The 53206-nt window shown below is 64.3% G+C and carries 65 protein-coding genes and 1 pseudogene (1 of these 66 cut by a window edge); 37 read left to right on the top strand and 29 right to left on the bottom strand.

Features of this window, described 5'->3' with window-relative positions; all coding sequences use genetic code 11:
* Positions 1-51, top strand: the 3' portion of a protein-coding gene (locus CK224_RS29805) for an exodeoxyribonuclease III (protein ID WP_095784263.1). Its footprint begins 726 nt before the window's first position; only the last 51 of its 777 coding nucleotides appear in the window; the start codon falls outside the window, past its left edge; its stop codon occupies positions 49-51.
* A gap of 184 nt (positions 52-235) precedes the next feature.
* Positions 236-1426, top strand: a complete 1191-nt coding sequence (locus tag CK224_RS29800; RefSeq protein ID WP_095784262.1) for a hypothetical protein — start codon at positions 236-238, stop codon at positions 1424-1426.
* Positions 1427-1732: 306 nt separating this feature from the next.
* Here CK224_RS29800 and CK224_RS31085 read toward each other — a convergent pair whose 3' ends face one another.
* Positions 1733-1840 carry a putative RiPP precursor gene (locus CK224_RS31085; RefSeq protein ID WP_141245906.1) on the bottom strand — a complete coding sequence of 36 codons (108 nt, stop codon included), beginning with the start codon at positions 1838-1840 and terminating at the stop codon, positions 1733-1735.
* A gap of 553 nt (positions 1841-2393) precedes the next feature.
* Here CK224_RS31085 and CK224_RS29790 point away from each other — a divergent pair.
* The 7 genes from CK224_RS29790 (at position 2394) to CK224_RS29760 (ending at position 11736) form a co-directional block, all read left to right on the top strand.
* Positions 2394-3884: a WD40 repeat domain-containing protein gene (locus CK224_RS29790; protein ID WP_095784275.1), complete on the top strand. Its 1491-nt coding sequence runs from the start codon at positions 2394-2396 to the stop codon at positions 3882-3884.
* Positions 3885-3967: 83 nt separating this feature from the next.
* Positions 3968-6214, top strand: a complete 2247-nt coding sequence (locus tag CK224_RS29785; protein ID WP_095784261.1) for an SEL1-like repeat protein — start codon at positions 3968-3970, stop codon at positions 6212-6214.
* Positions 6215-6382: 168 nt separating this feature from the next.
* Positions 6383-8401, top strand: a complete 2019-nt coding sequence (locus tag CK224_RS29780) for an amidase (protein ID WP_245426323.1) — start codon at positions 6383-6385, stop codon at positions 8399-8401.
* Positions 8402-8491: 90 nt separating this feature from the next.
* Positions 8492-9043: an isochorismatase family protein gene (locus CK224_RS29775; protein ID WP_095784259.1), complete on the top strand. Its 552-nt coding sequence runs from the start codon at positions 8492-8494 to the stop codon at positions 9041-9043.
* An 83-nt stretch (positions 9044-9126) separates the two neighbouring features.
* Complete coding sequence (locus CK224_RS29770; RefSeq protein ID WP_095784258.1) at positions 9127-9582, top strand: GFA family protein; 456 nt, start codon at positions 9127-9129, stop codon at positions 9580-9582.
* A 366-nt stretch (positions 9583-9948) separates the two neighbouring features.
* Positions 9949-11184 carry an amidohydrolase family protein gene (locus CK224_RS29765; protein ID WP_245426321.1) on the top strand — a complete coding sequence of 412 codons (1236 nt, stop codon included), beginning with the start codon at positions 9949-9951 and terminating at the stop codon, positions 11182-11184.
* Between the two features lie 396 nt (positions 11185-11580).
* On the top strand, positions 11581-11736 hold the full coding sequence (locus CK224_RS29760) for a DUF1127 domain-containing protein (RefSeq protein ID WP_095784256.1): 156 nt from the start codon (positions 11581-11583) through the stop codon (positions 11734-11736).
* A 128-nt stretch (positions 11737-11864) separates the two neighbouring features.
* Here CK224_RS29760 and CK224_RS29755 read toward each other — a convergent pair whose 3' ends face one another.
* A complete protein-coding gene (locus CK224_RS29755; RefSeq protein WP_066998476.1) occupies positions 11865-12179 on the bottom strand; it encodes a GYD domain-containing protein in 315 nt (104 codons plus the stop codon).
* 402 nt (positions 12180-12581) lie between these two features.
* Between CK224_RS29755 and CK224_RS29750 the strand changes: the two genes are divergently transcribed.
* Positions 12582-13748, top strand: coding sequence for a PLP-dependent aminotransferase family protein (locus CK224_RS29750; protein WP_176478058.1), 1167 nt, complete (start codon positions 12582-12584; stop codon positions 13746-13748).
* Between the two features lie 228 nt (positions 13749-13976).
* Here the strand turns inward: CK224_RS29750 and CK224_RS29745 are convergent, their stop codons facing one another.
* Positions 13977-14330 (bottom strand): hypothetical protein, encoded by a 354-nt coding sequence (locus tag CK224_RS29745; RefSeq protein ID WP_095784274.1) that lies wholly within the window; start codon positions 14328-14330, stop codon positions 13977-13979.
* A 356-nt stretch (positions 14331-14686) separates the two neighbouring features.
* Between CK224_RS29745 and CK224_RS29740 the strand changes: the two genes are divergently transcribed.
* Positions 14687-15232 (top strand): YbhB/YbcL family Raf kinase inhibitor-like protein, encoded by a 546-nt coding sequence (locus CK224_RS29740; RefSeq protein WP_095784254.1) that lies wholly within the window; start codon positions 14687-14689, stop codon positions 15230-15232.
* Between the two features lie 175 nt (positions 15233-15407).
* Here CK224_RS29740 and yghU read toward each other — a convergent pair whose 3' ends face one another.
* The gene (gene yghU, locus CK224_RS29735) at positions 15408-16277 is read right to left on the bottom strand and encodes a glutathione-dependent disulfide-bond oxidoreductase (RefSeq protein WP_095778254.1); all 870 of its coding nucleotides are present in this window, start codon (positions 16275-16277) and stop codon (positions 15408-15410) included.
* A 208-nt stretch (positions 16278-16485) separates the two neighbouring features.
* On the opposite strand from yghU, the gene CK224_RS29730 reads away from it, so the two are divergent.
* Both CK224_RS29730 and CK224_RS29725 read left to right on the top strand, forming a co-directional pair.
* A complete protein-coding gene (locus CK224_RS29730) occupies positions 16486-17388 on the top strand; it encodes a S1C family serine protease (protein ID WP_095778255.1) in 903 nt (300 codons plus the stop codon).
* Between the two features lies 1 nt (position 17389).
* Positions 17390-18331, top strand: a complete 942-nt coding sequence (locus CK224_RS29725) for a LysR family transcriptional regulator (protein ID WP_095784253.1) — start codon at positions 17390-17392, stop codon at positions 18329-18331.
* Here the strand turns inward: CK224_RS29725 and CK224_RS29720 are convergent.
* A complete protein-coding gene (locus tag CK224_RS29720) occupies positions 18282-19010 on the bottom strand; it encodes an SDR family oxidoreductase (RefSeq protein ID WP_095784252.1) in 729 nt (242 codons plus the stop codon). The genes CK224_RS29725 and CK224_RS29720 overlap by 50 nt on opposite strands.
* A 286-nt stretch (positions 19011-19296) precedes the next feature.
* Between CK224_RS29720 and CK224_RS29715 the strand changes: the two genes are divergently transcribed.
* On the top strand, positions 19297-19893 hold the full coding sequence (locus CK224_RS29715; protein WP_095784251.1) for a YdeI/OmpD-associated family protein: 597 nt from the start codon (positions 19297-19299) through the stop codon (positions 19891-19893).
* 172 nt (positions 19894-20065) lie between these two features.
* On the opposite strand, the gene CK224_RS29710 is transcribed toward CK224_RS29715, so the two are convergent.
* Positions 20066-20386: a hypothetical protein gene (locus CK224_RS29710; protein ID WP_095778258.1), complete on the bottom strand. Its 321-nt coding sequence runs from the start codon at positions 20384-20386 to the stop codon at positions 20066-20068.
* Positions 20387-20940: 554 nt separating this feature from the next.
* Between CK224_RS29710 and CK224_RS29700 the strand changes: the two genes are divergently transcribed.
* Genes CK224_RS29700 through CK224_RS29680 form a run of 5 tightly spaced genes read left to right on the top strand, consistent with a single transcriptional unit; the run spans position 20941 to position 25517 of the window.
* Positions 20941-22149: an ABC transporter substrate-binding protein gene (locus tag CK224_RS29700; protein WP_066998453.1), complete on the top strand. Its 1209-nt coding sequence runs from the start codon at positions 20941-20943 to the stop codon at positions 22147-22149.
* Positions 22146-22946 carry an ABC transporter ATP-binding protein gene (locus CK224_RS29695; RefSeq protein WP_245426319.1) on the top strand — a complete coding sequence of 267 codons (801 nt, stop codon included), beginning with the start codon at positions 22146-22148 and terminating at the stop codon, positions 22944-22946. The genes CK224_RS29700 and CK224_RS29695 overlap by 4 nt, the downstream gene beginning before the upstream one ends.
* Positions 22939-23643: an ABC transporter ATP-binding protein gene (locus CK224_RS29690; RefSeq protein ID WP_095784250.1), complete on the top strand. Its 705-nt coding sequence runs from the start codon at positions 22939-22941 to the stop codon at positions 23641-23643. Before CK224_RS29695 ends, CK224_RS29690 begins: the two co-directional genes overlap by 8 nt.
* Positions 23644-23650: 7 nt before the next feature.
* Positions 23651-24538 (top strand): branched-chain amino acid ABC transporter permease, encoded by an 888-nt coding sequence (locus CK224_RS29685; protein WP_066998448.1) that lies wholly within the window; start codon positions 23651-23653, stop codon positions 24536-24538.
* 1 nt (position 24539) lies between these two features.
* Positions 24540-25517, top strand: coding sequence for a branched-chain amino acid ABC transporter permease (locus CK224_RS29680; protein ID WP_095784249.1), 978 nt, complete (start codon positions 24540-24542; stop codon positions 25515-25517).
* Here CK224_RS29680 and CK224_RS29675 read toward each other — a convergent pair.
* The 3 genes from CK224_RS29675 to CK224_RS29665 all read right to left on the bottom strand — a co-directional run bounded on the left by CK224_RS29675 (position 25514) and on the right by CK224_RS29665 (position 26709).
* Positions 25514-25813, bottom strand: coding sequence for a HigA family addiction module antitoxin (locus CK224_RS29675; protein WP_067322571.1), 300 nt, complete (start codon positions 25811-25813; stop codon positions 25514-25516). The two genes, CK224_RS29680 and CK224_RS29675, sit on opposite strands and share 4 nt — an antisense overlap.
* Positions 25814-25850: 37 nt before the next feature.
* Positions 25851-26132 (bottom strand): type II toxin-antitoxin system RelE/ParE family toxin, encoded by a 282-nt coding sequence (locus CK224_RS29670; protein ID WP_095778392.1) that lies wholly within the window; start codon positions 26130-26132, stop codon positions 25851-25853.
* An 88-nt stretch (positions 26133-26220) separates the two neighbouring features.
* Positions 26221-26709: an Lrp/AsnC family transcriptional regulator gene (locus CK224_RS29665; protein ID WP_095784248.1), complete on the bottom strand. Its 489-nt coding sequence runs from the start codon at positions 26707-26709 to the stop codon at positions 26221-26223.
* A gap of 107 nt (positions 26710-26816) precedes the next feature.
* Between CK224_RS29665 and CK224_RS29660 the strand changes: the two genes are divergently transcribed.
* The 5 genes and pseudogenes from CK224_RS29660 (at position 26817) to CK224_RS29640 (ending at position 34270) form a co-directional block, all read left to right on the top strand.
* The gene (locus CK224_RS29660; RefSeq protein ID WP_095784247.1) at positions 26817-28019 is read left to right on the top strand and encodes a diaminopropionate ammonia-lyase; all 1203 of its coding nucleotides are present in this window, start codon (positions 26817-26819) and stop codon (positions 28017-28019) included.
* On the top strand, positions 28016-29251 hold the full coding sequence (locus tag CK224_RS29655; RefSeq protein WP_095784246.1) for a Zn-dependent hydrolase: 1236 nt from the start codon (positions 28016-28018) through the stop codon (positions 29249-29251). Before CK224_RS29660 ends, CK224_RS29655 begins: the two co-directional genes overlap by 4 nt.
* A 202-nt stretch (positions 29252-29453) precedes the next feature.
* Positions 29454-30650: a diaminopropionate ammonia-lyase gene (locus CK224_RS29650; RefSeq protein ID WP_095778263.1), complete on the top strand. Its 1197-nt coding sequence runs from the start codon at positions 29454-29456 to the stop codon at positions 30648-30650.
* A gap of 94 nt (positions 30651-30744) precedes the next feature.
* Positions 30745-31906 (top strand): annotated as a pseudogene (locus tag CK224_RS29645) (M20 aminoacylase family protein).
* Between the two features lie 261 nt (positions 31907-32167).
* Entirely contained in the window at positions 32168-34270 is a 2103-nt protein-coding gene (locus CK224_RS29640) for an EAL domain-containing protein (protein ID WP_095784245.1), read from the top strand.
* Between the two features lie 282 nt (positions 34271-34552).
* On the opposite strand, the gene CK224_RS29635 is transcribed toward CK224_RS29640, so the two are convergent.
* Positions 34553-34852, bottom strand: coding sequence for an AzlD family protein (locus tag CK224_RS29635; protein WP_095784244.1), 300 nt, complete (start codon positions 34850-34852; stop codon positions 34553-34555).
* Entirely contained in the window at positions 34849-35589 is a 741-nt protein-coding gene (locus tag CK224_RS29630; protein ID WP_095784243.1) for an AzlC family ABC transporter permease, read from the bottom strand. The genes CK224_RS29635 and CK224_RS29630 overlap by 4 nt, the downstream gene beginning before the upstream one ends.
* Positions 35590-35760: 171 nt before the next feature.
* Between CK224_RS29630 and CK224_RS29625 the strand changes: the two genes are divergently transcribed.
* Entirely contained in the window at positions 35761-36219 is a 459-nt protein-coding gene (locus CK224_RS29625) for an Lrp/AsnC family transcriptional regulator (RefSeq protein WP_066998416.1), read from the top strand.
* Between the two features lie 172 nt (positions 36220-36391).
* Here the strand turns inward: CK224_RS29625 and CK224_RS29620 are convergent, their stop codons facing one another.
* The 5 genes from CK224_RS29620 to CK224_RS32545 all read right to left on the bottom strand — a co-directional run bounded on the left by CK224_RS29620 (position 36392) and on the right by CK224_RS32545 (position 38141).
* A complete protein-coding gene (locus CK224_RS29620; RefSeq protein ID WP_066998413.1) occupies positions 36392-36712 on the bottom strand; it encodes a plasmid stabilization protein in 321 nt (106 codons plus the stop codon).
* 31 nt (positions 36713-36743) lie between these two features.
* Positions 36744-36947, bottom strand: a complete 204-nt coding sequence (locus tag CK224_RS29615; protein WP_066998411.1) for a hypothetical protein — start codon at positions 36945-36947, stop codon at positions 36744-36746.
* Positions 36948-36969: 22 nt separating this feature from the next.
* Positions 36970-37182 carry a hypothetical protein gene (locus tag CK224_RS29610; protein ID WP_066998409.1) on the bottom strand — a complete coding sequence of 71 codons (213 nt, stop codon included), beginning with the start codon at positions 37180-37182 and terminating at the stop codon, positions 36970-36972.
* Positions 37183-37298: 116 nt separating this feature from the next.
* Complete coding sequence (locus CK224_RS29605; RefSeq protein WP_095778269.1) at positions 37299-37796, bottom strand: hypothetical protein; 498 nt, start codon at positions 37794-37796, stop codon at positions 37299-37301.
* Positions 37797-37931: 135 nt separating this feature from the next.
* Positions 37932-38141 carry a KGG domain-containing protein gene (locus CK224_RS32545; protein ID WP_066998404.1) on the bottom strand — a complete coding sequence of 70 codons (210 nt, stop codon included), beginning with the start codon at positions 38139-38141 and terminating at the stop codon, positions 37932-37934.
* A 274-nt stretch (positions 38142-38415) separates the two neighbouring features.
* On the opposite strand from CK224_RS32545, the gene CK224_RS31080 reads away from it, so the two are divergent.
* The gene (locus CK224_RS31080) at positions 38416-38793 is read left to right on the top strand and encodes a hypothetical protein (RefSeq protein ID WP_141245905.1); all 378 of its coding nucleotides are present in this window, start codon (positions 38416-38418) and stop codon (positions 38791-38793) included.
* On the opposite strand, the gene CK224_RS29585 is transcribed toward CK224_RS31080, so the two are convergent.
* Positions 38771-39691, bottom strand: a complete 921-nt coding sequence (locus tag CK224_RS29585) for an alpha/beta hydrolase (RefSeq protein WP_095778270.1) — start codon at positions 39689-39691, stop codon at positions 38771-38773. The genes CK224_RS31080 and CK224_RS29585 overlap by 23 nt on opposite strands.
* An 81-nt stretch (positions 39692-39772) precedes the next feature.
* Positions 39773-40006, bottom strand: a complete 234-nt coding sequence (locus CK224_RS29580; RefSeq protein WP_095784272.1) for a hypothetical protein — start codon at positions 40004-40006, stop codon at positions 39773-39775.
* Positions 40007-40180: 174 nt separating this feature from the next.
* On the opposite strand from CK224_RS29580, the gene CK224_RS29575 reads away from it, so the two are divergent.
* Entirely contained in the window at positions 40181-40900 is a 720-nt protein-coding gene (locus CK224_RS29575) for a Crp/Fnr family transcriptional regulator (RefSeq protein WP_066998395.1), read from the top strand.
* 7 nt (positions 40901-40907) lie between these two features.
* On the opposite strand, the gene CK224_RS29570 is transcribed toward CK224_RS29575, so the two are convergent.
* Both CK224_RS29570 and CK224_RS29565 read right to left on the bottom strand, forming a co-directional pair.
* A complete protein-coding gene (locus CK224_RS29570) occupies positions 40908-41210 on the bottom strand; it encodes a DUF982 domain-containing protein (RefSeq protein ID WP_066998392.1) in 303 nt (100 codons plus the stop codon).
* A gap of 6 nt (positions 41211-41216) precedes the next feature.
* Entirely contained in the window at positions 41217-41408 is a 192-nt protein-coding gene (locus CK224_RS29565; RefSeq protein ID WP_095784242.1) for a hypothetical protein, read from the bottom strand.
* A 468-nt stretch (positions 41409-41876) separates the two neighbouring features.
* On the opposite strand from CK224_RS29565, the gene CK224_RS29560 reads away from it, so the two are divergent.
* The 3 genes from CK224_RS29560 to CK224_RS29550 all read left to right on the top strand — a co-directional run bounded on the left by CK224_RS29560 (position 41877) and on the right by CK224_RS29550 (position 44699).
* A complete protein-coding gene (locus CK224_RS29560) occupies positions 41877-42221 on the top strand; it encodes a hypothetical protein (protein WP_066998389.1) in 345 nt (114 codons plus the stop codon).
* A gap of 343 nt (positions 42222-42564) precedes the next feature.
* Positions 42565-43665 carry a flavodoxin family protein gene (locus tag CK224_RS29555; protein ID WP_066999431.1) on the top strand — a complete coding sequence of 367 codons (1101 nt, stop codon included), beginning with the start codon at positions 42565-42567 and terminating at the stop codon, positions 43663-43665.
* Between the two features lie 32 nt (positions 43666-43697).
* Positions 43698-44699 (top strand): YihY/virulence factor BrkB family protein, encoded by a 1002-nt coding sequence (locus CK224_RS29550; RefSeq protein WP_095784241.1) that lies wholly within the window; start codon positions 43698-43700, stop codon positions 44697-44699.
* Here CK224_RS29550 and CK224_RS31075 read toward each other — a convergent pair.
* The 5 genes from CK224_RS31075 to CK224_RS29530 all read right to left on the bottom strand — a co-directional run bounded on the left by CK224_RS31075 (position 44595) and on the right by CK224_RS29530 (position 46569).
* On the bottom strand, positions 44595-44984 hold the full coding sequence (locus CK224_RS31075; protein ID WP_141245584.1) for a hypothetical protein: 390 nt from the start codon (positions 44982-44984) through the stop codon (positions 44595-44597). The genes CK224_RS29550 and CK224_RS31075 overlap by 105 nt on opposite strands.
* 328 nt (positions 44985-45312) lie before the next feature.
* Positions 45313-45492, bottom strand: coding sequence for a hypothetical protein (locus CK224_RS29545; RefSeq protein ID WP_082953924.1), 180 nt, complete (start codon positions 45490-45492; stop codon positions 45313-45315).
* A gap of 102 nt (positions 45493-45594) precedes the next feature.
* Complete coding sequence (locus CK224_RS29540) at positions 45595-45792, bottom strand: hypothetical protein (RefSeq protein WP_067325226.1); 198 nt, start codon at positions 45790-45792, stop codon at positions 45595-45597.
* A 262-nt stretch (positions 45793-46054) separates the two neighbouring features.
* Positions 46055-46240, bottom strand: a complete 186-nt coding sequence (locus CK224_RS29535; RefSeq protein ID WP_067325223.1) for a hypothetical protein — start codon at positions 46238-46240, stop codon at positions 46055-46057.
* Between the two features lie 125 nt (positions 46241-46365).
* Positions 46366-46569, bottom strand: coding sequence for a CsbD family protein (locus CK224_RS29530; protein ID WP_066999415.1), 204 nt, complete (start codon positions 46567-46569; stop codon positions 46366-46368).
* Between the two features lie 219 nt (positions 46570-46788).
* Here CK224_RS29530 and CK224_RS29525 point away from each other — a divergent pair, with 219 nt between their 5' ends.
* Positions 46789-47199: an HD domain-containing protein gene (locus CK224_RS29525; protein WP_067325217.1), complete on the top strand. Its 411-nt coding sequence runs from the start codon at positions 46789-46791 to the stop codon at positions 47197-47199.
* An 11-nt stretch (positions 47200-47210) separates the two neighbouring features.
* Here CK224_RS29525 and CK224_RS29520 read toward each other — a convergent pair whose 3' ends face one another.
* A complete protein-coding gene (locus tag CK224_RS29520; protein WP_141245904.1) occupies positions 47211-47690 on the bottom strand; it encodes a hypothetical protein in 480 nt (159 codons plus the stop codon).
* A 128-nt stretch (positions 47691-47818) separates the two neighbouring features.
* Between CK224_RS29520 and CK224_RS29515 the strand changes: the two genes are divergently transcribed.
* The 4 genes from CK224_RS29515 (at position 47819) to CK224_RS31590 (ending at position 50050) form a co-directional block, all read left to right on the top strand.
* A complete protein-coding gene (locus CK224_RS29515) occupies positions 47819-48064 on the top strand; it encodes a hypothetical protein (protein ID WP_067325210.1) in 246 nt (81 codons plus the stop codon).
* 32 nt (positions 48065-48096) lie between these two features.
* On the top strand, positions 48097-49155 hold the full coding sequence (locus tag CK224_RS29510; RefSeq protein ID WP_245418869.1) for a PAS domain S-box protein: 1059 nt from the start codon (positions 48097-48099) through the stop codon (positions 49153-49155).
* A 174-nt stretch (positions 49156-49329) separates the two neighbouring features.
* On the top strand, positions 49330-49689 hold the full coding sequence (locus CK224_RS29505) for an SPW repeat protein (RefSeq protein WP_066999436.1): 360 nt from the start codon (positions 49330-49332) through the stop codon (positions 49687-49689).
* A gap of 190 nt (positions 49690-49879) precedes the next feature.
* A complete protein-coding gene (locus CK224_RS31590; protein ID WP_176478057.1) occupies positions 49880-50050 on the top strand; it encodes a hypothetical protein in 171 nt (56 codons plus the stop codon).
* Positions 50051-50245: 195 nt separating this feature from the next.
* Here CK224_RS31590 and CK224_RS29495 read toward each other — a convergent pair whose 3' ends face one another.
* Complete coding sequence (locus CK224_RS29495; protein ID WP_066999403.1) at positions 50246-50713, bottom strand: Lrp/AsnC family transcriptional regulator; 468 nt, start codon at positions 50711-50713, stop codon at positions 50246-50248.
* A gap of 141 nt (positions 50714-50854) precedes the next feature.
* Here CK224_RS29495 and CK224_RS29490 point away from each other — a divergent pair, with 141 nt between their 5' ends.
* Together CK224_RS29490 and CK224_RS29485 are read left to right on the top strand one after the other, a co-directional pair.
* Positions 50855-51610 carry a tryptophan 2,3-dioxygenase family protein gene (locus CK224_RS29490; RefSeq protein ID WP_095784240.1) on the top strand — a complete coding sequence of 252 codons (756 nt, stop codon included), beginning with the start codon at positions 50855-50857 and terminating at the stop codon, positions 51608-51610.
* A 267-nt stretch (positions 51611-51877) separates the two neighbouring features.
* Positions 51878-52297 carry a DoxX family protein gene (locus CK224_RS29485; RefSeq protein WP_095784239.1) on the top strand — a complete coding sequence of 140 codons (420 nt, stop codon included), beginning with the start codon at positions 51878-51880 and terminating at the stop codon, positions 52295-52297.
* A gap of 12 nt (positions 52298-52309) precedes the next feature.
* Here the strand turns inward: CK224_RS29485 and CK224_RS29480 are convergent, their stop codons facing one another.
* Positions 52310-52615 carry a hypothetical protein gene (locus CK224_RS29480; protein ID WP_066999393.1) on the bottom strand — a complete coding sequence of 102 codons (306 nt, stop codon included), beginning with the start codon at positions 52613-52615 and terminating at the stop codon, positions 52310-52312.
* A 63-nt stretch (positions 52616-52678) separates the two neighbouring features.
* On the bottom strand, positions 52679-52948 hold the full coding sequence (locus CK224_RS29475; RefSeq protein ID WP_095784238.1) for a hypothetical protein: 270 nt from the start codon (positions 52946-52948) through the stop codon (positions 52679-52681).
* Positions 52949-53206: the final 258 nt, after the last annotated feature.

Below are 53206 nucleotides of genomic sequence, written 5' to 3'. Positions count from 1 at the left end.
GAGGAAAACGCCAGCGACCATGCGCCGGCGTGGGTGGAGCTGGCGACCTGACCTTCTCCACGGAAAAAAGGAAAGGCGGCGCTGTCCGCCGGCGTCTCTACGTTTGATGCCAGTCTCTCGCAAATAATGGCTGTGCAGCAACGACGGCCCACGCTAGCTTTTGCAGGACTACGAGGGGGTGCGGACCTTATGCTTTTCAGCTCGAGTATTTTTCTCCAGCCAACGCTTCCCCGCCGTGGCTGACAACGCCCTCGTCCTCTTCATCTCCGTCCTTGTCATCGCCGGCGCCATTGCCCTCATCGCGCTCGCTTTGCGCTGGCGGCGCAAGCGCCGCAGGGCTCGCGGCAATCCCAATCCGGCCGGCGACTATGCGCCCCGCACCGCTTGGGGTCCGACATCCGGCAAGCTGAACTTCTCATCCTTCGTCTTCATGGATGTCGATGGCGACGGAACCTATGGTCAGGCCGACCGCCCGATGGCCGGCATCGTGGTGCGGCTGTTCGACCAGTCCGGCCGCTTCATCGTCGCGGCGCGAAGCAACGCTGCCGGTTTTGCCAATTTCCCGATGTCGTCGACGCGGCGCAGCGCCGTGATCCGCTCGCCTGGAACCTTTCGCTTTTCGGTGTCCGTGCCGCCCGGCTGGCGCGCCAGCGGCGCCCACGAGAACCAGTCTGTGCGCGTGACGGATGCGCCCGGCTCGCTTGTCGGTCTGGCCGGGGAGGGCCTGCCGAGGCCCGTCGGCCTCATCCCTGCGCGCATGGTGAGCGGCAGGACACCGACCGCGGCCACCGCAACCCTATCCGTGATGGGCAAGGGCCAGCTGCTCGAAAGCCACCCGCTCGGCGCGGCCACCACCTTCGGCTTCCCGCTCGCCGGCGGAGCCGATCAGGTCGCGATCGCCGGCGGCGGGCTCGACCGGCGCCTCGCGCTGTCGGCCTATCCGGTCGATCTCGGCTTGCTAGCGCCCGGGGCGCTTCAGCCCGATGCGGCGCTCAGCACCATCGGCTTCGACGACATCACCACGCGCGGCCTGAGCAAGATTCCTTCCGGGTACGCCGGGCTCGACTGGTACAATCTCAACGCCATGTCGCGTGACCACACCAGGAACAGCGAAGGCTACGTCAACGGCAACGTCTCGGGCGCCTATATCGCCTATACCAGCAGCGGCCATCCGGCAGAGTTCGGCCGTGCGGCGCCTTTCGGCTTCCATTCGGTGATGCTGAGCGCCGCATGGCTGCGCTCGGAAGGGGAGAGCGCGCTGGTCGAAAGCTGGCTGGGGGACGAGTTGATCGCGCGCGACGAGGTCGCGCTATCGGCGCTGGCACCGGTTCAATACGCGCCGATGCTGAAGGCGGTGACACGCGTGCGTCTGTCGACCAAGCATCACTGGCAGATGGTGCTGGACGATCTGGTGCTGGCGCTCTGATCCCTGTCGGCCAAAGGGCGACGGCTTATGGGCGAGATATGTGTCAAGCAAAGACGAACTATGTCGCCCAAAGGATGCCGCAGCTTCGGCAGAAAGACCTGCATCAAACGAAGAATTAGAGCGCGTTGCCTGAATTTCGGTGCAACGCGCTGTAATGCTTAGAACGTGAACGAAGAGGCGCCGTTGGCAGTGATTGCCGAAAGCCTGCCCTTTTTGACCAGGCTTGGTCTGGCCGGTTCCCCGAATTTCCTGGATCGCAAGAAGGAGCCAGGGTCGGCAGGCATCAACAGCAGATTGTCCGGCAGATCAGCTCGCCGGGCCGCCGCCATTGATAACAGTAGAAGGACCGCCGGCGACAATTGTCGAAAGCTTGCCTTTGCGGACCAACACAGGCTTCTCGTAAGTCTTCTTCATGATTGAACCCCCGTTAACCATTCGAACTGACAAGACGATAATCAGCCGCCTTGTCACGCAACAAGCCAGGATGACCGCTGGCCTCAAACATCAATGAAGCTGATCGAGCTGTCCCCGAATCAACCCGGGACCGGTGTCGAACCCGCGACGACCATCGAAAGCTTGCCTTTGCGGACCAACACAGGCTTCTCGTAAATCTTCTTCATGCTGTGGCTCTCCTGAAAATCCCGGGCGGATAATGTCATAAGAGCGTTTGCTGTCAACCAGTGCGGGTAGTCGAGCTTGTTATTCTTGGGGAGTGTGGCTTTCTGCCCACGTGCCGCTTGTTTATGGAGCGAAAGACATCACGCTTCGGTTCGGAGCATCGAGATATTGGCCGGCCGGATGAGTAAAGCCGAAATTCGGCCGGCGGCGGGATTGAAGAAGTCACGCCGCGCCAAAGCACGTTTATCGTTCTTCGTGTGATGTCTTGCACTTAGCCCCGGCGAAAAGCTCGGCTAGAATGGCCGATGCGCCTTCCGCCAGTTGGAGTGAAGGCGCCTGGGGGATGCCGATGAAAAGATCGACCGACAGGCTGTTGGCGCTGGCGATGCTCGTCGTCGGCTTCGCCTGCTTCGCCAAGCTTTATCTGGCGCTGGGGGGCAAGCCCCCGGCCACGGCGAGCGCCGGGATCTTCGGCGCGGCGGGCATGCTTTCGATTCTCGCCGGGCTTTCGTTCCTTGCCGGCCTGCTGCCGGCGGCGGCAAGGCATAATCCGGCAACGCCTCTGTTCGGCCGCGATGCCGGGACCGTGCCGGCCGGGCGCCCGCGGCTGCACCGCATCGCGCTTGCCGTGCCGCTCATTGCCCTTGTCGTCATCCTCGCCGACCAGTTCGGCCGGTGGCGGGAAACAGGGGGCGGTGCGGCCGCGCCGGCCAGGGAAGTCGCCGTCGCTCCGGCGGAGCCTGGGACCGAGCCGGCCTCCGGGCCTGTCGCGCCGGCGTCGACGACCGCACCGTCCGAGCCGGCGGCCGCTCCGCCGCAGCCCGCCGCACCGGCGCAGCCTGCAACAACGCCGGCCCAGCAGACCGCGCTGGCGCCGGCCACGCCGCCGCAGACGCTGGCGCCGCCTCGGCCACCGCCCCCAGCCCAGCCGACCGCGCCGGAAGGCCACCGCGATGCCGTCGTCTGGCTGGCGGTGTCGGCCGACGGCCACCAGATCATGAGCGCCAGCACCGATCGCATGATCAAGCTCTGGGATATCGACGGCAAGCGGCTGATCCGCGACCTCGGCGTCCACAAGGACATGGCGCGCAGCGCGCTCTTCATGCCCGACGGCAGAAGCGCGCTCACCGCCGGCGACGACGGCGAGATCGTGCTGCGCCAGCTTTCCGATGGCACAGTGCTGCATGTCTTCTCGTCCGGAGCGAACGGCGGCGTCCGGCAACTGAAGATCAGCCCCGACGGCAAGCTCGCCGTCAGCGGCCACGACACCGGTTCCGTCGTCGTCTGGGATTTGCAGAAAGGCACGGTGCTGCATGTCCTGCCGGGCCACGATTGGTCGGTGAGTTCCGTCGCCATCTCGCCAGATGGCACCAGGGCGCTCACCGGCAGCATCGACGGCGAACTGAAGCTCTGGGACATCCTTGTGGGCAAGCAACTGCGCACCTGGCACGGCCACGAGCGCGGCGCCTATGGCGCGCTCTTCCTGGCCGACGGCCACCATGCGGTGACCGGCAGCGGCGACTACACGATAAAACTCTGGGACCTCGACTCTTTCAAGGAAGTCCGCCGCTTCGACGGCCACTCCGGCACTGTCTATGCGCTCGCCTTATCGGCCGACGGCAAACGGCTCGGCTCCGCCTCGCTCGACGGCACGGCGCGGATCTGGAATATGGATACGGGCGCCGAAATCGCCGAGTTCGACCCCGGCACCGGGCCGATCTACTCGGTCGCCTTCGCCGCCCACGGCACGCTTTTGACCGGCGGCATCGACGGCACCATCCGCGACTGGCCGGCGGCAGGAGGGGAGGGCACGGTGCTGTTCGCCGGCGCGCCGGAGTGATTGAGACATTCGAAACCACGGATATTCCAGAACGGCTCTGCTTGCGCTACTAATTACTGGTGGTTGCAAGTGGGGCGGGTACTATGAGCAATAACGACGGGTCTCTGGACGCGAACACAACTGTCGTCAGTGCGCCTGTACGGCGCCACGGAAGAATCCTTTTCATAATCCTGGCATTGCTGGCCGCTTATGTGCTGCTTGGACCGTTGAGAAATTACTATGTGCAATGGTCGGCAATAAGGAAAGTACAGGCGGCGCACCTAGCTAAGGATTATGAGGAAGAATTTCGTCAGCTGTCGGTGCTGGCGAGCATGGGCAACCGGGATGCTCAGGGCTATCTCGGCGCAATGTACTGGCGTGGTGAGGGAACCGCACAGAACGACGAGCAGGCGGTCTATTGGTGGCGCAAGTCAGCTGACGGCGGAATTGCGGAGGCTGAAGCGTCGCTTAGCCAAGCTTATTCTCTTGGACGTGGTGTCGCGAAGGACGATCAGCTTGCGGCCAGTTTGGCGAGGAAGGCGGCGGACAAGGGCAATGCTAATGGCGAATACCAGCTCGGCGTCCTTTATTTGCAAGGTCGGGGACTGGTCAAAAGCGCTGAACAGGCGGTCTATTGGTGGCGCAAAGCGGTCGATGCAGGAAGCGTCGAGGCGGCAAACAGCCTCGGTCAGGCTTATTATGGCGGTCTGGGTGTCAAGAAAGACGACAAAACAGGAGCGATCTGGACTCGCAGGGCGGCCGACAAAGGGCATTCAGAAGCCGCTTATGTCCTCAGCAGGGCGTACAAGTTCGGCTTAGGCGTAGAGAAAGACAGCCAACTCGCCGCCACATGGGCTCGCAAGGCTGCAGATCAGGGGAACGCGGACGGCCAATGGATGCTCGGCGTTCTCTACCATCTGGGTGAGGGCCTGACACAGAACGACAGCCTTGCATTTCAATGGTGGATGAAGGCCGCTGCCGGTGGCGTCATGCAGGCGCAATACAGTGTCGGCACCGCGTATGCTACTGGAAAGGGCGTCGGCAAGGATGATGCCCAGGCATTCCTTTGGACGAGCAGGGCGGCCAACCGGGGGGACGCCTTAGCACAATCAAGCCTGGGTTCGATGTACTGGCTTGGTATGGGCGTACGGCAGGATGATGTTCAAGCCGTTGCCTGGTGGCGGAAAGCTTCGGAGCAAGGCAACGCCGAAGCACAGTTGTCGCTGGGGAATGCGTACTTGAAGGGCAGGGGCGTGGCTCAAAACAGCCGGGATGGTGCAGCCTGGTGGCTCAAAGCGGCGGACGCAGGCAACGCGGACGCTCAAGGTCAACTCGGCATTCTGTACCACCAAGGCGTCGGCGTTGCCCGGGACGACCGGTTGGCGGTCAAATGGTGGACCAAGGCCGCGGCCAGTGGGGTTGCGGTGGCACAGTACAGTCTCGCAAACGCCTATCGCACGGGAAGTGGCATTGCCAGGGACGACGCCCAGGCATTCTACTGGATGAACAAGGCAGCGGATCAAGGCACCCCTCTGGCGCAATCCGCGCTCGGCGGGATGTATGCCGCTGGCGCGGGTGTTCCGCAGGACCACGCTCAAGCCGCGGTTTGGTGGCGCAAGGGCGCCGAGGCAGGAAATGCCGAAGCCGGCTACAATCTTGGCCGGGCCTATTTGCTCGGCGAAGGTATCGAGAACAATGACCGGCTGGCCGCCAAATGGACGCAGATGGCAGCCGACGGGGGTAATGCCGATGCCCAATATCAGCTAGGCATTCTGTACCATGAAGGCCGCGGATTTGCTCGGGATGGCGGATTGGCCTTCCAATGGTGGATGAAAGCCGCGGTCAACGGGCATGCCGTCGCGCAGTACAATATCGGCACGATGTATGGATTGGGACAGGACGTCAAACGGGACGACGGCCAGGCACTCGCCTGGTTGAGCAAGGCTGCTGAGCAGGGCAACGCAGAGGCCGAGGAGGCAGTCGGGAACGCCTATTCCACGGGTACCGGTGTCTCGGAGAGTAAGGCTAATGCAATTGCGTGGTGGCTCAAGGCCGCACGGCAGGGAAAGCTAAATTCGAAGCTCAACCTGGCTTATGCATATGCAAATGGCGTAGGCGTCGCAAGGGACGACAAGGCCGCCGAGACCTGGTGGCTTGAAGCAGCCCAGGCTGGCAATGTCGATGCCGAGTTCAGCCTTGGTACGCTCTACTTGCGGGGGATTGAAGGCAAGCCGAACTACCCGGAAGCAACCAAGTGGTTCCTCAAGGCAGCCGAACACGGCAATGCCCTGGCCAAGACCTATATCGAGCTCATGAAGGAAAGCGGCCAGTTCGACAGTAAGACGCTGTGAGAAGTGGGTGCCTTGCGGCATGCTGGTGGTTGGTGACTGTCTGGGCGACATCAATCTCCCCCTTGCGGGGAGATGCCCGGCAGGGCAGCAGGGGGGCGCGGAGGAACGCGGCCTTCGCGACTACGTCTTCGCCGGACGCGTGATTGCTGACAAGAGGTGCGCCAAGCCGTGAATATAGTCGAAGCCTCGATCGCCGACCTGCGCCGCGCGCTGGAAGACGGCACAGTCACAAGCGTCGAGCTCACCGGCGCGTACCTGCGGCGCATCGCCCATTACGACCGCCACGGCATAGCGCTGAACGCCGTGCCCATCCTCAATCCAAAGGTGTTCGAGGAGGCGGCAGCTTCCGACCGCCGACGCCGCGCGGGCAAAACGCTTGGACCGCTGGACGGCATCCCCTACACCGCCAAGGACAGCTACAAGGTGAAAGGCCTGACGGTCGCGGCCGGCTCGCCGGCCTTCGAGCATCTGATCGCCAGCGAGGACGCCTTCACGATCTCCCGGCTGCGCGCCGCGGGCGCGGTGCTCATCGGCCTCACCAACATGCCGCCAATGGCCAATGGCGGCATGCAGCGCGGCGTCTATGGCCGCGCCGAGAGCCCCTACAACAAGGATTATCTCACCGCCGCCTTCGCCTCCGGCTCGTCGAACGGCTCGGGGACGGCGACGACCGCGTCCTTCGCCGCCTTCGGGCTCGGCGAAGAAACCTGGTCGTCCGGCCGCGCGCCCGCCTCCAACAACGCGCTGGTCGCCTACACGCCGTCGCGCGGCGTGATCTCGGTACGCGGCAACTGGCCGCTGGTGCCGACCATGGATGTGGTGGTGCCGCATACGCGCAGCGTGCCGGACATGCTGGAACTGCTCGACGCGATCGTCGCCGACGACGAGGAAACGCGCGGCGACTTCTGGCGTGTGCAGCCCAGGGTTTCGATCCCGAAGGCATCAGCGCTGAGGCCGGCGAGCTATACCGGGCTTCCCCTGCAAGGCGCGCTCGAGGGCAAGCGGCTCGGCGTGCCGAAAATGTATATCGGCAAGGATCTCGGCGCCGACCGGCCGATCGAGACGCGCGCCTCGGTGCTGGAGCTCTGGCGGCAGGCTGCGCATGACCTGCAGGCGCTCGGCGCCGAGGTGGTCGAGGTCGATTTCCCCGTCGTATCGAACTATGAGCGCGACCGTCCGGGCGCGCGCTCCATGGTTGATCGCGGCCTGGTGCCGGAGGAATTTGCAAACCGCGAGATCTGGGACCTGTCGATCTGGTCGTGGGACGATTTCCTGCGCGCCAATGCTGATCCGGCGATTCCCGATCTTGCCTCGGTCGATGGCCCCAAAATCTTTCCACGGCCACCGGGCACGCTGCCCGACCGCTATGGCGACGACGGCTTCGACCTGGCGGACTATGTCGAGCGGGCGAAGAACGGGGTGAGCCCGCTCGAGGCCATCCCCACCATCGAGGACGGGCTCAAGGGGCTGGAAGAGACGCGCCGCATCGACTTCGAGAACTGGCTCGACGCCAATCGCCTCGACGCCGTGGTGTTGCCGGCCGTCGCCGATGTCGGCCCGGCCGATGCGGATGTCAACGAGGCCTCCGCCGATCTTGCCTGGCGCAACGGCACCTGGGTCGCCAACGGCAATCTGGTCTGGCGCCATCTCGGCATCCCGACGGTGACGGTGCCGATGGGCACCATGGCCGATATCGACATGCCGGTCGGCCTCACCTTCGCCGGCAAGGCCTATGACGACGTGGCGCTGCTGCGGCTTGCCGGCGGCTACGAGCGCGCCACCAACCGCCGCACCGGCCCGCCACGCACGCCGCCGCTGGCGGATGATGTGTTTGAAGAGAGCGGAGGCACATTGGGCCGCCTCAGCGAAGCGCCGCTTATGCTGGCCCTCACCGCCGAGACAATCCACGCCGGCGACGACACTGACGAGATCGCGATCGCGCTGGAGATCGACGCGGGCGAGGCCGGGCAGGATGCAGCCATGCTCAAGGTCCACGTCAACGGCGAACCGGTCACCATGCGGGGAAGCGGCAACCGCCACACCGGCCGGGCCGTCGTGCCGGCTGCAACGCATCAGGGCTTCCACAGCGTCTGGCGCAGCGCTTACGGCTCGATCGTCACGGCGATCGTGAGGCTGGCGGATGGGCGGAGCGCCGGCGCGTATGTGGTCACGGGCGGGATAGGTTGAGGCGGCGAAATCGCAGATCTCCCCGACAACAGGGGGACCACGCTCGTCCCCGTCCTTGACCCACCCCCCACCTCCGCTATCTTCGCGCCCATGCCAGACACCGCTCCCTCGGCCGCCGCTCCGCTGATCGTCATCGACCTGCAGACCGGCATGTTCGACGGCCGTTTCGATCCGCCGATCCATGATGCCGACGTCATTGCCGAGCGCGCGCGAAAACTGATCGATTGGGCGCGCAAAACCGGCCGCAAGGTGGCCTTCGTGCGCCATGACGGGCCGGCGGGCGATCCGCTGGCGCCGGGCGCTTCCGGCTGGCCGGTATGGCCGCAGCTCGGCCAGGCGGCCGGTGAGCCAACCTTCGGCAAGAGCGTCGGCAATGCCTTTTCCAACGCCGAGCTCGGGCAGTGGGTCGCGGGGCAGGGCGTTCGCGACGTGGTGCTCATCGGCGCCCAGAGCGATTTCTGCGTTGCCGCCACGGTGAAAGGCGCTCTTGCCCAGGGCCTCGGCGTCACCGTCGTTTCTGATGCGCATTCGACGCTCGATTCCGAGGAGGAGAAAGCGCCCGACATCATCATCCGGCACAACAAAGCCTTCGCCGAGCAGGGCGCGCGGCTGACGACGACCGCGGCGCTGATTGGGGGCTGAGGGCTTGGCTCCTCCTTCTTCCTTGTGGGAAGAACGCGTCGCCGAAGCGACGGATGAGAAGGGAAAACAACCAAGGAGCGCTCATGCCAATCCCCTCCCTGCCTGCCGAAGGTGGCTGCCGCTGCGGCCGCGTGCGCCTCAGGATCTCCGCCAAGCCGCTGCTCACCATGGCCTGCCATTGCACCGGCTGCCAGAAGATGTCGTCGAGCGCTTATTCGCTGAGCGCCGCCATTCCCGCGGATGGGTTCGAGATCACCAAGGGCGAACCGGTGATCGGCGGCCTGCACGGCGCTTCGAAACACTATTTCTGCGGCTACTGCATGAGCTGGATGTTCACCCGGCCGGAGGGGCTCGACTGGTTCGTCAACCTGCGCCCGACAATGCTGGACGACCCCGCCTGGTTCACGCCTTTCGTCGAGACCTGGACCAGCGAGAAGCTGCCCTGGGCCGAGACGCCCGCCCTGCACAGCTACGCGGCCTTGCCGGCCTTCGAGGAATATGACGGGCTGGTCGCGGAATACGCCAAGTCCCAGGCCTGATGGCCAAAAACAAAACGGCGACCCGGGTCAGATCGCCGTTCAGTACAAGGTCGACGCGGCCGTTGGGGGCGACATTGTTGGGGATGTGCTTGGGCGTCCGCGTCGACCAAGGCGGCCTCGTACCGCAGCCTGGACTATGGCATGTTTTTCTCGTGTCGAAACTTCCGCGATAGCGGAATAGGCAGGCGACAGGGACTTCCCCACCGCCGCTTGGAATTAAGGTTAACGGCGGCGCAGCCGGCCGGGCGCGCGATCTGCCAACCGCGGGTGACAGAGAACTTGGGCGAAACACTTTCTATCCCGATCCGCATTGACCTCTGGCGGCCGAGGGACGACGACTGATGCATCATTGCTGATGGATTGCACTTGCCCCGCTTTCTCAACGCAAAACTCGCCGACGGCTCCCTGGCCGACCTCACCGTCGCCGACGGCCGCTTCAGCGCCATCACGCCCGCCGCCAATGCCGCCGGCGCGCCGCCAGGCGCCGTCGACCTCGCCGGCCAGCTCGTGCTGCCGGCCTTCATCGAGGGCCACATCCATCTCGACACCTCCTTATATGGCGATGTCTGGCGCCCGCACATTCCCTGCACCAACGGCTTCGACGTGCGCGAGCGGGTCGCCTTCCAGATGCGGAACCTCGAGCAGGCCGCGCCGATGGACGAGCGCGCAAAAAACCAGCTCGAGCTTTGCGTTGGCAATGGCAGCCTCGCGATGCGCAGCCATGTCATGGTCGACGCCGCGGTCGGGCTGAAACATGTCGAGACGATCCTTGTCGTGCGCGAAAAATATCGCGAGCTGATCGACATCCAGTTCGTCGCCTTCCCGCAAAGCGGCATCCAGTCGTCGCCCGGCACCGCCGAGCTTCTGGACGAGGCTTTGAAGCTCGGCTGTGATCTGATCGGCGGGCTCGACCCGGCAAGCTTTGACCGCGATGTGAAGGGCCATCTCGACGTCGTCTTCGGCCTTGCCGAAAAACACGGCGCCGGAATCGATATCCACCTGCATGACGGCGGCACCCTCGGCCTGTTCGAGATCGAGGAGATCGCCGCGCGGAGCACGGCACTGGGCATGCAAGGCAAAGTCGCCGTCAGCCACGCCTATGCGCTGGGCGACATTTCCGCCGACGCGCTGGCCAAAGCCGGCGAGCTGCTCGCCGCCTCCGGCGTCGCCATCATGACCAACGCGCCGGGCAACCATCCTTTCCCGCCGGTGGCGGCATTGCGCAAGGCGGGCGTCACGGTCTTTGCCGGCTCCGACAACATCCGCGATTCCTGGTGGCCTTACGGCGATGGCGACATGCTGAACCGCGCCAACATGATCGGCTACCGCTCCGGCTTCTACGAGGATTGCCAGCTGGAAGCAGCCTACGACGTGGTGAGCCATGCCGGCGCCAGGGCGCTGGGGCTCGAAGGCTATGGCATCGCCGTCGGCGCCAGGGCCGATTTCGTCGCGCTCAGGGCCGAGCATGTGCCGGAAGCGGTGGTGGCCGTGCCGAAGGAGCGGACCGTGTATCGCGCGGGCAGGGAAGTGGCACGGGAGGGGAAGGTGGTCGATCGGGCCGGCCTCACCGGCCTGCCATCCACCGGCCTGCCATCTGCTTGACAGTCCGATAGCCGTACCGCATTTTCCGGCGAGGCAGGGGAGATTTCGCCACGAAAAAAGAATATTCGAAGCCGACGTTTGTCCGCAAAGGCCGGCTCTCGGCGCAGACCGCGCAGCAACTTCCTTCCGGTAGTACGGACTAACGCCTGACGCCTATCTTAGCGAGCAAGGCGGTCAGAATTGTGCGCCCGTCATAGCCGGCAGCGCCGTCTGTTGGCGCTCGCCTCTAGTGCCGCGGCGTCGAAACCCAATTTAATTCGCACACAAATGTTTCAGGCCGCTCCGGCTTCGTGAAGCATTTCACCGTCTGCGCGCAATCGCTTGGTTACAGACGCACCTCAAAAGCGGCGCCCGGAGGGCGGCCGCCAATTCTGCCGCTGCTTTGTGGAGGTTGCGATGTTTAAGAGCCTTAACCGAATCCGCGCCGCGTTCGAGCAGGCGAGCAGGCGCCGCAGGACGACGCGCGAGCTGAACGAACTGCCGCCGGAGATCCGCAAGGACATCGGATGGCCCGATACGGCCCGGGACGACGAGATTCGATTGCCGTTCTAATGCTTGTCGCCCAAAGTGCGGAGCGGTTTGGGGATAAGGACATGCATAAGCAAAGCCTCGGCTTGCGGTGACGTGATGCCGGCAGCACGGGACGACGAACGCGCCGTCCGCGCTGCCTGGCCAGGCCGTCAGCCGGCGGGCTTGTAGGCCCCAGCAGCCTTGTTGGCGGCAGCGAGCACCGCCTTCATGTCGAGTTCTTCGAGGACGACCAACTCGCTCAACGAGCCGCTCGCGCGCACGGCAAGGGCCATGCCCATCCCGGCGACCTGATCCGGCACCTCGCCATTGACGACGACGTCGTAAATGCCGCGCGTGAACATGACGCTGCTCATCCTGCCGCCGACGCTTTCAAAGAGCGCCTGGATTGCAGCTTCGCGGTTCGATCCCTGCATCAGCCCTTTGGCGGCATGGGGTTCGTAACTTGCCAGTATGGTGACCTTCATGGCTATCTCCTCCAAATATCATTGCCTCAGGCTGCTCAATGGTTTGAGCAGCCGAGGTGCTTGTTGTTTCACTGGCATTTGACCTGGTCACGGACCGCCCGGGCACCATGGCCAACAGGCGGTTCAGCCGGAGCACGGCTTCGGCTTGCGACAATATGCGCCTATTCTAATATTACGACAATCCCGCGATGAGCGGACCGCCGTCGTGTCAGATATCTCCGTCAGGATATGTCGGCCAAATGTCGTCAGAGCGATGCGCCATGGCCGTTTTGTGTATTCACGCGACGGACGTGGCCTGATAATAGGTCAACGAAGCTGACCTAAATGCTAAAACCCTGAACGAAGCACTGCGGGAGGTGCGCTTTGACCCTGTTGAACCTTCTGGCCTCGCGCTCCTCGCGCATGAAGGCCTCGGAAATCCGCGAGCTCCTGAAGCTGCTCGATCAGCCCGACATCATCTCGTTCGCCGGCGGTATTCCCGATGCCTCGCTGTTTCCGGCCGAGGCCATCGGCGACGCCTATCGGGCCGTGCTCGGCGGCGCGGAAGCGGGGGCCGCGCTGCAATACCAGGTCAGCGAAGGTTTTCTGCCGCTGCGCAAATGGTTGGCCGCCTATATGGGCAGGCTCGGCATTCGATGCGACGAGGGCAACATCTTCATCACCTCCGGCTCGCAGCAGGCGCTCGACTATCTCGGCAAGCTGTTTCTGTCGCCCGGCGACACCGCGCTGGTCACCTGGCCGACCTATCTCGGCGCGCTGCAAGCCTTCAACGCCTACGAGCCGCGTTACGACCGGCTGAACACCGCCGGCGGCAACATGACGCCGGACGCCTATCGCGCGGCCGCCGCGGCTAACGGCGGCAAAGTGAAATTCGCCTATCTGGTGCCGGATTTCGCCAACCCGACCGGCAACACGCTGGATAGCAAGCAGCGCGAGGCGGTGCTCGACCTCGCCGGCGAGCTCGACATCGCCGTCATCGAGGACGCCGCCTACCGGGCGCTGCGCTATGACGGCGCGGCGGTGCCGCCGATCCTGGCGCTGGATTGCGCCCGCTCGGGCGGCATCGACAATGCCCGCACGCTCTATTGCGGCTCCTTCTCCAAGATCCTGTCCCCAGGCATGCGCGTCGGCTGGGTCTGCGCCCCGCGCCATGTGGTGGAAAAGCTGGTGCTGATGAAACAGGCCTCCGATCTGCACAGCCCGTCGATCAACCAGATGGTCATGCATCGCGTTGCCGAGACCATCTTCGACGCCCAGGTGGAGAAGCTGATCGGTGCCTATCGCCGTCGCCGCGACGCGCTGCTCGGCGCGCTCGAGGAAAACATGCCGGACGGCATTTCCTGGAGCCGGCCGGAAGGCGGCATGTTCGTCTGGCTGACGCTGCCCGAAGGCACTGACGCCACAGCGTTGCTGGCGCGTTCGGTGCAGGAGGCGCGCGTCGCCTTCGTGCCGGGCAACGCCTTTTACGCCGACGGCACCGGCCGCAACACGCTGCGCATGTCCTTCACGCTGGCCGACGACCGCGCGGTGGGCGAGGGCGTGCCGCGATTGGCGAAGCTGCTGAGCTAGCCGCTCTTCCCTCAAAGAAAGATCGACAGCCGGCTATCACCTCCTTCTCGCGCAGGCGTGATTGGTAGTGCGCAGCCGTGATTATAGCCACGCCGATTCTTCGGCTAGGGTCGCGGCCGATCCAACACCCCCTGGATCGGCAGGCAGCGAAGTCCCACCTTCAAGGCCTCAACGAAAGAGCCCCGACGGCTTCCACCGGCGGGGCTTTTTTGTGTCGGCGATCCGGCGCTACTTGTTGCAGTTCTGCATGTTCGAGGTCGTATTGCCGCTGGCCATGTTGTTCTCGGTATCGTTAGCGCCCGTATCCTTGCAGCGATCCTGCATACCGGCCGGCTGGTTCGTCGAATTCGTGGAATTCATGGAATTCGTGGAATTCGTGGTGGTCGTATCCGTGCCAGGGGTTGCCGGCGTGGTGACCGTGGCACCGCCCGTCGCACTGCCCGAGGCGCCGCCAGTCGTGCCCGAGACGCCGCCTGAAACGCTGCCGCTGGCGTCGCCGCTTGCACCGGCTGTCTGAGCCATGGCGCCCGAGGTCGCGAGCGCCAGGGTAAGAACGGAAGCTGCGAGAATCTTCTTCATCATCAGGAAATCTCCATTGGTTTGCATCGTTGACTAAGTTTCCAACGGAGCTTTCCAGGGGATGTTCCGGCTGAAAAAATTCGTGAAGAACCGCATAGCTCTGTTGGCCTAACGGCGAGATCGGGTGGCGGCACTTTTAGGAAGGGCCGGCAAGAACAAATCGGGTCGCCCCGCGTTGGCGAGAGGGGGATAGTATGGACTCGCCGCCGCGCGTGACAGGCTCATCGGCAGTGCTCCGGGACGCCTCCTTGTGGGGGAAATCGGCAGCTCCGGCGCCTGCCGGCCGTCACGCAAAGTTGCTCGGCTCCGGCGCGCCTTTCGGATAGACTTTGTGCAATCCAAGTAGAAGGAGTGAAGCTATGACTTCGCGCCTCGGCCTGATTGGACTTGCCCTCGCCGCCTTCGCCACCCAGGCATCTGCCTTCGAGATCTCCAGCCCGTCGGTCTCCAACGACAAGTGGGACGCAAAATATCTCGGCGACAAGCCCGGATGCGGCGGCAGGAGCGTCTCGATCGCGCTTGGCTGGAAGGACCCGCCGGCGGGCACCAGGAGCTACGCGCTCACCATGTTCGATCCCGATGCCAACGACGGCAAGGGATTCTGGCATTGGCTTGTCTGGAACATCCCGGCAAGCGCCAAGGGCCTCGCCGAAGGCGCCGGCTCCAAAGGCGGCAAGCGCCTGCCGAAGGGCACGGTTTCCGGCACGGGCGGCGTCGGTCGCGCCGGCTATTTCGGCCCATGTCCGCCGCCCGGCAGCGGCACGCACCACTACGTCTTCACGCTCTATGCGCTGAGTGAGGCGAAGCTGCGCACGCCGGAAAATCCCTCACCCGAAATGGTGTCGGTCGCGGCGAAGAGCCAGGCGCTGGCGGAGGCCAGTGTGACGTATACCTACGGGAGGTAGCTGATCTTCCCCCCTTGAGGGCCCTTGAGGGGGAGATGTCGCCGAAGGCGACAGAGGGGGTCGGCGCACACGATGCGCCAACTTGCCCTCTTATTGTTCGTCGGGCGTCGGCGCTCCACGCGCATCGACCCGCTTTGGCCTGCCGGCCATCTCCGCCGCAAGGGGGGAGATCAGCTCACTCCGCCGCTTGCAACCTGTCCTGCGTCTTCGTCTCGAAATCGCTGGCGTCGTGGCGCTCGTGCAACTGATAGGCCGGATCGCCGGAGATGCGGTTGACCATGCGGCCGCGCCTTACCGCCGGCCTGGCGTCGATCGCATCGGCCCAGCGCTGCACGTGCTTATATTCATGCACGGCGAGGAACTGCGCGGCATCGTTGTAGCTGCGGCCTTTGGCGAGCCCGCCATACCAGGGCCAGACCGCCATGTCGGCGATGGTGTAATCCGGCCCGGCGAGATACTCGCTTTCGGCCAGCCGCCGATCCAGCACGTCCATCTGCCGCTTGGTTTCCATGGCGAAGCGGTCGATGGCGTATTCGATCTTCTCCGGCGCATAGGCGTAAAAATGCCCGAAGCCGCCGCCGAGATAGGGCGCCGAGCCCATCTGCCAGAACAGCCACGAGAAGGTTTCGGCCCGCGCTGCACGCTCCGTCGGCAGAAACTCGCCGAATTTTTCCGCCAGATAGGTGAGGATCGAGCCCGACTCGAACACGCGCACCGGCTTCGGCTCGCTGCGGTCCATCAGCGCCGGGATCTTGGAGTTCGGGTTGACCTCGACGAAGCCCGAGCCGAACTGGTCGCCGTCATTGATGCGGATCAGCCAGGCGTCGTATTCGGCGCCCTTGTGGCCGCGCGCCAGCAACTCCTCCAGCATGATCGTCACCTTCTGGCCGTTGGGCGTGGCCAGCGAATAGAGCTGCAGCGGATGCTTGCCGACAGGCAATTCCTTCTCATGCGTCGGCCCGGCGACTGGCCGGTTGATGGAGGCGAAGGTGCCGCCACTCGGCTTGTTCCAGGTCCAGACTTTCGGCGGGTTGTACTGGTTCATCTCGGGAGGCCTTGTTGCTGTGGGCGGGATGCGGGGTTCGTTGCAAGATTTAGGTGCGGTTGCGCGGGCGTCAAAGAAAAAAGTTCAAATTTCGTTGAACTAATGCTTGGGCCAGCAGCGCCCCGCCTTCTCCCTCAGGGACAGATGCCCTTGCACCGCGTCCCTTTGGCCATACTTATAGAAAAAGACCCGTAATTCAGGATCGACGATGACCATCGAAAAAATCTCGCGCTCCGTCGTGGCCGTGCGCGCCACGGTTCCGGACGACGCCTTTACCGCCAATGCGCTGGGCACGCGCCGCGAGGGCAGCGGCGTGGTGATCCGCGACAGCGGGCTGGTTCTCACCATCGGCTATCTCATCACCGAGGCCGAGGAGGTCTGGCTGACCGACCAGGACGGCCGCGTGGTTGCGGCGCATGCGCTGGCCTATGACCAGGAGACCGGCTTCGGCCTGGTGCAGGCGCTGGCGCCGCTCGGGCTGCCGGCAGTCAAGTTCGGCAATGCCAGGAAGGCCAATATCGGCGACGCCGTGACGCTTGCCGACGGCATCGGCCAGCAGGTCGACGCCCACATCGTCACCAAGCAGGAATTCGCCGGCTATTGGGAATATCTCATCGACGAGGCGATCTTCACCGCGCCGGCGCATCCCTCGTGGGGTGGTGCTGCGCTGTTCGACCGTGACGGCAAGCTGCTCGGCGTCGGCTCGCTGCGCCTGCAGATGAGCCGTGCCGGCGAGGTTGCCGACATCAACATGATCGTGCCGATCGACCTTCTGACGCCGATCCTCGACGATCTGGTCAAGCGCGGCCAGGTCGCCAAGCCGCCGCGCCCGTGGCTCGGCGCCTTCTCGGCGGAGTCGAACGGCATGGTGGTGGTGATGAGCGTCGCCGAAGGTGGTCCCGCGGCAAAGGCTGGCCTTCGCCAAGGCGACATCATCTCCGACGTGCGCGACGGCGAGGTTGACGGTCTCGCCGACTTCTATCGAAAACTCTGGCAGAACCCGGCCGGCGCGGAAATTCCGTTGCGCGTCGTGCGCGACGGCCGTGAGACCTGGCTTCGCGTAAAATCGGCCGACCGCAACTCCTTCCTCAAGAAGCCGCAGCTGCAGTAACGTGCATCCAAGGCTGCTGAAGACCTTTCTCGCGGTCGCGCGCACACGCAACGTCACGCGCGCGGCGGGCGAGCTCAATCTCGCGCAGTCGAGCGTCAGCGACCAGATCCAGTCGCTCGAGGCCGAGCTGGGCGCGACGCTGTTCACACGGTCGCGGCAAGGGCTGGACCTGACCCCGGCCGGCGAGGCGCTGCAAGCTTACGCCGAGGAATTGCTGGCGCTCGCCGACGACGCCCGGGCCGCCATCGATGCCACCAAGGCCGAGACGGCCGGCAGCCTGTCGATCGGCGCGCTCGAGACGATCGCTTCGGCAAAACTTCCCGGCTGGCTCGCCGATTTCCAGGCCGTTCATCCCGACATCGACATCAGGCTGAAAATCGCAGGCAGCGGCGAGTTGCGCCGCAGGCTGGGAGAGGGCGGGATCGACGTCGCCTTCTGCTTCGACAGACCGGGCGCCAGCGAGCCCGACGAGCGCTTCGCCAGGCGCCCCGTCGCGGCCGAGCCGCTGGTGCTGATCGCGCCGCCGGGCGAGAACCGGGCGGATGTCGATCTGGCGGAGCTTGCCGAAAAGCGTTTCGTCGCCACCGAAACCGGATGCGTCTACCGCGCCATGATCGACACGGCCTTCACCGAGGCGGGCCTCGGCGGACCGAAGCTCGCGGCCGAGGCTGGCAGCATTGACGCCATCGCCGGCCTGGTGGCGGCCGGCGCCGGCTTCGGCCTTGTTCCGCGGCTGGCGGTCGCTGCCGCGCTCGATCGCGGCGAGGTGGCCGAGATCGCATGGCCGGGCCCGATCCGCTCGGCGGAGCTGGTCATGATCTGGCGGCGCCGGCGCGTCCAGCCGCCGGCGCTGAAGCTCTTGCTCGCGGCGATGGGCGAAAACTTCGCGCTCGTCAGACCAGCCGCTGCCCGCCCTCGACATGCAGCGTCGTTCCCGTCGTAAAGCCGTTGCCCATCAGGAAGCGGATCGCGTCCGCAATGTCTTCCGGCCGTCCGACCCGTCCCGCCGGCAGGCGCTTCGCCATCGCGGCAAGCGTCTCGTCCTTCGCATCGCCGGCAACGAATTGCCAGATCGGCGTGTCGACCCAGCCGGGCGAGACGGCATTGACGCGGATCGGCGCCAGCTCGATGGCCAAGGCCCGCACCAGCCCTTCGAGCCCGGCGTTGACGGCCGCGACCACCGAGCCGCGCGCGGCCGGGCGGTAGGCGGCAATGCCGGAGACGAAGGTGAGCGAACCATTGGCCGAAAGTTTCGGCGCGCCATGCTTGGCCAACAGCAGCGGCCCGTAGAACTTGCTGTCGACAACTTTTTGCGCCACCGAAAGCTCGATCTCGGGCAAAAGCCGGTAGGCGCCTTCGATGTCGGCCGCCGTGCTGACGATATGCTCGAGCCCGCCGATGCGCGCGAACAGCGCCGCGACCTCGGCCTCGCGGCTGATGTCGACCACCGCCGCTTCCAGCGCGGCCGGGCAGCCGAGCTCATCGCGCGCGGCGTTCAGCCTCGCTGCATTGCGCCCGGCGATGATGACGCCGGAGCCTTCGGCGAGGCAGCGCCTGGCAAGCGCCAGCCCCATGCCCGAACTGCCGCCGACGATCAGGATTTTTGTCTCGTCCATGTCCATGCCTTTCTTTTGCATGGACGGTGATGTGGCAGGCCGGCCGGCGGAGCGGAAACGGAAGAAACCGATAGTGTTATCGGAGAGTCCGATGGTTGGCTGGCGCGGCTTTGATAATTCAACCAGGCAGGGCAGGGGGGCGCGAAGAAACGCGGCCTTAAATTCCCACGAGTATAAGCTAAGGCGGCGGCGTCTCGACAGGGCTGGCGGGACAGCGCGCCCTCTGGTCTGCCGGCCGTCTCCCCAACAAAGGGGGAGATCGGAGCCTCGGCTCAGGCAAGAAGGAACACCGATGGCCCCCATCAAGGTCGACCCGAGCAAGGTCCACGAGTTCTCGGACGCCGAAAGCTTCTACGCCTGGCTCAGCCAAAACCAGGCCGGCGAAAGCGAGGTCTGGATCAAGATCCACAAGGTCGGCTCTGGCCTTGCTTCGATCACGCCGAAGGAAGCGATCGACGTCGTGCTCTGCTTCGGCTGGATCGATGCGGTGCGCAAGTCGCTCGACGAGAAGAGCTTTCTGCAGCGCTACACGCCGCGCGGCAGGAAGAGCATCTGGAGCAGGATCAACGTCGACAACGTCGCGCGCTTGATCGAAGAGGGCCGCATGACGGAGCATGGCCTGCGCGAAGTCGAGGCGGCCAAAGCCGATGGCCGCTGGGACCGCGCCTATGGCGGCTCGAAAGAGATGACATTTCCGCCCGACCTGCAGGCCGCGATCGATGCCGAACCGAAGGCCAAAGCGATGCTGGCAAAGCTTTCGGCGCAGAACCGTTTCGCGCTCGCCTTCCGCGTCCACAACATGAAGACCGAGGCGGGGCGCAAGAAGAAGATCGAGACGTTCGTCGAAATGCTGAAGCGCGGCGAGACGATCTATCCGCAGAAGAAGTAAGGCACGATCCGGACCGGACGACCGCGCCAGCGACCTGGTAAGCAAAAACGCCGCCTTTGAGGGACGGCGTTTCCGGGAAGCGATGATCCCGAACCCTGTTGAAGCGGTCCGGGATCATCCGGTCATGAAGTTTTTGGCCAATTGCTGAAAAGCCAAAAGCCGGCGACGCGCCTTATGCGGCGAGCTTCTTGCCGTGCTTCTTGTGGGTACGCTTCTTGGTGTGGTGCTTCACATGATGCTTCTTGGCGTGATGCTTCGAGTGCTTCTTCACGTGATGCTTGCGGGCGTGACGGCGATGGTGCTTGACATGCTTCTTGTGCGGGCCGTTGGCGTCCGGCTTGGCCGTCTCGGTGGCCGCAGCCGGAGCCGCGGTGGTCGTCGTGGTCGCAGCCGTCGTGGTCGCGGCAGCGTTGGCTTCGGTAGTGCCGAGCGCCGGCACCGCGAAAGCAAGCGCGACCGCCAGGCCGAGAACGGAGAGAAGGGTCTTTTTCATAAGTCGGCATTCCTTTTTCGAAGATCGATATCAGGTTGTCGCTGGCCGTAGTTCGGCTGCTCCGGTGCCGCTTATGACAGCCGGTCTTTTCGCGAGTTTTTCCGGGCTGTTGAATCTTGTTTCCGGATTGTGTCTGGCGGGGAGGGGGCGCTTGCTGGTCAATTCGACCTGCCCCGGCTGGGTCGCGACATGGGCGGTGCCGGCGGCCGCCCCGTCGCGCAAGGCGCGGCCGGCATCGTCTGCGCCGCAACCTTGCCCGACGGTCCGACCGGCGGCTTTTTAGCGATGGCAAGCGGCTGCCCTGGTGAAGGGACACCATGCTGCCCCCAACCCATCCGCATGCTACGAAAATAGCATTCCCGGCCAGCGAAATGTGATGCTAGGCTCGCGCCCGTGCACCCAAGGCGCACGGCGGCCCAGCCGCAAAGGAGCAGGCCCGCAAGAATAGGAGTGGCAGGCGGGATCGAGGCCTCAATCCACAATCCGACGGAACTGTTGAACCATTGCGAGGTCCGCCGCGTTTCCCGTGGTTGACCACAAGGGAGGAACTACCAGTGAAAGCATCCTATCTCGTCTCCGCCGCGCTCATTGCGGCATCCGCAATGCCGGCGGCGGCTGGCGAAATCTCGGACGGCAAGGTCAAGATCGGCATCTTGAACGACCAGTCCGGCGTCTATGCCGATTTCGGCGGCAAATGGTCGGTAGAGGCCGCCAAGATGGCAGTCGAGGATTTCGGCGGCAAGGTGCAGGGCGCGCCGATCGAGATCGTCAGCGCCGACCACCAGAACAAGCCGGACATCGCCTCCAACATCGCGCGCCAGTGGTACGACACCGAGCAGGTCGACGCGATCATGGAGCTCACCACGTCTTCCGTCGCGCTCGCCGTCCAGGGGCTTTCCAAGGAAAAGAAGAAGATCGACATCGTCACCGGCGCCGCCTCCACCGACCTCACTGGCAAGCAGTGCTCGCCCTATGGTTTCCACTGGGCCTATGACACCCACTCCCAAGCAGTCGGCACTGGCGGCGCGCTGGTGCAGCAGGGCGGCGACAGCTGGTATTTCATCACCGTCGACTATGCATTCGGCTATTCGCTGAAGGACCAGACCGCCAAGCTCGTGGAATCCAGTGGTGGCAAGGTGCTGGGCGAGGTGCGCTATCCGCTTGGCTCCACCGACTATTCCTCCTTCCTGCTGCAGGCGCAGTCCTCCGGCGCCAAGATCATCGGCCTAGCCAATGCCGGCCTCGACACCTCGAACTCGATCAAGCAGGCGGCCGAATTCGGCATCGTCGCCGGCGGCCAGCGGCTGGCGGCGCTGCTCTTCACGCTGGCCGAAGTGCATGGCCTTGGCCTGCAGGCGGCGCAGGGGGTGGTGCTGACGGAAGGCTATTACTGGGACCGCGACGATGTGAGCCGCGATTTCGCGCAGCGCTTCTTCAAGCGCACCAACCGCATGCCCAACATGGTCCAGGCAGGCACCTATTCGGCGGTGACGCAGTATCTGAAGGCCATCGACAAGGCCGGCACCGACGAGACCGAAGCGGTAGCCAAGCAATTGCATGAGATGCCGGTCAACGACGTGTTCACGGTGAACGGCAAGGTGCAGGCCGACGGCTCGATGGTGCACGACATGTATCTCTACCAGGTCAAGAAGCCGGAGGAGAGCAAGAAGGACTGGGACTACTACACCTACCTGGCGACCATTCCCGGCGACAAGGCCTTCATGAAAGCCGAGGACAGCGGCTGCCCGCTCGTCAGCAAGTGACGCTCGACACCGCCACCGCCGTCCGCCGGGACGGCATCGACCAGACGCCGCGGGTGGTGCTTTCCGCCCGCGGCTTGCGGCGCGACTTCGCCGGATTCGTCGCCGTGAAGGACGTCGATCTCGACGTCCATCACGGCAGGATCCATGCCTTGATCGGCCCGAATGGCGCCGGCAAGACCACCATCTTCAACCTGTTGACCAAATTCCTGCAGCCGACCAGCGGCACCATCCAGCTGCTCGGCACCGACATCACCCGCACGCCGCCGGCCAGGGTGGCGCGCATGGGGCTTGTACGCTCCTTCCAGATATCGGCGATCTTTCCGCATCTCAGCGTGCTCGACAATGTGCGCGTCGCGCTGCAGCGTCCGGGCGGGCTGGGCTATCAGTTCTGGCGCCCGGTCTCGGCGCTGGACCAGCTGACGCCCCGGGCGCGCGAGCTGCTCGCCATCGTCGGGCTCGACGACGCCGCGCATCGGCTGGCGGGCGATCTCTCCTATGGCAGGAAGCGTGTGCTGGAAATCGCCACCACGCTGGCGCTCGATCCAAAAGTTCTGCTGCTCGACGAGCCGATGGCCGGCATGGGGCATGAGGATGTCGGCACGATCTCAGGCATCATCCGCTCGCTGGCGAAAGACCGCGCCGTGCTGATGGTCGAGCACAACCTCACCGTCGTTGCCGATCTCTGCGACTGGATCACCGTCATGCAGCGCGGCCAGGTGCTTGCCGCCGGCGACTACGCGACGGTGAGCCAGGACGAGCGCGTGCGCGTCGCCTATATGGGGACCGAGCATGAGTGAGCCGCTGCTTGCCGTGCGCGACCTTCATGCCTGGTACGGCGAGGGCCATGCGCTGCACGGCGTCAACCTCGAAGTCCTGCGCGGCGAGACGGTGACGCTGCTTGGCCGCAACGGCGTCGGCAAGACGACGACGCTGCGCGCCATCATGGGCCTGATCCGCAAGCGGACAGGCTCCGTCACTTTCAACGGCAAGGACCTGATCCGCCTGCCGTTGCACCGCGTCGCCCATCAGGGCATCGGCTTCGTGCCGGAGGAGCGCGGCATCTTCGCCACGCTCACCGTCGACGAGAATCTGATCCTGCCGCCGGTGGTGGCCAAGGGCGGCATGAGCGTGGAGGAGATATTCGAGCTCTTCCCCAACCTCAAGGAACGTCGCAACAGCCAGGGCACGAAGCTTTCCGGCGGCGAGCAGCAGATGCTGGCGATCGCCCGCATCCTGAGAACCGGCGTCGAAATGCTTTTGCTCGACGAGCCGACCGAGGGCCTGGCGCCGGTAATCGTCCAGCGCATCGGCGAATTGCTGGCGGCGCTGAAGAAGCGCGGCATGACCATCCTTTTGGTCGAGCAGAATTTCCGCTTCGCCGCCCGCATCGCCGATCGCTTCTACCTGATGGATCACGGCAAGGTGGTGGAAGGTTTCCCGGTCGGCCAGCTTTCCGCGCACACCGACAAACTGCACGAGGTGCTGGGGGTATGATGGCCAAATGACCATGATCTTCGGCATCCCCATCCAAGCCTTGCTCGGCCAACTGCTTGTCGGCCTGATCAACGGCTCTTTTTACGCCATGCTCAGCCTCGGGCTGGCCGTCATCTTCGGGCTCTTGCGCATCATCAACTTCGCCCATGGCGCGCTGTATATGTTCGGCGCCTTCATCGGCTATCTGCTGCTCGTCCATCTCGGCATCGGCTACTGGCCGGCGCTGATCATCGTGCCTTTGGCCGTGGGCCTGTTCGGCATCGTGGTGGAGCGTGTAGCGCTGTCGCGGCTCTACCGGCTCGACCCGCTCTATGGCCTGCTTTTCACCTTCGGCCTTGCGCTGGTCATCGAAGGCGTGTTCCGCTTCTATTATGGCGTCTCCGGCAATCCTTACGCGGTGCCGACCCTGCTTGCCGGGGGCACCAATCTCGGCTTCATGTTCCTGCCCAATTACCGCGGCTGGGTGGTGGTGGCCTCGCTCATCGTCTGCATCGGCACCTGGCTGCTGATCGAAAAGACCAGGCTCGGCTCCTATCTGCGCGCCGCCACGGAGAACCCCGAGCTGGTGCAGGCTTTCGGCGTCAACGTGCCGCTGCTGCTGACGCTCACTTATGGGCTGGGCGCAGCACTTGCCGGGCTGGCCGGCATCCTTGCGGCGCCCGTCTACCAGGTCAGCCCGCTGATGGGATCGGACCTCATCATCGTCGTCTTTGCCGTCGTCGTGGTCGGCGGCATGGGCTCGATCCTCGGCGCCATCGTCACCGGCTACATGCTCGGCCTCGCCGAGGGCCTGACCAAAGTTTTCTATCCGGAGGCCTCGAACCTGGTGGTCTTCGTCATCATGGCGATCGTGCTTTTGCTCCGCCCCGCGGGCCTGTTCGGAAGGGACGCGTAAGATGAGCGAGGCGACCCTTCACGCAGAGCGCGCCGCTGCCTCCGTCCGGCTGGAACGGGCGCTTGTGGCGCTGGGGATCATGGCGCTCCTCGCCGCCCCCTTCGTCATCTATCCGATCTTCGTCATGAAGATGCTGTGCTTCGCGTTGTTCGCCTGCGCCTTCAACCTGCTCCTCGGCTACACCGGGCTGCTTTCCTTCGGCCACGCCGCCTTCTTTGGCGGCGCCGCCTATTTCTGCGCCTATGCGGTGAAAGCCTGGGGCTGGCCGCCGGAGGCCGGCATCCTGCTCGGCACTGCGGGCGCGGCAGGCATGGGCCTCGTCGTCGGCTTCCTCGCCATCCGCCGGCAAGGCATCTATTTCGCCATGATCACGCTGGCGATGGCGCAGATGTTCTATTTCTTCTGCGTGCAGGCGCCCTTCACCGAAGGCGAGGACGGCATCCAGGGCGTGCCGCGCGGCCATCTCTTCGGCATGCTCGACCTCAACGTGCCGATGAACATGTATTTCTTCGTGCTCGCCATCTTCCTGATAGGCCTTTTCGCCATCTGGCGCATCGTCAACTCGCCCTTCGGCATGATCCTGCGCTCGATCCGTGAGAACGAGAACCGTGCCATTTCGCTCGGCTATTCCGTCGGCCGCTACAAGCTCGCCGCCTTCGTCATGTCGGCGGCCCTTGCCGGCCTCGCCGGCGCGGTGAAGGCGATCGTCTTCCAGTTCGCGACCCTCACCGACGTCACCTGGCAGATGTCGGGCGAGGTCATCCTGATGACGCTTCTTGGCGGCATCGGCACCATGGTCGGCCCGGTGGTCGGCGCCGGTCTAGTCGTCGGCCTCGAGAACACGCTTGCCACCTCCGGCTTCCCGGTGACGATAGCGACCGGCGTGATCTTCATGGTCTGCGTGCTGATCTTCCGGCGCGGGATCGTGGGGGAGATCTATGCGCGGTTGCTGGGAAGGGAGCGCGGCAAGAGCTCTTAAGCAGCCGCCTCGAACCGTTTAATTTCCTTGAGCTCTTCCTGCAGCGACGCGCCCTCCACGGCCAGGTCGTAACTGGCTTGCATGTTCATCCAGAACTGTGGCGTGGTGCCAAAGAATTTGGCGAGACGCAGAGCGGTGTCCGGCGTAACGGGCGTGGTCTCGTTGGCGAGGCGCTCGATACGGGTACGTGGGACGTGAAGCTTTTTCGCCAGGGTGTAGGGCTTCAGGTCGAGTGGCTCAAGGAACTCGGCCCGCAATATCTCGCCGGGATGAATAGGCTTATCGAGGTTGATCATAGGTTCCGCTCCTGTCGGACAGAGCTGGTTGGTTTAGCTAATGGTAGTCGGTGATCTCCACATTGTCCGCTCCTCCATCGGTCCACCGAAAGCAAACACGAAATTGGTCGTTGATACGGATTGAGTACTGACCGGCGCGATCGCCCTTCAGCGCTTCAAGCCGATTTCCCGGTGGGACTTTGAGGTCGGCCAGTTCGGCTGCGTTGTCCAGCATGAACAGTTTCCGCTGAGCGACACGAATGAGATCTGCCGGAAATCCTTTCGGAGCTTTGCCTGTCGAAATCGCTTCAGTGGTCTTGTCTGTGAACGAACGTATGATCCACTGCCCCTCGCAACGTATCTTTGCATGATACGTCTGCGAGATCAAGCGCAGAGTATCATGCCGCGATACGAAATGCCCGGAGGGATCATGTTGAGTGAGGTGCGGCCACGGGCACCTCCAGCCCGACCTTCACCCGATCCATCGCAACGAACGTGCGAAACCGCCTGACGTTGTTGTTCTCAAAAAACAATCGCCGGGTCAGCGCCTCGTAGTCGGCCATCGTCGCCACGGTGACGACCAGGATGAAGTCGGCCTCGCCGGTCACGTAATAGCATTGCTGCACTTCCGGCACCGCGGCGAAGCCGCGCTTGGCGGCGTCGATCAGCTCGGCCCGCTCGCTCTCCACCTCGACCTCCACGAAGATCGTGATCGGATGGCCGACCTTGGCCGGATCGACCAGCGCGACATTGGCGCGGATGACGCCCATTTCCTCCATGCGCTTGATGCGCCGCTGCACGGCCGGCGCCGAGAGGTTCACCGTCTCGCCGATAATGCGCTGGGGCGTGCTGTTGTCCTTCTGCAGGATGGCGAGGATGGCGCGGTCGAAGGCGTCGAGGTCGGGCAAAATGGACATGACAGGCATCTAAACGAAACAAACTTGCATTTCAGGTGCCGAAACAGAGCGCCTTTCTCACTGGACTTGCAATAAATTTCAGCCAACAAGACAGAGAAAGCCGATCCATGTTCCTGCTCAACCACCACCCGAGCCATCGCCAGCCGCTGACCGATGAAGACGCCGCGACGCTTGGGCTAGCCGGAGCCGCCGAGGCCGAGCGCTTCCTGGCCGCACGCGACAACCATGCCGAGACGCCGCTGCATGCCTTGCCGGCGCTGGCCGGCGAACTCGGCGTCGGCTCGCTGTATGTCAAGGATGAGGGCAAGCGCCTCGGCCTCGGCAGCTTCAAGGCGCTGGGCGGCGCCTACGCCGTCATCCGACTGGTGCTGGAAGAGGCTGGGAAACGGCTCGGCCGTGCCATCGATGTTGCGGAACTGCATGGGCCCGACGTGAAGGCGATTGCCTCGGGCATGACCTTCGCCTGCGCGACCGACGGCAATCATGGACGCTCGGTAGCGCAGGGCGCCGGCCTGGTCGGTGCGCGCTCCGTCATCTTCCTCCATTCGGGCGTCAGCAACGAACGCGTGGCGGCGATCGCCCGCTTCGGCGCCGAGATCGTGCGCATCGCCGGCGACTACGACCAGTCGGTCAGGGAAGCCGCCCGCGTCGCCACCGAGCGCGGCTGGACCGTCGTCTCCGACACATCCTGGCCGGGTTATGAGCGCATCCCGGGGCTGGTGATGCAGGGCTACACGGTTATCGTGCGCGAAGCGCTGAGGCGCTTGTCGAAGTCGCCCACCCACGTCTTCCTGCAGGCCGGCGTCGGCGGCCTCGCCGCGGCGGTGGCCGGCCATTTCGCCATCGTGCTTGGCGAGGATCGCCCTGCGGCAATTGTGGTCGAGCCCGCGCGGGCGGCGTGCGTCTACGCCACCGCGAAGGCGGGGCGTCCAGTCGCGATCGCGCACAGCAAGCCCACGGTGATGGCGATGCTCGAATGCTATGAGCCGTCGCTCGTAGCCTGGCGCGTGCTGTCGCGGCTCGGCGATGCTTTCATGACCGTGGACGAGGACGACGCGGTTTCGGTGATGAACCGCCTGGCGCGACCTTCAGGCACTGATCCGGCGATCGTTTCCGGCGAGAGCGGCGGGGCGGGGCTCGCCGGGCTGATCCGCGCTGCCGGCGACAAGAAGATGCGCGGGGCTCTCGGCCTCGATGCCCAGTCGCGCGTGCTCATCATCAACTCCGAAGGCGCGACCGACCCCGGCCGCTATGCCGAGCTGGTCGGGATGGCGCCGGACGAGGTTGCGCTGGCGAGGCAGCCGGCATGAGCAATCTGACGATCAATGCCGACCGCCTGCTTGGCCGTATCGAGGAGCTCGGCAGCCTCGGTCGCGATACGCAGGGCCGGCTCGTCCGCGTCGCCGCCTCCGACATGGACAAGCTTGGCCGCGACCGCCTTGTCGGTTGGCTGGAAGAGGCAGGGCTCGACGTCGCCATCGATCGCATCGGCAACATCTTCGGCATCTGGCAGGGCGACGCGGATGCCGGCCAGGAACCGGTGATGCTTGGCTCGCACATCGACACGGTGATCGACGCCGGCATCTATGACGGCTGCTACGGCGTGCTTGCCGGCCTCGAAGCGATCGAGAGCCTAAAGGAGGCAGGATTTGCGCCGGCGCGCCCGTTTGTTGTTGCCGCCTTCACCAATGAGGAGGGCGTGCGCTATTCGCCTGATATGATGGGCTCGCTGGTCTTTGCCGGCGGCCGGGATATCGAAGAGGCGCTGGCCTCGATCGGCACCGACGGCTCGGTGCTGGGCAAGGAGTTGGAGCGCATAGGTTATGCCGGCCGACCTCGGCCCGGCTTCCTCAAGCCGCATGTCTATGTCGAGCTGCATGTCGAACAGGGGCCGGTGCTGGAGCGCGAGGGCATCGCCATCGGCGCGGTCGAGAACCTGCAGGGCATTTCCTGGCAGCGCATAACCATCGACGGCGTGGCCAACCATGCCGGCACCACGCCGATGTCGATGCGCCAGGATGCCGGCGTCGCCGCCGCGCGGGTGATCAGCTTCCTCGCGGACCGGGCCAGCGCCTCGCCGACACCCACGGTCGCCACCGTCGGCACCATCGCTTTCGAGCCAAACGCGATCAACGTCATCCCGTCGCGGGCGATCTTCACCATCGACCTTCGCGATCCGAACGAAATGCATCTTCGCGAAGCCGAAGCGGCGCTCGCCGCCTTCCTCGACGACCTTGCCGCAAGCGCCGGCGTCACCATCCATGCCGAAAGCCTGGCCCGCTTCGAGCCGGTGACGTTCGATGCCGGCATCGTCTCGCTGATCGAGGATGGCGCCAGAGCCGCCGGCCTCTCCTGCCGGCGCATGACGTCGGGCGCGGGGCACGACGCGCAGATGATTGCCCGTATTGCGCCGTCCGCGATGATCTTCGTGCCGAGCCGGGGCGGCATCAGCCACAATCCGGCCGAGTCCACCGCCGCCGACGAGCTGGTTGCCGGCGCCAATGTCCTGCTTGGCGTCGCCGCCCGGCTGGCAGCCGACTGATCGCGGAACCAAACGTTATGGTTGTCGACGGCAGGTGCTACCAGGCGAAGCACCACCAAAAATAGTCATCTCGAAACGTTGCGTGCCACCAAGGCGGGAATCCGGCGACATCTGATCGAAACAAACTTCAATCACTAGCCAGATTAGGCAGCGCGATTCTCGCGCGCGTCAAAAAAGTTCAGTGTATCGAAGAAAGAATAGCATGCTGCTCATCAACCAGCGCCCCGAACACAACCAGCCGCTGGTGCCGGCCGACGCCGAGGCCCTCGGCCTGGCGGGCGCCGACCGGGCTGAGCATTATCTCAGGGCGCGCGACGACCATGCCGAAACGCCTCTCTATGCCTTGCCGGCGCTCGCCAATGGCCTCGGCATCGCAGCACTGCATGTCAAGGACGAGGGCCAGCGTCTTGGCCTTGGCAGCTTCAAGGCGCTGGGCGGCGCCTATGCCGTCATGCGGCTGGTGCTGGAAGAGGCCGGCAAGCGCTTCGGTCGCGAAGTCGATATCTGCGAAATCAACGATCCGAAGCTGCGCGCTATCGCCGCCCAGATGACCTTCTGCTGCGCCACCGATGGCAACCATGGCCGATCGGTCGCGCAAGGCGCGGGCCTCGTTGGCGCGCGTTCGGTCATCTACGTCCATGCCGGCGTCAGCGCCGAGCGCGTGGCGGCCATCGCCCGCTTCGGCGCCGAGATCGTGCAGGTCGAGGGCGGTTATGATCATGCGGTCCGCGAGGTCGCCCGGGTCGGCGCCGAGCGCGGCTGGAAGATCGTCTCCAACACCTCCTGGCGCGGCTACGAGCGCATTCCGGGGCTTGTCATGCAGGGCTACACGGTGATCGTGCGCGAGGCGCTGCGTCATATGGCCGAACCGCCGACGCACGTCTTCCTGCAGGCAGGCGTCGGCGGCTTTGCGGCGGCGTTTGCCGGCTATATGGCGATTCTGCTCGGCGAGCGGCGGCCGAAGGCCGTGGTGGTCGAGCCGAGGCGCTCGGCTTGCGTCTACGCCTCGGTGGAGGCCGGCCGTCCCGTAACGATCGCACCTCAGCGGTCGACGGTGATGGCGATGCTGGAATGCGCCGAGCCGTCCCTGATCGCCTGGCGGGTGCTGTCCCGCGTCGGCGATGCCTTCATGACCGTTGACGAAGACGACGCGGTCGCGGTGATGAACCGGCTGGCCCGGCCCCTGGGCAACGATCCGGCCATCGTTTCCGGCGAGAGCGGCGGCGCGGGGCTTGCAGGGCTGATCCGCGCAGCCGGAGACAAGGGCATGCGCGCGGCTCTCGGGCTCGATGCGACGTCGCGTGTGCTCGTCATCAATTCGGAAGGCGCGACCGACGCCGGCCGTTACACCGAGCTGGTCGGGGCGGTGCCGCGGGAGCTGGAGCTGCAGATCGCCTGAAGGATTTTCAGGAAAGCGGGCTTCCTCCGGAATCGATGGAAACGAAGCGCAACTTCGGGAACACTCGCCTGGAACGAGGGCTGGGGAAGAGAAGATGGCTGAACTCGACCAGCAGCAGCTGCATCGCGAGATGACAGCCTGGCGGCGCGACCTCCACGCCCACCCGGAATTCGGCTTCGAGGAAAAGCGCACCGCCGCCTTCGTGACGGAGAAGCTTCGCGCCTTCGGGCTCGAAGTCGCGGAAGGCATAGGCGGCACCGGCGTTGTCGGCACGCTGGCCAGGGGCAGCGGCAATCGCGCGATTGCGCTGCGCGCCGACATGGATGCGCTGCGCATCGCCGAGCAAGGGACCCAAGCCTGGCGCTCGCAGACGCCGGGCACCATGCATGCCTGCGGCCATGACGGTCACACCGCCATGCTGCTCGGCGCGGCGAAGCTGCTTGCGGAGGAAGGCGGCTTCGACGGCACGGTGCGGTTCATCTTCCAGCCGGCCGAGGAGTGGGGCAGGGGCGCGCTTGCGATGATCGAAGACGGGCTCATCGAACGCTTTCCCTTCGAGGAAATCTTCGGGCTGCACAACATGCCGGGCCTGCCCATCGGCCACTTCGAAACCCGGAGCGGTCCGATCATGTCGGCCGAGGACAATTTCGAGATCGTGCTGAAAGGCTTGGGCGGCCACGCCGCCAGGCCGCACGACGCTCGCGAGACGCTGGTTGCCGCCTGCGCGCTGGTCGTCAACCTGCAGACCATTGTCTCGCGACGCCTGAGCCCCGTCGATATCGGCGTCGTCTCGGTCACCGAGCTCATCACCGACGGCACCCGCAACGCGCTGCCCGGCCTCGCCCGCATCCTTGGCGACTGCCGCAGTTTCCGGCCCGAGGTGAGCGCGGCGATCGAGAAGGAGATGCGCCGCATCGCCGAAGGGCACGGCGCAGGCCTATAACGTAGCATCTGACGTTACTTACACGCGCGAGTTCGTGCCCTTGATCAACGACGCGGCGCTGGTGGATGATGTGCTTGCTGCGGCCCGAACGGTGCTGGCGGGCGATGCCGTCGGCATCGCCGCCGAGCCGATGACCGCCTCGGAGGATTTCGCCCGCTTCCTCACCGAGGTGCCCGGCTGTTTCGTCTTTCTCGGCAACGGCAATTCCGCCCCGCTGCACAACCCGGCCTACGACTTCAACGATGAAGGCCTGCTGCATGGCGCGCGTTTCCACGCGGCGGTGGTGAGGCGAAGGCTGGCGGCGGGCGGCTAGCATCGCCCATTGTTTTTGGGGAGATGCCCGGCAGGGCAGAGGGGAGCGCTGTCCCCCGACTTTTTCAGCGAAGAGCGATGCCTGCCGATCGGTCACCGGCTTGATCGAGCTAATCAATGCCGCGATCCTTCGCGCTCTCTGCCCTGCCGGACATCTCCCCCCAAGGGCACCCAGAAGGGGAGATTGGCAGCTTCACTCCAGTAACCCTTTCTTGTCAGCTTTCATGCACTATGCCCGAACGGGGACGGCAAGAACGAGGGCATGGCGGACGACAACAAACGCAACGGCGAATTCTGGGCGCTGGCGCTCGATCGCGCCCAGCTCGGCCTATGGGACTGGAATCTCGCGACGGGCGATTGCTACTATTCGCCGACCTGGTGGAGGATGCTGGGTTATGCCGAGGGCGAGCTCGATACCTCCGATCTGTGGCTGAAGCTCACTCATCCCGACGACTGCGAGCGAGCACTGGCGAGCGGCGACCGCCATATCGCTGGTGACACCGAGTCGATCGAGACGGAACTACGGCTGAAGCACAAGGACGGCCGCTGGGTCTGGGTGCTTGACCGCGGCGGCATCGTCGAGCGCGATGCCGAGGGCAAGCCGCTGCGCCTGATGGGCGTGCAGACCGATATCACCAGGCAGAAGGAGGCCGAGGCCGCGCTTGAGCAGGTCAATGTTCGCTTGCGGCTCGCGCTCGCCGCCAGCGGCACCGGCATCTGGCACTACGATATCGGCACCAACAAGAGCTATTGGGACCCGCGCACCAGGGAGATCTTCGGCCTGGTCAGCGATACCGACGAGGTGACGGCCGATCTCTGGCACACCTATCTCCACCCGGACGACAAGGAGGCCACCGAGCGCGCGCATCTGCCGCCGCCGGGCTCGAAAAGCGTCACCGCCACGCAATACCGTATCGTCCGGCGCGACGGCTCGGTCCGCCATGTCGAGTCGCTGGTGCGTTTGATCGCCGGCGCCGGCTCGGCCGGCCAGATCCTCGGCACGGTACGCGACATCACCGACGAGACGAAGCGCGCCGAGGAGCTCGCTTACGCCGCCCATCACGATGCGCTGACCGGGCTGTGGAACCGCTCGGCCTTCGACCGGCTGCTCGCCGAAAACATCGGCGCGGCGGACCGGCTGCCGCTTGCCGTCTTCTATGTCGACCTCGACTACTTCAAGGCGCTGAACGACTATGCCGGCCATGCCGCGGGCGATATCGCGCTGAAGAGCGTCGCCGGCGGCATCCGCGCCAGCCTGCCGCCTTCGGCGCACGCCGCGCGCCTCGGCGGCGACGAATTCGCGCTGCTGGTTCCGAACTGCAACGACGCTTGCGCCGAGCGGCTGGCGCGTGCCGTGCTCGCCGCGGTGCGCGACGCCGATCTCGGCTCCGCCGTGTCGTCCCGCAGGCTAGCCGCCAGCATCGGCATCGCCTTCGTGCGCGATCGCCGGACGACCGTAACCGATGCGCTCGCCTGCGCCGACGATGCCTGCTACGCCGCCAAAGCCGGCGGGCGCGACCGCTTCGCCGTGTTCTCGGCCGAAACAGCTTCCGGAGCCGGCGGCCTCAACGCCGCGCGGCTTGCCGCCGATCTGGTCGATGCCATGGAGGACAGCCGGTTGAAGCTGTTCGGCCAGGAGATCCATCGCCTCGGCAGGCCTTGGCAAGACAGCCGCCATGTCGAGGTACTGGCGCGGCTCGAGGCGCGCAACGGCAAGCTGATCTTGCCGGGCGAGTTCATGCCGGTGGCCGAACGCTTCGGCCTTGCCGCCCGGCTCGACCGCTGGATCATCCGCACGGCGCTGTCGCGCCATGGCAGGGCGATGCTCTCCGGCGCCGTCTCGCTCGGCTTCAACCTGTCGGCGCAGACGCTCTCCGATCCGCAGCTTTGGGATTTCGTCGACGCGGCGATCGCCGAGAACGGCGCGCCGCCGTCGGCAATCAGCTTCGAGATCACCGAGACCGCGGCTGTCACCAATTTCGACGCAGCGGAGGAATTTGTGCGCCGGGCAAGGCTGCGCCATTGCCGTGTCAGCCTCGACGATTTCGGCGCCGGCATGAGCTCGTTCGAATATCTGCGGCGCTTTCCTATCGATGCGATCAAGATTGACGGCTCCTTCGTCCAGCACATCGCCGACAGCCGCTTCGACCGCGAGATCGTCTCGGCAATCGCCGGCATCGCCCGCTCGATGGGCTGCGCCGTCGTGGCCGAGAAGGTCGAGGGGAAAAGCGCGCTGGAGATCCTCGTCGGCATGGGCGTCGGCTATGGCCAAGGCTATTTCCTGCACCGGCCAGAGCCGCTGGAGGCGATCGTGGCGCGGGCCGCGGCTGAGAAGCCACAAGCCCGGGTGGGTGTCGCAAAATAAGCCACGGCTAAAATTGCGAGCACCCTGCGCGATTGCCGAGATCGAACAGCAGCTCGGCCTGATCAGCTCGGCATTCCGCTCGATACACTGGTCGCCGCATCGACCCGCAAGGCGCCGACAGCGACCGGCTGAACGGGGTGCTGGAAAAGCATCTGGGCTGGGTCGACGAGACCGCTTCGATCGCGTCTGGCGAAATTGGGGTCTACGGCAGTTGATGCGATGGAGAGCCAATCTCCTCCTTGGGGCAGATATCCCGGCATGGCAGAGGGCGGCCGCCGGCGTTTACCCCATCACCCACCGCAATACCCCGGCCGAAGCCACGCCGATGACCACCGTCGGCAGCATCGACAGTCTTGTCGCCGCGAGCAATGTGATGGCGAGCGCCGCCAGGTCGGCCGGATTCTTCGACACGAAGTCGGGCGCGATCACCGAGATCAGCACGCAGCCGGGCGCGGCTTCCATCACGGCGGTGGCGCGTGGGCTGAGCGTGCGGTTCCTGAGCACGACATAGCCGCCGATCCGCGTCAAATAGGTGACGACGGCCATGGCTAGGATGGCGAGGACGGTCCAGGGCTCGATCATTTCTCACCTGCCAGAAGCCAGGCGGACACCAACCCGGACAGCGCGCCTGCCGCCACGTACCAGGCGCCCGGAACGACGAGATAAGTTGCCGCCGCCACCGCGAGGCTGACAAGCCAGGGGCGCGCCGCGGCAAAACCCTTCCACATGCCGCGCAGCAGCACCAGGAACACTGCCGGAAAGGCCATGGCGAAGCCGTAGCGCTCGACGTTGCCAAGCACCGGCCCGAGCGCCGCTCCGCAGGTCGTGAAAATCACCCAGGCAAAATAGAAAGGAAGGGCAGTTCCCGCATAATAGGCGAGGCTGAATGCTGGCCGCAGCCCGCCTGCCGCGCGGCGCTTCGCGTCGGCGAGCCCGAGCGCCCAGCTCTCGTCGCACATCAAGAACAGCGCGGGGAACGCCTTGCGCTTGGGCAGGTGGCGCAGGAACGGCGCAAGTGCCGCGCCCATCAGGAAATGCCGGCTGTTGACCAGCAATGTGATGGCGGCGATCAACAGCACATGCGGCGGCGAGGTCCAGAGCTGGATGGCGGCAAATTCGGAGCCGCCGGCGAAGTTGAGGCCCGTCATCAACGGCACCTCGACGACGCTCAAGCCCTTCTGCGCGGCCTGCGCGCCCAGCACGAGTGCGTAGGGGACAATGCCAAGCAGCACCGGCGTCGAGGCGGCGGCGCCCCGCCGGAATTCGGCGCCGCGTGCTTCGGCGGGAGGGTGGCCCAGGGTTATCTCGGAAACGCTCATGGCTCTTCTTCGGCCAGCCTTGCGGGGCGGCCTTCTCCGGTTGCTCGATGGTCGGCTATTCGCTGGCCACCATAGCCGAAATGCTCCGCAATCGGGTTGCGAAGATGCGCCGTTTCTGCCAAGGTTTGGCATTGGATAGCGAGAATTAAGCCAATATTGGAATCAGACGCCATGAAGCTGGATGAGATCGACAAGCGGATCCTGCGCGCCCTGCAGCGCGACGGGCGCATGGCCAACAACGATCTTGCGAGAGAGGTCGGCCTGTCGCCGTCACCCTGTCTCAGGCGCGTAAAATTGCTGGAGGAGGCTGGCGTCATCGACCGCTATGTCGCGGTGCTCAACCCGGCCAAGATCGGTCGCGGTCATACCTTCTTCACTCGCATCTGGCTGAAGCAGCAGGACGAGGACACGATCGAGCATTTCGCCAGGGAGGTGGCCAAGCTGCCCGAGGTGCTGGAATGCTATCTGATGCTGGGCGACTGCGACGCTCTGGTGCGGGTCGTGGCGGCGGGCATCGAGGACTATCGCCGCTTCCAGTCCGAGCACTTAAGTCGCATCAAGGGGGTGCAGAACGTCAAGACCGACGTTCCCAGCCAGACGGTCAAGCAAACTTCGGAGATGCCGCTTTAGATCTTCCCTTTTCCGTTGAGGGAGAAGGTGGCCGCGAAGCGTCCGGATGCTGCTGGAAGGACCGCCGCGCGGCAATGAGGCGCCAGTTTCCCAGCGCCTCGTTTCGTCCCTATCGTTTCGGCGCTGCGCGCCTATCCGCCGGTCTCCGGCAAGGGAGAAGGTGAACCCACGCCTAATGATGCGCGTGGTGCTCCGCGTTGCGTTTGCGCGTCGCCGCCGCCTTCTTGGCGGAAGCAGAACGCTCGGCCGCCGAGCGCGAGCTTGACGCTTTGCCGCCGGCCTTGCCGCCCTTGTGCGCCGCCGGATGGCCGGTGTGCTTGCCGCGGCCCGAGCCGCCCGCCTTCTTGCCGCCGCCATCGTCCTTGTTGACGGTCGCCCAGGCTCGCCGCTCGGCTTCCTTCTCCGAGACGCCGCGCTTTTCGTAGCCCTCGGCGATATGGTCGGCCTTGCGCTCCTGCTTGTCGGTGTATTTCGATTTGTCTCCGCGTGGCATTTTTCTTCTCCTGTTGCGCCGAGAGGAGCCGCTACGGCTCCTTCTTCGTTTTGACCGCGTCGCCGAGATCGGACCGCTCGGGGTCCTTGTTGTTCTCGCCGGCCGCGTCGCGATCCTCGTCGGGATCGTCCTTGGCTGGCAGATAGCCTCTCGGCCGATTGGCTTTCGGACCTTCCCAACGTGGCCATTGATCGGATGTGCCTGGACGTCCGGTACGGGGTGAATTGCTCATCATTGCCTCGCTTTCAGAGAGCCGGTCAGCCCTCGGCCTTCATGGTTCGTGCGATTTCAAGCAGCTTGTCGCGGTCGTGCCCGTGCTCGCGGATCAGCTCGCGCGCCTGCTTCGGTGAAAGGTCGGTGTTCTCGGCCAGGAACCGCACGTCCGGATCGTCGCCGCCCTTGGTCGGCAGCCTTGCGTCTTGTGCCGTTCGGCCAGCGCCCGGGCGATGTGGAAGTTTGCTTTTATCCATCGTTTTCTCCTTCCGATAACCAACCCTTGGCGAAAGGACTGGTTCCTTCGCCGAGCTGGCGACCGCGATGAGGCAGGGCGCCTGAAACGGGCGGCTGCGGTCGTGCGGGGCCGGGGCTATGCCTTCTCGTTTTCGTGCCCGCGCTCGGCAGCTTCCTTCTTGCGGCGCAGCACTTCGTCGGTGCCGACGATGTCCTTCGCGCCACCGCTGATGGCGGTGGAGACGACCGCGGGCGGATCGCTCGCCGGGAAACTATCTTCGAGACCGGACTGCAATTGTTCTTCCAGCGTGTCCGGGTTCTCCGAGCGTCCTTGCGTGCGGCGGCCGTCGATCTGTTCCACATCCTGTTTGGCGTCGGGATGCTCGCGCACATTGCGCAGCGTGGACACGACGAGTTCGATCGCGAACTCCTTCATTGCCTCGACGTCTCCCGTGACGACGTCCGCTTCTTCGATGACGCGGATGAGGGACGCCTCGACCTTGTCCATCTCGCTCTTGCCTTGGCAGCGCGCCAGCTTCTGGCTCAGGGCGGTGATGAGCAGCGGAGCGAAGGTCGAATAGGCCTGCATACGTGTCTCATCGACACGTTCGGGGTGAAGTGTGCGCACGGACATTGTTGCCTCCGTTCAAACGTCCTGCCGACGGCCGAGCCGCCGGGGTTTCGGAGGAACCAAGGGGAGGGGAAGAAGTTCCAAATTGGATGTTCTGGGCGGCGTCCCGCGAAGGGATCGCGGGACGCCTGCTTAAGCTCAGCGCTGGCCGCCCTTGCGGCCGGCTTCGGATGCACGTTCGCGGTCTTCGGCGAAGTTGCCGCTGCCGCCCCGGTGCTGACCTGAATCCTGCTGACGCATGTTGCGGTCCTCGGCCTGCTGCTGGCCGCGACGCTGATCGTCGCGGTTCTTGTGGCTCTGCTGGCCTGCTTTGACGTGCTGTTGGTGAGTTCCGCCTTGATTAGGCATATCTGCAGCTCCGTTGTTGGGGATTGGTCTTCGGGGTTTGATTCAAGGAGGTTCGACCGCCTTGAGCAATGAGAACCGCTGCCCGCGATCGATGTTCCCCCACGAAATATTTCGTGAATCCTTTTAGCCCGACCATGCCGCGACAGCCTTGTCGTGCGTCGCCGGTCCGCGCGTGCGCCAGGGCCCGGGGCCACGGTCGGTCTCTTTCCTACGACTGAAGTCGGAGTGGCTCGCGCATTGGGCCCTCGACGGCAACCAAAGCGGAGGCTTCGAGTTGGTAGCGGTCGTCGACGAAGTCCCCTTCATCGGCGCCGTTTTGGGTGCCCGCCGTTTCCGCGCAAATGGCGGGCATCCAATACCATCCACAATCATTGGAACCAGGAAGTCGCGCGGCCGGCTTCGAAAGCGAGACGACGTTTTGACCTTTATTTCTGCAAAGCCCAATCTGCGAGAGCCCGAAAGCCTGCCCGCGAACGACAATCGCCTCTCCGTCCTCGCCGACACCTCGATTCTCCAATTCCTCAACGACGACGACGATGTCACCGACATCGCCAGGCGCGCCGAGCGCCTTGGCAATGCCGTGGTGATTGTGATGGCGCTTTGCCTGATCGTTGCGCCGGCGATTTACCTCACCCTGGCCTACGGCCTGTAGCCGCAAAAAACTCGCCGAGCCTTGCGGCTGTCTCGGCCGGCGCCTCCTCGGGAAAGAAATGCCCGCCGGGCATCGTCCCGCCGCTGACCCCGCCGCTGACGTCGTCGGCCCACTCCCGCCACAGTGCCAGCGGACCGCCCTCTCGCGCGTACCATTCGGCGAGCGCGCCATGTCCGCTCCATAGCGCAAGCATCGGGCAGCCGATGCGCCGGCCGGCTTTGCGGTCCGCCTGGTCGTGCTCACGGTCGAGCGTCGCTGCCGCACGGTATTCCTCGCAGATGGCGTGCGCGTGGGCTGGATCGCGCAAGGCCTCGGCATAAGCCTGCCGGACCTCGTCGGGAAAGGCGGCAGGCGAGGAACCCCAGCCAGCCAGCGCGCTGTCGACGATCGCATCCGCGGCCGCGGTCATGATCGTCTCCGGCAGCGGCTCGGCTTGCGCCAAGAGCGACCAGGGCCAATAGCCCAGCGCCAGCCGGGCGTCGGCCCTGTCCCAGACATCGGCGGTGGGTACGATGTCGAGCACGGCAAGCTTCTCGACGCGGTCCGGGTGGTCCAGCGCCAGGCGATACGCAACGCGTCCACCGCGATCGTGGCCGGCAACCATGAAGCGGACAAAGCCGAGCTTCGTCATCAGCGCCGCGAGGTCGGCAGCCATGGCGCGCTTGGCGTAGGGCGCATGATCCGGATCGGATGGCGGACAGGAGCTTTTGCCGTAGCCGCGCAAGTCGGCGCAGACGACGCTAAAGCGGTCGATCAGCTTCGGCGCCACGTCGCGCCACATCAGATGCGTTTCGGGGAAGCCGTGCAGCAGGAGCAGCGCCGGGCCGCTGCCGGCAGTCCGGATGAATGTCCGTGCCGCGCCCGTATCGACTTCCGCGCTTTCGAAACCGCCGAACATGCTTTCTGCTCCACAGGCGGAATGGCCGCGGGCGGGATGGTTGCTCGGGCCGCGGCTTCTCTCGGCTGGCGCCTTCCGTGGTCAGCTCCAGGCGGATTTGACTGTAAGGGACGCCTCGAATATCTGGCCTCTCTTGTCGGTGCGCATTTTGATGGTGATCTTGAGGTTATCACTGTTCGGCATCTCGTCGCGCGCGACATCCTGCAAGATCCTGAGCGCCTCCTTTCGCGCGTTTTCTGGTGAGGAGAAGAGCTGCCCCTCGCTGTCCATTTGCGTGTGCACGGTGTTGTACAAATCGAAGTAGAAGCGTTCCATCCGCGAAAGCATCCGCCGCAACCTGGACGTTCAATCCCTGCGCGCGATCATGGTTCCAAAGGACCGTCTTGGCCGGGGACTGCTTGCCGGCGGCTGGCGGTGTGGTGGTCCGCTGCAACCCGGCCCGGCTCTGCAACGTTAGGCCCTTGCAAAATCCACAACGGGCGGCCGCGCATGCTGGAACCCCTTTATCTGAACCTGGGTCAGCACGATGCTCTCTCCGAAAGCGAGAAGGCGTTGCTGGCCAGCGCCACATCGGTGGAGAAGTATTTCGTCGCCGGGGAGGATCTCGTCGCCGAAGGATCAAGGCCGACTTTCAGCACCCTCATCGTCGACGGGATTGCCGCGCGCTACAAGGTGCTGGAGGACGGCGGCCGGCAGTTCACCGCGCTCCATGTTGCCGGCGATTTCGTCGATCTGCACGCTTTTCTCCTGAAGACCATGGACCATGGCATCGTCGCGCTGTCGCCCTGCCATATCATTGCGGCGGAGCACAGCAAGTTGCGGGAAATCACCGAAAAGGCCCCGCATTTGACGAGGCTGCTCTGGTTGGACACGCTGGTGGACGGCGCCATCCACCGGGAATGGATCGTGGCCATGGGACGCCGCTCCAAGACCGCGCATCTGGCGCATCTGATATGCGAACTCTTCGTCAGGCTGCAGGCCGTGAAGAAGACGCGGGTCATGAGCTTCAATCTGCCGCTTTCGCAGGCCGAACTCGCCGATGTGCTCGGTCTGTCCGTCGTCCATATGAATCGGGTCATCGGCACGTTGCGGCGCATGAACGTCATCAACTGGACCAACCACCTGATCGACATCCTCGACTGGAACCGTCTGGTCGCCATTGCGGAATTCGACCCGACCTATCTCAGCATGAGGAACGAGCCAAGGTGAGGACGCGTCAGCGCGGCGGCCCTTGGTCGTCGCCAGACCACAGCGCGTCGAGCATCGAGAGTGCCGCGCTCGGGTCGGCCGTCCTCAGCAGGCCCTGCCGGGCGGCGGCCTGCTTGAAAGCGTCGAAGGCGACCGCCGGACGGCAAATGCCCGCCATCGCGTCGTTCACCAGCCGTGCCGCCGCGACATAGTCGGGCGCTTCCTTGTTCTTCCAGGCTCCGTCCAATGCCTTCCTTGCGTCGGCGATCGACGAAACCACCATTGAGCCGCCAGTGACGAAGCGGATGGTGAGCGGCAGGAATCTACTCATCCCCGGTCACCATCCAAGCCATTGTTGCGCGCGCCAGGCGAGGCCGGCGAAGGGCGCCGCGGTCACCGCCGCTGCCGCCAGAATGAAAAGATAATTGTTGGTCCGAAAGGGTCTCATCGTTGCCACCACATGTTTTTGGATCGTCATAACGAGGATGCCGCCGACCGGTTGCACGGGCAGGCGCTGAAGAAGCGGCAAGCTAGTTATTCGCCGGCCGGCTGGGCGGCTGCGGGCGGTACGGCGGGCGCGGCCTGAGCGGCACGTCGGCGCGCGAGGACTGGATCGGCCAGGGAGGCCGGGGCACCCTGGCGCAGAAATGATCTGAACAGTGTGCCGATCAGATTTCGAATCTCCATGGGACTCTCCTCGTAGAGTCCCCCCAAGCTGCGAGCGACTAGCACTCCGGCAGCATCCGCGCATTTAACTTTGATGTACCTGCGCCACGCCCTGCCGAGACCGCAGCCTCGACCGAAAGCCAACCTTTTCGGCCGGCATGCGTTGTCTCTTCGATAGCGTTGTCTCTCGAGAAGGGGATGACGAATGCCCCGGTGCCCCACCGCCACCCGGTGGCAAACACGACGAACGGGGCCAGAGTCGACGTCGGCCTGCCAAGGCGAACGGCTCTCCCCGATCGTCGGCGGTTGCCGAATCCATAAGGAGGCTCCAATGAAGAAAGCACTTCTTGGCTTCGCCATTGTCCTGATGTCGGGCCAAATGCCGGGAATGACTGCCGCGGCCCAAACACAGCTGGAGAATCCGCAGATCGAGGATTGCCAGGTCAAACCGGATGCCAACGCGACCCCTAGTCAGACCGGCGAGCAGCCGAAAGCGCAGGCCCCGCAAGCGCAGGCCAATGATCAGTCCAACAACCTGACCGCCAGCCTGGCGCCTTGCGACGGTGTGCTGAAGCCTCCGCCCACCGGAGACAAGAACGCTACCGCTCCGCCGGCCGACACCAGCCAGATGCCGGTGATCAAGCCGGGCGAGGTCCCGCCGCAGACGTCGAAGTAGAACGCCTCATCGGTCTGGCAGGAAACTTTTCCCGCGCGGACGAGTTACTGCCTGTGCAGTTCCCGGATACCCGAACTGCTTCCCACAATTGCCGCCCCGGCTCTCCCATCCGGGGCGGTTTTTTGCCGGCGGCGGGCCCGGCAGGCCCTGCCTCGGTGCCTTATCTTCTCGGCTCCGAAGCACGGAACCATCGGGCCCGCGCCGAATTGTCCTCAGCGGGCCGCGTCAGCCGGACCTGGTGGTAAAGAGAACAGGGTTTGGTTTCTCCGGCTTCACACCCTGGCCAACGAAAAGGCAGTCGAGCTCTTGTCCCACCCGGCCCGCCCAACTCGGGCGTGGGCGCATGGCAAACAGCACAGATTTCAGCAAGGGCCCTGAGCCGCGCAAAGGCATGCCGAGCCCGCGTCTCGGCGAAAGCGAATTCAAGGCACGCTATCTGAGACAATTCTACGATCCGGCCTTTCAGCCGGAGGCGGATGCCATTGGCAGGCTGGCCGAGATCGCCTGGCAGGCTTACAGCGAAGAACGCAAGGCACCGATCACCAGAAAGGCGGGACAGGGCTTCCACGATCCGGACTATGATCTCTCCGTCGACTGGTTCGCCGCGCACGAAGCGGTCGAAGCGGCACAGCGCCGATACGAGGACAAGACCGCGCCGTCCCGCATCCTGCTCATAAACGGCTCCTCGCGCAGCGAGCACACCTGCCCGGGCGAAATGTCGAAAAGCTTCCGCCTTGTCGAGTTGGCGCGCAGCGCCATTGCAGCAAGACCGGGCTTCGCGATCGAGGTTCTCGACCTCGCGCGGCTCGCCTCCGAATACGGCCGCAGGATCTTTCCCTGCAAGGCGTGCTTCTCGACCGCGGCCGCGCTCTGCCATTGGCCATGCTCCTGCTACCCCAATCATTCGCTCGGGCAGGTCAATGACTGGATGAACGACATCTACCCGCTCTGGGTCGAGGCGCATGGCGTCATGATCGTCACGCCGGTCAACTGGTACCATTCCTCCTCGCCGGTGAAGCTGATGATGGACCGGCTTGTCTGCGCCGACGGCGGCAATCCCGATCCTTCGCTGACGCAGGGCAAGGATGCCGCGCTCGCCAAGAAGGTCGAGCTTGCCGGCTGGGACTATCCGCGCCATCTCGCCGGCCGGCTGTTCTCCGTCATCGTGCATGGCGACACCGAAGGTGCCGGAAGGGTGCGTCACAGCCTGGCCGACTGGCTGCGCTCGATGAAGCTCGATCCGGTGGGCGAGGCTGCCGAGCTCGACCGCTACATTGGCTACTGGAAGCCCTATGCGACGAGCCATGACGAGCTCGACGCCGACCATGCCGTGCAGAGGGAAGTCCGCAATGCCGCGCTGGCGCTCGCCGAAGCCGTCGAGAAGCGTCGCGCGGGTTCGTTCCAGACCATCGGAGCCGGGCTCGAGGATCCGCGCCCCAAATAGCCGCCGAGGAGAAACAGCCGACGGGAAGGAAGATGCAGCGCTGGTTCCAGGAAGCCTGGGTTGTGCTGAAAGAGAGCATCACCGGCTATGTCAACGACAATGCGCTGAGCCATGGCGCGGCGATGGCCTTCTACGCCACGACCTCGCTGGCGCCGATCCTTCTGATCGTCGTAGCGATCGCGGGCGTCGTCATCGGCAACGACGCCGCGCAGCTCGCGCTTTCGGCTGAGTTCGCTGGGGTGATGGGCCCGCAGAGCGCCGAACTCCTCAAGGCGGTGATCGAGACCGCCGCGCATCGCGGGTCCAGCACGCTGGCCACCCTCATTGGGCTGATCACGCTGCTTGTCACCGCCTCCGGCGTCTTCGGAGAGATGCAGCAGTCGTTGAACGAGATATGGAAAGTCAAGCCCAGCGGCGTTTCGCTTTCGCGCCTGGTGCGGGCGAGGGCGGCAAGCCTCGGGCTGGTGGCAGCTCTTGGCTTCATGCTTCTGGTGTCGCTCGCCGCAAGCACGGCGATCTCGGCGCTGAGCGAGGTCATCAACCAGCACCTGCCGTTCGGCGAGCTGATCGTGAGCGCGATCAACACCATCGTCTCCTTCGTGCTGATCGCGCTGCTCTTCGCGGCGATCTACAAGGTCCTGCCGGACCGCAGGCTCAAATGGCGCGACGTCGGCGTCGGTTCCATCGTCACCGCGCTGCTCTTCACCATCGGCAAGTCGCTGATCGGCTGGTACATCGGCACCAGCGCCATCGGCACGTCCTATGGCGCTGCCGGCGCGCTGATGGTCGTGCTGGTCTGGGTTTACTATTCGGCACAGATTTTCCTCTTCGGTGCCGAGATCACCCGCGCCTATTCGGTGCGGAGCGGCAGCCGGCAGGATCTCGCGCCGGTGGTGGCGGCCAGCGACGAAACGTCAAGGTCAGGCAGGTCACCGCAACCGGGCGTGCCGGACGGCGAGGTCGTCAGATGGATCGTCCTCAGCAGCCTGATCACGGTGCTGGTCTCGGAGTTCCGGCGCTGGCGGCAGCGGTGAGGATGCTGGCCGCCGGTTCGAGAGTTGGCCGTTCTCTGCTTGTCGCTCCTGCTGACGCTTTTCGACTTCGTAGGAAAGCCAGCGGCAGAACATCCCGATGATCGAGGTGGCGGCGCCGCCAAGCAGGCAGGCAATCAGCAACGGATTTTGCGATACGTGCTCCCAACTGACGATCGCCAGCAGCATCACGCTTACCGTTGAGATCGAATAGCCTATGCCCTTGAGCAGATGCAGCGACGATATGGTCATCCCGGCCCGCCTTTCAGGTGCAACAATCAGCGGCAACCGAAGTTCCATGCACCCAGTGCCAGGCGCTTGGCAGCGGTTTCGCCGCTGTGTGCGAGCCGTTGAAACCTTGTCCAGCCGAATGCGTTGCCTCACGTATCAATCGCGGGAGGAAGTCGTCACGATGCCAAAGACAGGGCCAGGTTGGGAGCAGGCCTATCAACCGCTCGAGTTCGCCGCAAAGCACGGCCTGACCCTGAGGCAGGCTGAGATCGTCATCCAGACCAATGGACCGTCCAAATACAAATGCGATCTGGCGGCTCCGATCTTTCTCAAGGCGCTGAAGCAGTTCGCAAAGAATCGCGGGACGCCTGGCCGGCAAGCAGCATCAGTGTCGGCTTTTGAGGAACCGGGCTTCGCGCAGCAGCGAAGGCCAGTCGGTTCCGATTAGCTTGATCAACTCGCGGGCATCGTTTTCCGAAATGTCCGCGTCCTTTGCCAATCGGTGGGCGAGCATTTGGACATCGGCCTCCGTTTGCTGCACCTGCTTTCCATCATTTCCAACCATGGCGCGCCTCCTCTCAGACAAGAACTTTCGAGGTGGCCGTATGTTTCATTTTGGCGGCAAGAGGCAGGCCGCCGGCGAACCTAAAGTTCGCGCAGGCTTGCGCTACTTGCGTTTGGCCTTCAGCTTTTCACTCAATTCGACCGGATCGCGGCAGCCGTTCTCAAACAAAATCAGCGCGTGCCTTGCCGCATGAAGCCGCTCCTCACTGTCCGACGGTATGCGAAATGTGCGGCAGTAGTCGTCGAGAGCGGCTGCTAGGATGACCAAATCCTCGGGGTCGAGGAAACCCGGAAAAACCATAGCTCTCCCTCCCGTTGACAGGTGAAAGTGAAAGCGTGGTCCGCGCTTACAAACGCTGGCCTGGGTTTGGGAGTTGCGGATAAGCGCTGGCGGCGGGGTCACATGTTGTGTCACCCTGCCATCAAGCGGAACCTTCTCGCGTCAGGGACGGAGCGGTTTGGAAGCCCGGGCTTTGCCGCCGAGCACAGCACTATGCCGATTCTGGCCGAAGTCCGCTGCGGGTTCGAGAAAGATGGTATCCGATCGCCCGAGGCGATGGCGCCTAGCGCTTCCGCTTTCCGGCGCCGGAAGGCTTAGGCCCCACGGTCACGAGCGCCTCGCGCATTATCCGCAGGGCTTCATCGGGGGTAAGGCCGCATTTGCGGGCAAAATAAATCGCTTCGGAAGCCTCCGATCGCGAGGCTGCGGCGATAACGGACAAGGCCGGTCTCGATTTCTTCTTGGCCATCGGTTCACCGTGCCACGAATCGCTTAGTCAACTAATATAACGTCCCTGTTCTGAAATCAAAATTCTGGCTTTGAGCCCGCAGCCCCGATCGGGGCTGCGGGCTCAATTTTATCCGGCGGCGGATCTTACCAGCCTTGGCGACTCGCCCAGTCGTCGATGTCGCGGCGGATGCGATCCTTCTCGATGCCGTAGCGCTCTTGGATCTTGCCTTCGAGCTGCTCGCGGTTGCCGGCGATGCGGTCGAGGTCGTCATCGGTGAGCTTGCCCCACTGTTCCTTCACCTTGCCCTTGACCTGCTTCCAGTTACCTTCGACGCGGTTCCAATCCATGGTGCAGACCTCCTTTGTGTTTGCGTAAACGCTAACGACTGCGCGGGCCGCGGGTTCCTGTTTTTCGGCCGGACACGAGGGAACATTTGAACGCTGCTCATGTTCTGCCGCAGTATGGCGCGCTGTCCCCTGCAAGGCGTGCCGGCGGACCGGGTCGGGACCCAATCCTGCCCGTCTCGTTGTCCCGTTGGGGAGGGCTTCCAATAGATCGAGGAGATCATGCTTTACCAGGCAGCGAAGATCGCCGAAGAGGCCCATCGCGGCCAGAAAGACAAGACCGGCCGTCCCTTTATCGAACATCTGAGACGCGTCGCCGATGCGGTCGAAACGCTTGACGAGAAAACCGTCGCCTACCTGCACGACGTGGTCGAGAAAGGCGAGGGGTGGACGCTCGATCGGCTCGAGGCCGAGGGCTTCGGCTTTCCGGTCGTCGCTGCCGTTGACGCGCTGACGAAAAGAATGGACGAAAGCGAGCACGACTTTGTCTGCCGTGCGGCGTCCAACGAGCTTGCGCTGCCTGTCAAGCAGGCGGACCTCAAGGACAATCTCTGGCAGGCGCACCAAGCGGGCATCGACCCCGAGAAGTACGAGAACGGACTGCGCCTGCTCGACGAGTTGACCAGCGAGTGACTGGAATTGCCCTAGCCCTTGTCGCTCACCTGCAGCAGATCCGCCGACTCGGGTGAAAGGAGCGAGCGTTCCCGCAACGCCTTTTCCAGGTCGTTGCGGCTGTCAGCCGGGCAGGCGTCGGGCAGGTCGAGCGCCGTCAGCGCCTCTTCGTCGAATTCGATGGCTCCGCCATAGAGCTGAGCCACCTGCATCACCAGACTCTCGATATCCTCGCGGGCAATGTTCTCGGCGAGATTCATCAGCCTGATTTCTTCCGACAATTGGATGATGTTGACGATGCCGTTTTCCCGCAAAGCCCGCTGGACCTTGTGGTGAGCGTCGTTGCGCAACCGGTCGGAAAATCCTCGTAACATCGGAAAAACCTCCTTTCGCGGCGGTTCATCCCTCTGCCGGCCATAATGCGCCGACGTCGCTCGGTTGGCAACTAAAAAATGGAAAAGCTGTAAAAAAATCAACAAGTTAGCATAGAACGGCAAATGCGGTGTAGCCATATCGTTAGCACCGCCAGCGTCCCCCACCTTTGTTGTCTCGCATGACCTTGACGTCTTTTGAGCCGAATCCTACTTTTACTGGCAGTGAGTGACATACTCATTCGTGTCATGACCTGCGGGAGGCTAGGGTGGTTGAGTTGGAGCGGCCGCAAAGGCTGCAGATCATGTTGACGGAAGAGGAACTCGCGGCAGTCGAGAACTGGCGCTTCGAGAAACGCATGCCAAGCCGCTCGGCCGCCGTTCGCGAGCTTCTGCGAAGGGGCCTTGCATCCGAAGGTTTCCTGACAGCCGAGACCGGCATGAAGTCGCAGGATTTCGGCGTGCTGGATCCAGCAAAGGGGAATGGCGAAAATCCTGACCCCTCCAAGGCTTAGCCGCTTGCTATGAGATTCGGCCGCGCTAACTAATGCCCATGGTGACATCCGGGGGCAGGGAAATTGAAGATGCCAGCGCCAATGCGCGTCTGGCCGCCATTGTCGATTCTTCCTTCGATGCCATCATCGGCAAGGATCTGAACAGCATCATCACCGACTGGAACCGCGCGGCAGAACGCATGTTCGGCTACAGCGCGGAGGAAGCTATCGGCCAATCGATGCTGCTCCTTATCCCCGAGCATATGCACGATGAGGAGACCGACATTATCAGCCGCATCCGCCGGGGCGAGGGCGTGGCAAATCTCGACACGATGCGAAAGCGCAAGGACGGCTCGCTCGTTGCCGTTTCGGTAACGGTGTCGCCGATCAGGAGCCTTGCGGGCGAGATCGTCGGCGCCTCCACGATCGCGCGCGACATCACCGCCGCCAGGGAAAATGAGCGCCGCATCCGGCTCCTGATGCGCGAGGTCAACCACCGTGTGAAGAACCAGTTCGCGGTGATCCTGTCGATGGTCAGGGAAACCAACAAGCGTTCTGCCAGCCCCAGCGAGTTCGAGGAGATGATCCGAGCCCGGATCATGGCGCTGTCGCGCTCGCACGATCTGCTGGTCACCTCGGAATGGGCAGGCGCCAGTCTCTTCGACCTCATCCAGGAACATCTGAAACCGTTTGGTCATGAGGAGCGCATCTCGCTTTCCGGCCCGCTTTTGACGCTGCAGTCGAATGCCGTGCAGAATCTCGGCATGGCCTTCCACGAGCTAGGCACCAACTCGTCGAAATATGGCGCGTTGGCGGGCGAGGGCGGGCACGTCGAGATCACCTGGACGGTCGAGACCGGCCCGAAGGCGCAGCGCCACTTTCACCTTGTCTGGCAGGAGAGGTCGAATGGCCATGCCAATGGCGAGCCGGACGAGACGGCGCGCAAGGGTTTTGGCACGGTGGTGCTGCAGCGGGTGGCCCCGCAGTCGCTCAGCGGCTCTTCCAGTCTCGAGCGCTCGTCCGGTGCGTTGAAATGGTCGCTGACGGCACCGCTCGAGGCCATTGTCATGCCACAGCTCGGCGCCGAGAGCGGAAGCGACTTTTACGGATAAGGGCCCGTTCCGGACCTCGAAGCATTTGCCGTAAGGGGCTTGAGCGGCGCGCAATACGGCTACCGGGGAAGGTTCCCTTGTCGCTCCGTAAAAATGTATTACATCATGTAACATAGCGTGCGCATTGCACGCGAATGCAGTTGCTTTGGTCTGGCTTCATCGATGGAGGTTGTCATGGCAAGCAAACTGATGGAAGAAAGGAAGAGCAAGGACTGGGTTATCCTGGTCCTCGCGATCTGCCTGTTCATCTCACCCTGGGTCATCGGATTCACCGCGGCAATGATGCCCGCGTGGAACGCCTGGATTGTTGGCGTCCTGCTCGGTGCGCTGGCGCTCGCGACGCTTTCGGTGTTCGCCGAATGGGAGGAATGGGTAAATCTCGTGCTCGGGCTCTGGCTGATCGTGTCGCCCTGGCTGCTGGGCTTCGCGGCAGACAGGAACGTAATGCTCACGCACGTCATCCTTGGCGTGCTCGTGGTCGCGGCATCTGCCTGGGCCGTCTGGGACGTCCGTCATCCCCACGCGCATGCGTGAGCGGTGATTAAGGGAGCCCGCCGCGCAAGCGGCGAGCTCCTTTGAAAGACAATTCCAGGAAAAGCGTGCAGCCGGTTTTCCGACCGGAACTGCATGGAAGACCTATCGGGGCAGGGGCTTGGCGGCGGTTGCGACCTCACGCAATTGCTGCAACCGGACACCTTTTCGTGCATTCTTGGGAATGGCCCCGATGCTCCATCCCGATCAGCCTGCCAAATGCTGTTCCTATTGCGGCGGCCGCGATCACGAGTTCGAGGCGTGCCCGAAGCGCAAGGCCGACGCCGAGAAGGAAAAGCCGCTGCGGGAGCCCGAGCCGGCCGGCCGTAGGGAGCCTGACGTGGAATCCAAATACCTGACGTAGCGTTCCTTCGCGCCCCCCTCTGTCCTGCCGGACATCTCCCCCACAAAGGGGGAGATTAGCAGTTCCGCCGCCGGCGATCTTCCTACACTTGGCGAAAGCCGGCGTGACATCCGATCTCCCCCCAAGTGGGGGAGATGTCCGGCAGGACAGAGGGGGGCGCTGTCCCGCCGACGTCTCCATCTTTTCGCGCCCGGACTACCGCAGCGCATGCGCCGCTGCATCGGCGAACGAGATGTCGCCCTTGATCTCGCGCATCGCCATCGAGGTGACGGTGCGGCGCACGCCGGGCAGCCGGCTGAGTTCCTCGCGCAGCATCCTGTCCAGCGCCCGCATGTCGACGGTGACGATCTGCAACAGATAGTCGGCCTCGCCGGTCGTGGCATAGCAGCGGCGGATCAGCGGGTGCTTTCTCACCGCCGCCTCGAAGGCGTCGGACACCTCGAAGTCGATCGACACCTGGATGAAGGCCTCGATGTCGAAGCCGATCGCGGCCGGATCGATGCGGGTGGAATAGCTGCGGATGATGCCTTGATCCTCGAGCGCCTTCACCCGTTTCCAGCACGGCGTCTTGCTCAGTCCCACCTCTTCGGCCAGTTCGCCGAAGGAGATGCGCGCGTCGCGCTCGAGTGCTGACACTATCTTGCGGTCAAGGGCATCAAGCATGGTCTGTTCTCCAATGTCGCGCCAAAGACGATAATTGTGCTGCAATTCCCGTCAATTGGATAACAGAAAGGAACAATGTTCAAGCTTAAAGCGCTATCCTCGGGCCACCTGCCGAACATGCTCGCGCGAGGAGGATGAGCCATGGACAAGTCGGACTATCACGCCCGCATCGAGGCGCCCGAAATGCGCGACTACGGCGTCTATCTCAAATGCGACCAGCTGCTCGCCTGCCAGAAGCCGCTCTCGCAGATGGTCAATGCCGACGAGCTGCAGTTCCAGATCGTGCACCAGGTCGAGGAATTGTGGATGAAGCTCATCGCCTACACGCTGGTCGACGTGCTCGACTATCTGGAGAGGCAGGACACGCACCGCATCGTCTCGCTGATGGGCCGCGTGCACCGGCTGGTGCGCATGATGACGGCGCAGCTCGATCTGCTGGAGACGATGTCGCCCAAGGAGTACCAGCAGATCCGCCTCGAGCTCGGTAATGGCAGCGGCCAGGAATCGCCAGGCTTCAAGCTTATCCTGCGCCTGCCGCCGGACCTCTGGCGGGCCTTCAAGCATTCGTATCTCGACGGCCGCGGGCTTTCCGTCGAGGACGTCTACGACGCTCACTACGATCATGGCGATGCTTATGTCGTGGCCGAGGCGCTGATCGAGTTCGACGAGCTGTTCCAGAAATTCCGCGCCAGCCACCTCTATCTCATCCACCGCTCGATCGGTCTCGGCGCCAAGTCGCTGAAGGGCCGCCCGGTGGAGATCCTGGAAGGCGGGGCCCGCCACCGCTTCTTCCCCGAACTCTGGGACATACGCTGCGACATGACCGACCGCTGGGGTGCGGCCTACGGCACCGTGCGCGACTCGATCAGCCACCCGCCGCACGCGAAGGCGGGCTGAGCTTTCCTCGCCCCGCGCGAACAGGCGAGAGGTGGCGCGGCGTAGCCGCGAGGGAGAGCGCCCTCGTTGAGCGCCGAGCTTGGCTGTGGGCTCGCCGTCTGGCGGTTCGTCCCGGCGTCGCCGGCGCCTCACCGGCTGCTGCGCGGCGACTCTCCGCGGCCTGCAGTGGGGTGAGGAAACAAGTGAAGCAAAAATTCCGGCCCCTGTCGGAATCATTGCCCTTCCTCCGTCCTTGGGGCATCAACAGCTTCGAACCGGAGGGACAACGTGGAAACGCAATCGGCCTGGCAGACCGCCGCCATTCTCATCGCTCGCCTGATCTTCGCCGCCGTCTTCGCGATGGCCGTGACCTTCAAGTTCATGGATATGGGCGCCACCGCTGGCTACATCGCCGCCGCCGGGTTTCCGTTCCCGCTGTTTCTCGCCTGGTGCGCGGCGATCCTGGAAGTGCTTTTGGTGGTCGCCTTCCTCACCGGCGCCTTCTTCACGCCGGCGGCGCTGGTCGCGGCGCTTTATGTGATCTTCCTCGGCTTTTCATTCCACGGCCCGTCGCACTGGGCCGGCAACCAGGCCGAGTTCGGCTTCTTCGTCGACCATTTCACTTTCCTCGCCGGCCTGTTCTTCGCCGCCGTGCATGGGCCGGGCAAGTTGCTCGCCGTCCGGCAGGGTTGGCCGGGCCGGGCGTGAGGCGCCGCCACTTCACATCTGATCGTTATAGGGTTCCTTCATCTGCCCGACCATGCGCGCCAGCTTGGAGAAGGAAGGCATGTCCGCTTCCGGCTGGCATTGGTTGGCGAGCTCGAGCAGGCGGATCGGGAAGTTGATCGCATCGCGGTTCGACGCCGAAATCGCCTCGGACCGGTCCTCGCCTGTCTCGACGGCCTCGGCCTTGCGCAATGCGATGTCGATCTCCTCGACCGTCAGCACCCCCTTGCGCACCAGGGTATGGTTGATTGCCGCGACGGCCATCAGCAGGCCCTCGAGTTGCAGATTGGCAACGTTCATGGCGCTTCCTCCCATTGACCTCGCTTGAAAACGCATGAGCGGCGTTTCCGATCCGGGAGCGCCTTAGGCCTCGATCAGGCGCACGCCGTATTCGGCCCAGAGCTGCTTGATCTCGCGGGCGCCCAGCGGCGGGGTCGAGCGATCTCCATAGGAGATGGCCACGGCGCTCAGGTCATATTGGCCGTCGGCTTCGGCGATGAAGCGGATGGCCTCGCCAAGCGGGCGCGAATGGAAGACCGGATCCGCCTGGCCTCGGCCAAGACTGCGAACGCCTGAAATACCTGCTGGCGCATGCCGCATCCGAAAGACCGATGCCATGGCGGATTTGTCCATGCCCGCTCTCCGCGATTCCCCTTGGGGAATGATTCCATAAGGTCCGGCTAATGACCAGCCCAAGACAACCGGGCACACCAACGACAACCGGGCACACCAACCCGCCGCTATGGAAAGGCCGGGCTCTGGGCCCGGCCTCCTTCAGCGGGTGCGCTGCGGCGGCCGTCGGGGCACGATTGCTCTAGAGCGGGATGAAGTCATCTCCGGTCGTATCCTGCATTGGCGAAGTAGTTTGAGCACTCGGCGGGTGTCGTCCGG

The organism is Mesorhizobium sp. WSM3862 (assembly GCF_002294985.1).
Classification (GTDB): Bacteria; Pseudomonadota; Alphaproteobacteria; order Rhizobiales; family Rhizobiaceae; genus Mesorhizobium.
This window is presented reverse-complemented; position numbering and strand designations above follow the sequence as displayed.

Excerpts from the sequence above, each read along its gene's own strand:
- CK224_RS29790 (WP_095784275.1), top strand. The coding sequence starts at position 2,394 with ATGAAAAGATCGACCGACAGGCTGTTGGCGCTGGCGATGCTCGTCGTC.
- CK224_RS29535 (WP_067325223.1), bottom strand. The coding sequence starts at position 46,240 with ATGGCCAAGAAGAAATCGAGACCGGCCTTGTCCGTTATCGCCGCAGCC.
- CK224_RS29650 (WP_095778263.1), top strand. The coding sequence starts at position 29,454 with ATGCTGCTCATCAACCAGCGCCCCGAACACAACCAGCCGCTGGTGCCG.
- CK224_RS29480 (WP_066999393.1), bottom strand. The coding sequence starts at position 52,615 with ATGAACGTTGCCAATCTGCAACTCGAGGGCCTGCTGATGGCCGTCGCG.
- CK224_RS29545 (WP_082953924.1), bottom strand. The coding sequence starts at position 45,492 with ATGGTTGGAAATGATGGAAAGCAGGTGCAGCAAACGGAGGCCGATGTC.
- CK224_RS29675 (WP_067322571.1), bottom strand. The coding sequence starts at position 25,813 with ATGATCAACCTCGATAAGCCTATTCATCCCGGCGAGATATTGCGGGCC.
- CK224_RS29605 (WP_095778269.1), bottom strand. The coding sequence starts at position 37,796 with ATGTCCGTGCGCACACTTCACCCCGAACGTGTCGATGAGACACGTATG.
- CK224_RS29660 (WP_095784247.1), top strand. The coding sequence starts at position 26,817 with ATGTTCCTGCTCAACCACCACCCGAGCCATCGCCAGCCGCTGACCGAT.
- CK224_RS29490 (WP_095784240.1), top strand. The coding sequence starts at position 50,855 with ATGGACAAGTCGGACTATCACGCCCGCATCGAGGCGCCCGAAATGCGC.
- CK224_RS29710 (WP_095778258.1), bottom strand. The coding sequence starts at position 20,386 with ATGAAAAAGACCCTTCTCTCCGTTCTCGGCCTGGCGGTCGCGCTTGCT.
- CK224_RS29770 (WP_095784258.1), top strand. The coding sequence starts at position 9,127 with ATGCCAATCCCCTCCCTGCCTGCCGAAGGTGGCTGCCGCTGCGGCCGC.
- CK224_RS29785 (WP_095784261.1), top strand. The coding sequence starts at position 3,968 with ATGAGCAATAACGACGGGTCTCTGGACGCGAACACAACTGTCGTCAGT.
- CK224_RS29755 (WP_066998476.1), bottom strand. The coding sequence starts at position 12,179 with ATGAAGGTCACCATACTGGCAAGTTACGAACCCCATGCCGCCAAAGGG.
- CK224_RS29495 (WP_066999403.1), bottom strand. The coding sequence starts at position 50,713 with ATGCTTGATGCCCTTGACCGCAAGATAGTGTCAGCACTCGAGCGCGAC.
- CK224_RS29775 (WP_095784259.1), top strand. The coding sequence starts at position 8,492 with ATGCCAGACACCGCTCCCTCGGCCGCCGCTCCGCTGATCGTCATCGAC.
- CK224_RS29475 (WP_095784238.1), bottom strand. The coding sequence starts at position 52,948 with ATGGACAAATCCGCCATGGCATCGGTCTTTCGGATGCGGCATGCGCCA.
- CK224_RS29550 (WP_095784241.1), top strand. The coding sequence starts at position 43,698 with ATGCAGCGCTGGTTCCAGGAAGCCTGGGTTGTGCTGAAAGAGAGCATC.
- CK224_RS29615 (WP_066998411.1), bottom strand. The coding sequence starts at position 36,947 with ATGATGAGCAATTCACCCCGTACCGGACGTCCAGGCACATCCGATCAA.
- CK224_RS29745 (WP_095784274.1), bottom strand. The coding sequence starts at position 14,330 with ATGATGAAGAAGATTCTCGCAGCTTCCGTTCTTACCCTGGCGCTCGCG.
- CK224_RS29525 (WP_067325217.1), top strand. The coding sequence starts at position 46,789 with ATGCTTTACCAGGCAGCGAAGATCGCCGAAGAGGCCCATCGCGGCCAG.
- CK224_RS29560 (WP_066998389.1), top strand. The coding sequence starts at position 41,877 with ATGAAGAAAGCACTTCTTGGCTTCGCCATTGTCCTGATGTCGGGCCAA.
- CK224_RS29750 (WP_176478058.1), top strand. The coding sequence starts at position 12,582 with ATGAAGGCCTCGGAAATCCGCGAGCTCCTGAAGCTGCTCGATCAGCCC.
- CK224_RS29715 (WP_095784251.1), top strand. The coding sequence starts at position 19,297 with ATGGCCCCCATCAAGGTCGACCCGAGCAAGGTCCACGAGTTCTCGGAC.
- CK224_RS29585 (WP_095778270.1), bottom strand. The coding sequence starts at position 39,691 with ATGTTCGGCGGTTTCGAAAGCGCGGAAGTCGATACGGGCGCGGCACGG.
- yghU (WP_095778254.1), bottom strand. The coding sequence starts at position 16,277 with ATGAACCAGTACAACCCGCCGAAAGTCTGGACCTGGAACAAGCCGAGT.
- CK224_RS29505 (WP_066999436.1), top strand. The coding sequence starts at position 49,330 with ATGGCAAGCAAACTGATGGAAGAAAGGAAGAGCAAGGACTGGGTTATC.
- CK224_RS29690 (WP_095784250.1), top strand. The coding sequence starts at position 22,939 with ATGAGTGAGCCGCTGCTTGCCGTGCGCGACCTTCATGCCTGGTACGGC.
- CK224_RS29760 (WP_095784256.1), top strand. The coding sequence starts at position 11,581 with ATGTTTAAGAGCCTTAACCGAATCCGCGCCGCGTTCGAGCAGGCGAGC.
- CK224_RS29530 (WP_066999415.1), bottom strand. The coding sequence starts at position 46,569 with ATGGATTGGAACCGCGTCGAAGGTAACTGGAAGCAGGTCAAGGGCAAG.
- CK224_RS29520 (WP_141245904.1), bottom strand. The coding sequence starts at position 47,690 with ATGGCTACACCGCATTTGCCGTTCTATGCTAACTTGTTGATTTTTTTA.
- CK224_RS29580 (WP_095784272.1), bottom strand. The coding sequence starts at position 40,006 with ATGGAACGCTTCTACTTCGATTTGTACAACACCGTGCACACGCAAATG.
- CK224_RS29730 (WP_095778255.1), top strand. The coding sequence starts at position 16,486 with ATGACCATCGAAAAAATCTCGCGCTCCGTCGTGGCCGTGCGCGCCACG.
- CK224_RS29655 (WP_095784246.1), top strand. The coding sequence starts at position 28,016 with ATGAGCAATCTGACGATCAATGCCGACCGCCTGCTTGGCCGTATCGAG.
- CK224_RS29555 (WP_066999431.1), top strand. The coding sequence starts at position 42,565 with ATGGCAAACAGCACAGATTTCAGCAAGGGCCCTGAGCCGCGCAAAGGC.
- CK224_RS29685 (WP_066998448.1), top strand. The coding sequence starts at position 23,651 with ATGACCATGATCTTCGGCATCCCCATCCAAGCCTTGCTCGGCCAACTG.
- CK224_RS31590 (WP_176478057.1), top strand. The coding sequence starts at position 49,880 with ATGCTCCATCCCGATCAGCCTGCCAAATGCTGTTCCTATTGCGGCGGC.
- CK224_RS29665 (WP_095784248.1), bottom strand. The coding sequence starts at position 26,709 with ATGTCCATTTTGCCCGACCTCGACGCCTTCGACCGCGCCATCCTCGCC.
- CK224_RS29640 (WP_095784245.1), top strand. The coding sequence starts at position 32,168 with ATGGCGGACGACAACAAACGCAACGGCGAATTCTGGGCGCTGGCGCTC.
- CK224_RS29740 (WP_095784254.1), top strand. The coding sequence starts at position 14,687 with ATGACTTCGCGCCTCGGCCTGATTGGACTTGCCCTCGCCGCCTTCGCC.
- CK224_RS29630 (WP_095784243.1), bottom strand. The coding sequence starts at position 35,589 with ATGAGCGTTTCCGAGATAACCCTGGGCCACCCTCCCGCCGAAGCACGC.
- CK224_RS29620 (WP_066998413.1), bottom strand. The coding sequence starts at position 36,712 with ATGCCACGCGGAGACAAATCGAAATACACCGACAAGCAGGAGCGCAAG.
- CK224_RS29575 (WP_066998395.1), top strand. The coding sequence starts at position 40,181 with ATGCTGGAACCCCTTTATCTGAACCTGGGTCAGCACGATGCTCTCTCC.
- CK224_RS32545 (WP_066998404.1), bottom strand. The coding sequence starts at position 38,141 with ATGCCTAATCAAGGCGGAACTCACCAACAGCACGTCAAAGCAGGCCAG.
- CK224_RS29570 (WP_066998392.1), bottom strand. The coding sequence starts at position 41,210 with ATGAGTAGATTCCTGCCGCTCACCATCCGCTTCGTCACTGGCGGCTCA.
- CK224_RS29680 (WP_095784249.1), top strand. The coding sequence starts at position 24,540 with ATGAGCGAGGCGACCCTTCACGCAGAGCGCGCCGCTGCCTCCGTCCGG.
- CK224_RS31085 (WP_141245906.1), bottom strand. The coding sequence starts at position 1,840 with ATGAAGAAGACTTACGAGAAGCCTGTGTTGGTCCGCAAAGGCAAGCTT.
- CK224_RS29635 (WP_095784244.1), bottom strand. The coding sequence starts at position 34,852 with ATGATCGAGCCCTGGACCGTCCTCGCCATCCTAGCCATGGCCGTCGTC.
- CK224_RS29720 (WP_095784252.1), bottom strand. The coding sequence starts at position 19,010 with ATGGACATGGACGAGACAAAAATCCTGATCGTCGGCGGCAGTTCGGGC.
- CK224_RS29625 (WP_066998416.1), top strand. The coding sequence starts at position 35,761 with ATGAAGCTGGATGAGATCGACAAGCGGATCCTGCGCGCCCTGCAGCGC.
- CK224_RS29610 (WP_066998409.1), bottom strand. The coding sequence starts at position 37,182 with ATGGATAAAAGCAAACTTCCACATCGCCCGGGCGCTGGCCGAACGGCA.
- CK224_RS29510 (WP_245418869.1), top strand. The coding sequence starts at position 48,097 with ATGCCCATGGTGACATCCGGGGGCAGGGAAATTGAAGATGCCAGCGCC.
- CK224_RS29540 (WP_067325226.1), bottom strand. The coding sequence starts at position 45,792 with ATGGTTTTTCCGGGTTTCCTCGACCCCGAGGATTTGGTCATCCTAGCA.